This window comes from Prosthecobacter sp. (assembly GCF_020439865.1).
In the GTDB taxonomy this organism is placed as follows: Bacteria; Verrucomicrobiota; Verrucomicrobiia; order Verrucomicrobiales; family Verrucomicrobiaceae; genus Prosthecobacter.
On sequence record NZ_JAGRPF010000006.1, the window covers coordinates 1 to 57,671 of the forward strand.

The 57,671-nt window shown below is 59.9% G+C and carries 23 protein-coding genes (1 of these 23 running past the window's edge); 11 read left to right on the plus strand and 12 right to left on the minus strand.

Going from position 1 to position 57,671, the window contains the following annotated elements; all coding sequences use genetic code 11:
• Together KDL09_RS00285 and KDL09_RS00290 are read left to right on the plus strand one after the other, a co-directional pair.
• A partial coding sequence (locus KDL09_RS00285) for a sulfatase-like hydrolase/transferase (RefSeq protein WP_294380137.1) occupies nt 1-880 on the plus strand: 880 nt, incomplete at its 5' end.
• A 315-nt stretch (nt 881-1,195) separates the two neighbouring features.
• On the plus strand, nt 1,196-1,792 hold the full coding sequence (locus tag KDL09_RS00290; protein WP_294380140.1) for a sigma-70 family RNA polymerase sigma factor: 597 nt from the start codon (nt 1,196-1,198) through the stop codon (nt 1,790-1,792).
• A 54-nt stretch (nt 1,793-1,846) separates the two neighbouring features.
• Here KDL09_RS00290 and dtd read toward each other — a convergent pair whose 3' ends face one another.
• The 3 genes from dtd to KDL09_RS00305 are packed head-to-tail and all read right to left on the minus strand — an operon-like array spanning nt 1,847 to nt 4,470.
• Nucleotides 1,847-2,299, minus strand: coding sequence for a D-aminoacyl-tRNA deacylase (gene dtd, locus KDL09_RS00295; RefSeq protein ID WP_294380142.1), 453 nt, complete (start codon nt 2,297-2,299; stop codon nt 1,847-1,849).
• A gap of 2 nt (nt 2,300-2,301) precedes the next feature.
• A complete protein-coding gene (locus KDL09_RS00300; RefSeq protein ID WP_294380144.1) occupies nt 2,302-3,225 on the minus strand; it encodes an amidohydrolase family protein in 924 nt (307 codons plus the stop codon).
• A gap of 12 nt (nt 3,226-3,237) precedes the next feature.
• Entirely contained in the window at nt 3,238-4,470 is a 1,233-nt protein-coding gene (locus KDL09_RS00305; RefSeq protein ID WP_294380146.1) for a thymidine phosphorylase, read from the minus strand.
• 69 nt (nt 4,471-4,539) lie between these two features.
• On the opposite strand from KDL09_RS00305, the gene KDL09_RS00310 reads away from it, so the two are divergent.
• Nucleotides 4,540-6,981 carry a PSD1 and planctomycete cytochrome C domain-containing protein gene (locus tag KDL09_RS00310; RefSeq protein WP_294380148.1) on the plus strand — a complete coding sequence of 814 codons (2,442 nt, stop codon included), beginning with the start codon at nt 4,540-4,542 and terminating at the stop codon, nt 6,979-6,981.
• Nucleotides 6,982-6,987: 6 nt separating this feature from the next.
• Here KDL09_RS00310 and KDL09_RS00315 read toward each other — a convergent pair whose 3' ends face one another.
• From KDL09_RS00315 to KDL09_RS00345, 7 genes are all read right to left on the minus strand, one after another.
• Nucleotides 6,988-7,767 (minus strand): hypothetical protein, encoded by a 780-nt coding sequence (locus KDL09_RS00315; RefSeq protein WP_294380150.1) that lies wholly within the window; start codon nt 7,765-7,767, stop codon nt 6,988-6,990.
• Nucleotides 7,768-7,807: 40 nt separating this feature from the next.
• Nucleotides 7,808-9,217, minus strand: coding sequence for a pyruvate kinase (gene pyk, locus KDL09_RS00320; RefSeq protein ID WP_294380152.1), 1,410 nt, complete (start codon nt 9,215-9,217; stop codon nt 7,808-7,810).
• 63 nt (nt 9,218-9,280) lie between these two features.
• Nucleotides 9,281-10,075 carry a TatD family hydrolase gene (locus tag KDL09_RS00325; RefSeq protein WP_294380154.1) on the minus strand — a complete coding sequence of 265 codons (795 nt, stop codon included), beginning with the start codon at nt 10,073-10,075 and terminating at the stop codon, nt 9,281-9,283.
• 147 nt (nt 10,076-10,222) lie between these two features.
• Nucleotides 10,223-11,842 (minus strand): Do family serine endopeptidase, encoded by a 1,620-nt coding sequence (locus KDL09_RS00330; RefSeq protein ID WP_294380156.1) that lies wholly within the window; start codon nt 11,840-11,842, stop codon nt 10,223-10,225.
• 194 nt (nt 11,843-12,036) lie between these two features.
• The gene (locus KDL09_RS00335; RefSeq protein WP_294380157.1) at nt 12,037-13,014 is read right to left on the minus strand and encodes a Gfo/Idh/MocA family oxidoreductase; all 978 of its coding nucleotides are present in this window, start codon (nt 13,012-13,014) and stop codon (nt 12,037-12,039) included.
• A gap of 49 nt (nt 13,015-13,063) precedes the next feature.
• Nucleotides 13,064-14,341, minus strand: a complete 1,278-nt coding sequence (locus KDL09_RS00340) for a PQQ-binding-like beta-propeller repeat protein (RefSeq protein WP_294380159.1) — start codon at nt 14,339-14,341, stop codon at nt 13,064-13,066.
• Nucleotides 14,342-14,393: 52 nt separating this feature from the next.
• On the minus strand, nt 14,394-15,908 hold the full coding sequence (locus KDL09_RS00345) for a cellulose synthase family protein (protein ID WP_294380161.1): 1,515 nt from the start codon (nt 15,906-15,908) through the stop codon (nt 14,394-14,396).
• Between the two features lie 139 nt (nt 15,909-16,047).
• Here KDL09_RS00345 and KDL09_RS00350 point away from each other — a divergent pair, with 139 nt between their 5' ends.
• From KDL09_RS00350 to KDL09_RS00360, 3 genes are all read left to right on the plus strand, one after another.
• A complete protein-coding gene (locus tag KDL09_RS00350; protein WP_294380164.1) occupies nt 16,048-16,845 on the plus strand; it encodes a class I SAM-dependent methyltransferase in 798 nt (265 codons plus the stop codon).
• A gap of 104 nt (nt 16,846-16,949) precedes the next feature.
• Nucleotides 16,950-25,844: a Calx-beta domain-containing protein gene (locus KDL09_RS00355; RefSeq protein ID WP_294380166.1), complete on the plus strand. Its 8,895-nt coding sequence runs from the start codon at nt 16,950-16,952 to the stop codon at nt 25,842-25,844.
• Between the two features lie 60 nt (nt 25,845-25,904).
• Nucleotides 25,905-26,879 carry a GDSL-type esterase/lipase family protein gene (locus KDL09_RS00360; protein ID WP_294380168.1) on the plus strand — a complete coding sequence of 325 codons (975 nt, stop codon included), beginning with the start codon at nt 25,905-25,907 and terminating at the stop codon, nt 26,877-26,879.
• Between the two features lie 22 nt (nt 26,880-26,901).
• Here KDL09_RS00360 and KDL09_RS00365 read toward each other — a convergent pair whose 3' ends face one another.
• Complete coding sequence (locus KDL09_RS00365; RefSeq protein ID WP_294380169.1) at nt 26,902-28,038, minus strand: hypothetical protein; 1,137 nt, start codon at nt 28,036-28,038, stop codon at nt 26,902-26,904.
• A 237-nt stretch (nt 28,039-28,275) separates the two neighbouring features.
• Here KDL09_RS00365 and KDL09_RS00370 point away from each other — a divergent pair, with 237 nt between their 5' ends.
• Nucleotides 28,276-28,590 (plus strand): hypothetical protein, encoded by a 315-nt coding sequence (locus KDL09_RS00370; protein WP_294380171.1) that lies wholly within the window; start codon nt 28,276-28,278, stop codon nt 28,588-28,590.
• A gap of 267 nt (nt 28,591-28,857) precedes the next feature.
• Nucleotides 28,858-29,415 (plus strand): YaeQ family protein, encoded by a 558-nt coding sequence (locus KDL09_RS00375; protein ID WP_294380173.1) that lies wholly within the window; start codon nt 28,858-28,860, stop codon nt 29,413-29,415.
• 94 nt (nt 29,416-29,509) lie between these two features.
• On the opposite strand, the gene KDL09_RS00380 is transcribed toward KDL09_RS00375, so the two are convergent.
• Entirely contained in the window at nt 29,510-31,495 is a 1,986-nt protein-coding gene (locus KDL09_RS00380; protein WP_294380174.1) for a PKD domain-containing protein, read from the minus strand.
• Nucleotides 31,496-31,738: 243 nt separating this feature from the next.
• Here KDL09_RS00380 and KDL09_RS00385 point away from each other — a divergent pair, with 243 nt between their 5' ends.
• The 3 genes from KDL09_RS00385 to KDL09_RS00395 form a co-directional block, all read left to right on the plus strand.
• Nucleotides 31,739-32,533 carry a GH25 family lysozyme gene (locus KDL09_RS00385; protein WP_294380176.1) on the plus strand — a complete coding sequence of 265 codons (795 nt, stop codon included), beginning with the start codon at nt 31,739-31,741 and terminating at the stop codon, nt 32,531-32,533.
• A gap of 74 nt (nt 32,534-32,607) precedes the next feature.
• Nucleotides 32,608-36,021, plus strand: coding sequence for a PVC-type heme-binding CxxCH protein (locus KDL09_RS00390; protein WP_294380178.1), 3,414 nt, complete (start codon nt 32,608-32,610; stop codon nt 36,019-36,021).
• A gap of 327 nt (nt 36,022-36,348) precedes the next feature.
• A protein-coding gene (locus tag KDL09_RS00395; RefSeq protein WP_294380180.1) for an autotransporter-associated beta strand repeat-containing protein crosses the window boundary here: on the plus strand, nt 36,349-57,671 show its 5' portion. Its footprint extends 10,030 nt past the window's final position; only the first 21,323 of its 31,353 coding nucleotides appear in the window; the start codon lies at nt 36,349-36,351; its stop codon lies beyond the right edge, outside the window.

A 57,671-nucleotide genomic window follows, 5' to 3' on the forward strand; every position in this document is an offset into this window, starting at 1 on the left:
CAACAAGGACCGTCCGTTCTTCGCCTTCTTCTCCTTCTATTCGGTACACACGCCGCTCATGAGCCGCCCGGAACTGCAGGCCAAGTATGAAGCCAAGCGGCAGAAGCTGGGCCTCGAGCCAAAGTTTGGCCGCGAGGAGCCGCGCGATGTGCGCCTCGTGCAGGAGCATGCGGTTTACGCAGGCATGGTGGAGGCGATGGACGCCGCTGTGGGGAAGGTGCTGGCCAAGCTGGACGAGCTGGGGCTCGCGAAGAACACGCTGGTGATTTTCACGTCCGACAACGGCGGTTTGAGCACGAGCGAAGGCTCGCCCACCTCGAACCTCCCGCTTCGCGGTGGCAAGGGCTGGCTCTATGAAGGCGGCATTCGTGAGGCGCTTGTCGTTCGCTGGCCGTCGGTCGTGAAATCTGGTGCGGTGGTGAGCTCGCCGGTGTGCAGTCCGGACTACTTCGCCACGCTGGCCGAGGTGACAGGCTCCAAGCCCGAGTCGACGATCGACGGCGTGAGCCTTCTTCCGGTGCTCGAAGGCAAGGGCGATCTGCCCGAGCGCCCGCTGTTCTGGCATTACCCGCATTATGGCAACCAAGGCGGTGCACCGGGCGCGGCCATCCGACGCGGTGACTGGAAGCTCATTCTTTGGTATGAAAAGCCGGACGTGCCCGAGCTTTTCAACCTGCGCAATGACATTGGCGAAACCAAGAATCTGGCCGCTCAGGAACCCGAGCGCGTGAAAGCACTGCTCGCCGAACTCAAGACCTGGCAGAAGGATGTCGGCGCTCTCATGCCCATCCAGAACGCCGATTACGACCCCGCGAAGCCCAATGGGCGCGGAGCCGGCGGCGGTGGGAAGCCCAAGGCAGCCAAAAAGGCAGGGAAGTAACCTTCAGCAGGCGCCATCTGGCAGATGCTCCTGATCCGCCGCGCATCGCCCGTGGCTGACCGGGACAGCCGTGCCCGGAACCCTCTTCAGGCCGCGTTTTGCCGATGCTGAATCGAGCAGGCGCTGCCCGATTGAGGTCCATAGGAATAAAGCGGCTGGGCTAAACCTCTCATTGGCAGTGCTGCAGGGCGAGATTCGACAGAGGGTGAATAAAATTAGACAAAAACTGTCAAAAGTTCGACAAAATGGAAACAAAACTTTGACGAAACCCATCTTGTCGCAATTATTCGCTTTGTCAGTCACCCCTTACTCCTCATGAATGCATTCGATCAAAAAGCCGAAGTGGATCCCAACGTGGTTGAAGACATCCGCCTCCTGAAGCGCATCGCCGAGCGCGACGCCGCCAGCTTTCAGGCCTTCTACAAGAAGTACAGCGGCCTCATTTTCGCCTCGATCTCCAACGTCCTGAATGACCACCACGACACCGAGGACGTCATGCAGGAGGTGCTGGTTCAGGTCTGGAACAAGGCCCACCTCTATGAGCCACGCAAAGGCAAGCCGCTCACCTGGCTGACCACCTTGGCACGCAACCGCGCCATCGACCGCATCCGTTCCAAGCAGCGCCGCTCACGCCTGAACGGCGATTTCGAGACCGAGAACAAGAAGGACCAGTTCGAGTTCGAACCTTCCGGCCACGAAAATCTCGAAGAGAAGGAGCGCGACGGAATCCTGCGTCAGGCGGTCTCCCGCCTTACTCCCGACCAGCGCGAGGCCATCGAACTTACCTACTTCAGCGGCCTCACCCAGGCCGAGGTGGCTGAGCGATTGCACGAGCCTCTTGGCACGATCAAAGCTCGCATTCGTCGCGGCGTGAACCGCCTTGAGACGCTGGTGAAACCGCGGCTCGCTTGATTTTTTTCACCCCAAAACCGACGAGGGAGGCGGACTTCGGTCCGCCTCTTTCTTTTATTCCTTCGCCCGTGAGTCGATGCAGATCGTCACCGGGCCGTCGTTGATGAGCGCCACCTTCATGTCCGCGCCGAATACGCCGCGAGCCACCGGCTTGCCCAGTTCCGTCTCCAGCATCAGCAAAAACTGTTCGTAGAGCGGGATCGCGATCTCTGGACGTGCGGCGCGGATGAAACTGGGGCGGTTGCCCTTCTTCGTGCTCGCATGCAGCGTGAACTGGCTCACAACGAGCAGGCCGCCATCAATGTCCTTCACGGAGAGGTTCATCTTTCCCTCTGCATCGCCGAAGATGCGCATCTGCGTGACCTTCTGCACGAGCCACGCCGCATCATCGACCGTGTCGTCATGCTCGATGCCTGCGAGAATCATGAGCCCCGTGCCGATCTGGCCGGTGATCTGACCTTCAATGGTGACGGAGGCTTCGGAGACGCGTTGGATGACGAGGCGCATGATTAGTTGCGTTCGATCCAGCGATACGCGGCCAGCGAGTTTTTCCAGAAGTACTTCTCGCAGGCCTCGCTGCCTTTGGAGCGGAAGTATTCGTCCACGATCTTGAACACGACGTCGTAGGGCGCGCCTTTGTCGGAGACGGGCCAGTTGCTGCCGTAGATGAGGCGGTCGGGGCCGAAGCTTTCCCACAGATGATCGAGAATGGGCAGGTAGTAGGCGGTGTCGCGCGGCGCCTGGTCGGGTTCGCACTTCACCTGCTCGACGAGCGCCGAGACTTTCATGAAGGTGTTCGGCTGCTTCGCGACCATACGGATGTTTTCCTTCCATTCCGGACGCAACGCCTGCGGATCTCCTGAGGCACCGAGGTGGTTGATGAGAACGCGCAATTCGGGCACATCGGCGGCGAGCTTGGCGGCGTGCGGCAGGTAGTTCGGGCCACCGTTCAAATCGAGTTCGAGGCCGTGTTCCGCGAGCAGTTTGGCGCCGGCGAGAACGGAGTCATGCTTGGCCTCATCGAGCAGAAAATTGCCGCTCCAGCGAATGCCACGAAAGATCGGATTGGCAGCGAAGCGCTTCAAGTTGGTGGCAAACTCGTCCCCGGGATCGAGATGGCCGACGAATCCAACGATGGACTTCTCCTTCGCCGCGAGGTTGAGAATCCACTGATTGTCCTCCACCAGCAGGCTTGCTTCGACCACGACGGTTTCCTTGATGCCATGCGGCGAAGCGACTGCCAGCCAGTCAGCAGGCAGCACGGTGCGGTAAAGCTTGGAGCCCTTCGCTGGCCACGGCACACCGCCCGGACGCGTGGGATCGTAGAAATGCGTGTGCGTGTCGATGATGCGCGTCGCAGGTGGCGCGGCTTGCGTGATTTCGGGAAGCAAAGCGGCGGCGGCGGTGGACTGGAGAAAACGGCGGCGGTTCATGAGAGACAAACGTCAGATTATCTCGATGTGCTGCGGCAAAACGTCGAGCGCATGATCGAGTGTTCTCTTGGTGCGGGCGTGGACGCGCAGGAGCACATCGCCTGCGTGAACGTGAGTGCCGGTTTTGGCGATTTGATCACAGCCGACGGCGAAATCGACGGGATCGGCAGCCTTCGAGCGACCGGCGCCGAGTTCGAGGATGACGTAGCCGAGGCCTCCGGCGTCCATCCGCGTGAGCATGCCGCTAGCGGGTGCTTTGAGTTCGGCGATGAACGGGGCGCGATGCACGGAGGTGATTTTTTCGAGCGCTTCGACATTGCCGCCCTGTAATTCGACCATCTGCTGGAACTTCACCCACGCATCGCCGCGACGCAGCATCTCCTGCAAATCGACACGCGGTGAAACGGCAACGGCGGAGGCGAGATCGAGCACGATGTCCTCCAAATCCTGCGGGCCCTCGCCTTTCAGGCAGCGCACGCACTCTGCGACCTCGAGCGCGTTGCCGGCGGATTCGCCGGTGGGTTCGTTCATCGCGCTCAGACGCACGCTGGAACGCACACCGAGCGCTCGACCGACGGTGACCATGCTTTGTGCGAGCTGGTGCGCCTGCTCTTCGGTCTTCATGAAGGCGCCGCTGCCGTATTTGACGTCGAGCACGAGGCGGTTGAGACCTTCGGCGAGTTTCTTGCTCATGATGCTCGCCGTGATCAGCGGGATGCTCGGCACGGTGCCGGTGACATCGCGCAGAGCGTAGAGTTTCTTGTCCGCCGGGCAGATGCCTGCGGTCTGGCCGACCATGACGCAACCGACCTGGTCGATGACGTTGTGAATTTCGACCTCGTTGAGCTGCGTGCGGAAGCCAGGGATGCTTTCGAGCTTGTCGAGCGTGCCGCCGGTGATGCCGAGGCCACGGCCGGAGATCATCGGCACCCAGACGCCGTCACAGGCAAGCAGTGGCGCGAGCACGAGCGAGGTTTTGTCGCCAATGCCGCCGGTGCTGTGCTTGTCCACGCGCATGGGATCGTGTTCGTTCCAAGCGAGCATGGTGCCGCTGTGCAGCATCGCATCCGTGAGCGCGGCCGTTTCCTCCGGCGTCATGCCGCGGAAGAAGATCGCCATCGCGAGCGAGCTCATCTGATACTCCGGCATGTCCCCGCGCGTGAACGCGGCGATGACGGCGTGGATTTCCTCATCGCTGAGGACGCCGCCGTCGCGCTTGCGCTCGATGAGGGTCGGGATGTGCATGGGCCATGCTAGGTTCGGCCATGCCTTGCTGGCAACAGCGAACCTTCAGTCATCGTATGATGCAGGCTCATGTTTCGCCCCGCTCTTGTTCTTCTTTGCCTGCCTTCTGCGCTTCTCGCGGCGGGGATCGACTTCTCGCGCGACATCCAGCCGATCCTTTCGGACAAGTGCTACTTCTGCCACGGGCCGGATGCGAAGGAGCGCAAAGGCGACCTGCGGCTCGACGTGGAAAAGGAGGCGAAGGCGGTCAAGGACGGCGTGGCGGCCATTCTGCCGGGCAAGAGCCACGAGAGCTCGCTGATCGAGCGCATTTTCAGTGACGATCCCGATGAGGTGATGCCGACGCCGAAGAGCAATCGCAAGCTGACCGAGGCGCAGAAGCAATTGTTGAAGCAATGGATCGACCAAGGTGCGAAATGGGGTACGCACTGGGCCTTTGAGCGCATTGAGCGCCCGAAGGTGCCGGCAAACGGTGCGAAGAATCCGATCGATGCGTTTGTGCGGGCCAAGCTGGCGGAGAAGGGGATGAAGCCGTCGCCGAAAGCCACGCCGGGAACCTTGCTGCGGCGTGTGTCGCTCGATTTGATCGGACTGCCGCCTGCGCCGGACGACATGAAGGGAGATTATGCAAAGGCCGTCGAGCGCTTGCTCGATTCGCCGCAGTTCGGCGAGCGATGGGCCTGGGACTGGCTGGATGCGGCGCGGTACGCTGACACCAACGGTTATCAGGGCGATCCCGAGCGCACGATGTGGCCCTGGCGTGACTGGGTGGTGAAGGCGATCAACGAGAACATGCCATATGATCAATTCACGATCTGGCAGCTCGCGGGAGATCTGCTGCCGAATGCGACGAAGGAGCAAATGCTGGCGACCGGATTCAATCGCAACCACATGATCAACGGTGAAGGTGGACGCATTGCTGAGGAGACGCGGGTGGAGAACGTGATGGATCGAGTCGAGACGACCAGCACCGTGTGGCTGGGGCTCACGATGGGCTGCTCGAAGTGCCACGATCACAAATTCGACCCGCTGACGATGCGCGACTACTACGCGCTCTACGATGTCTTCAACCAGACGAGCGAGGACGGCAAAGGACGCAGCGGCCAGGCCGCGCCAGCGATGGACATCTCCACGCCTGCCGAACTCGAGCGTGCGAAAAAGGCGGGCGAGAGGGTGAATGCCATCGCAGCCGAGGTGGAGGCGTTTGAGCTGAAGAAGTTTCCGCGGCCTGAAGGGAAACCGCTCACGGAATCGGACGCGATCAAGCTTCCGGGCAACCTGCCGGCCTACATCGCCAAAACAGAACCGAAGAAGCGTGGCGTCGATACGCTGCTTGAGGCGGTGAGTTATTTCAAAGACAAGGACGCGGAGTATTCGAAGCTGCTGCAAAAGCTGCTCGCCGCCGTTCGGGAGAAGGTTTCAGCGACGACCAACGTCACGAAGGTCATGGTGATGGACACGCTGGCCCAGCCGCGTGAGACCTTCATGCTGGAAAAAGGCGCGTATGACAAGCCGACGACCACGAAGGTGAGTTTCACCGTTCCTGCGAGTCTGCCGCCGATGCCCAAAGATGCGCCGAACAATCGCCTCGGTCTCGCAGAATGGATTGTGAGCCGCGATAACCCGCTGACAGCACGCGTAACGGTGAATCGCTTCTGGCAGGCGTTCTTCGGCGTGGGACTGGTCAAGACGGCGGAAGATTTCGGTGTGCAGGGTGAATCGCCTCTCCATCGAGAACTGCTCGACTGGCTGGCGGCGGAATTCATCGAGAGTCTCTGGGATGTGAAGGCGCTGATGCGCTTGATCGTGACGAGCGAGACGTATCAGCAGTCATCGAAGGTGATGGATGCGCAGCTTGATCCTGAAAACCGTCTGCTGAGTCGTGGACCACGATTTCGCATGCCTTCGTGGATGATTCGCGATCAGGCGTTGTTTGTGTCCGGCTTGATGAAGGAGCAACTCGGCGGGCCGTCGGTGAAGCCGTATCAGCCCGAGGGCATCTGGGAGGAAGCGACGTTTGGGAAGAAGAGCTATGTGCAGGATCATGGCGATTCGCTTTACCGCCGCACGCTTTACACCTTCTGGCGACGCATCGTCGGACCGACGATGCTTTTCGACAACTCGGCGCGTCAGGTGTGCACCGTGAAGGCCACGCGGACGAACACGCCACTGCAGGCGCTGGTGACGATGAATGACATCACTTTCGTCGAAGCCGCGCGTGCGCTGGCGCAGCGGGTGCTGCTGGCGAATCGTGGCAATGACGATGCGGCGATGGTGCAGGCGTTTCTGTTGGTCACCTGTCGAGCGCCTGCGGTGGCTGAGATTGCTTTGATGAAGACACAGCTGGCCAAACTTCGGACAGAACAGGGCCGTGATCGAACTGCGGCTGTGAAGCTGCTCACCGTGGGCGAGTCGAAGCGTGACGAGTCACTCGATCTAGTCGAGCACGCCGCATGGACTAGTCTTTGCCTCATGCTGCTGAACCTCGACGAGGCGGTGACGAAGGAGTGACCCATCTCAGAAGCTGATATAGCTGGCCGGCACGGAGGATTCGGGTTTGACCATGAAGTCACGATCCACCACACAGGGGACTTCGCTGATGGCGATAATTTCCTTGGCGAACTTTGCATTGCTGTCAGGGCTGGCCTCCACAAAGAGGATATTGCCGGCGCTGTCTCGGACGATCAGAACGTAACCGAGGCTCTTGACGCCGTAGTTGGCTCCAACGCCCTGACTGTAAGTGAGGCGGATGGGCGTGGTGGAGTGCACCATCTTGGACTGGGCCCGGATGTTGACCTCAAAGAGCTCCTTTTGCAGTACGATCAAATCGCTGTCGGACCCCATCATGTTCCTGCCCAAGGTGATCACGATGCCCGTGGCATTCTGCAGGTCACGCTGAACCTCGCGGTTGTTGAGGTTGAAGTTGTAGGAGAGTTCGATGACGCGTTCGCCACCTCCGGTCGGACCACGGTTGCTTTTCGACGGGAGTGTCTGGCAGCTGAGGCTGAACTTTTGCACCGGCACCGGAGCAGGATCAGTGGTGAGAGCCCCAGTTGCTTTGTCAGGGTTTTGCTCGATCCAACGGGCGATGTAGGTGTTGTCCTCCTTGCAGAGCGTTTTGCGGTTCACGACCAGGGACTGGTCGTCGCTCTTGCGCTTCAGGGTGATGTTGTCGCCGTTGGTTTCCGTGATCTCGGCCTCCAGAAGCGTGCCGGCGAGACTGACGAACACCCGCGTGTCCGCCGAGGCCTCAAGGCCGGCGAGCATGACTGACAACAACAGGTGACGAAGACGCATGTGGCTGGTACGACGGGTCTTGGGCAAAGCTAACACCCGCTCAGGCTTCGCGCAGGAGAATGGCATCAACGTTTACACCGTCATAAAGCGCATCACTGAGAATGACGAGCGGATCTCCGGGCTTGATGAGATTGTCACGACGCAGGAGGTCAATGGCGTCGCGAATGCTCTGCTCGGGATTTCCTTCTTCAAATGGGAGCACAACAGGGTGAACGCCACGTGCGGTGACCAGCGTGCGGGAGACGTGGAGATTGGGCGTGAAGGCAAAGATGGGTGCGAACTCGGGCCGCTGGTGTGCGAGCAGATGTGCCATGACACCGCGGATGGTGAAGACGAGAAGCTTGGAGCCGGGGATGCTGTTGGCGAGCAGGATGGCCGCCTTGACCGTCTTGTGCTTGTTGGTCTTGAGCGGGGCGTCACTGGCGAAACGGCCTGAGGGATATTTTTGCTCGATGCGGCTGATGACGGTGTTGAGCACTTCGACGCATTTGTCGGGATAGCGGCCCACGCTGGTTTCACCGCTGAGCATGACGCAGTCCACCTGCTCGATGACTGCGTTGAAGATGTCGGTTACCTCGGCGCGGGTGGGCACGGGGTTCTCGATCATGCTTTCGAGCATCTGCGTGGCGACAATGACCTTCCGACCGTGGTAGGAGCAGCGTTCGACGATCTGGCGTTGAATAAGCGGCAGATCCTCGATGGGGCACTCGCTGCCAAGGTCACCGCGGGCGATCATGATGCCACCGGAGGCCTCCACGAGGGCGTCGATGTTGTCGATGGCCTGCTGGTTTTCGATTTTGGCGATGATGCGGGCCTTGCTGCGCTTTTGTTCCAAAAGAAGCTGGAGATGCTGCAGATGGCCCGGCTCACGGGCAAAGCTCAACGCAAAGAAGTCCACGCCCAGTTCGACGCCGAGATCGAGATCGGCGTAGTCCTTTTGCGTGAGCGGCGGCAGGCGCACGGGGACGCCGGGGAGGTTGATGTGACGGCGTGATTTCATCTCCCCTTTGGTCATGACGGTGCCGATGACGCGGAGAGTGGAGACATCGGTGGCCTTGATCTGAATCATCCCGCCATCGACCATGATGGTGTCACCGGCTTTGAGGTCCTTGCCGAGTTCGGGGTAATTGACGCTGACGGAGTACTGCGTCGTGCCGGGAGCCTCTGCCTTGCAGCGAAATTCGACAACGTCCCCCACCTGAAGCTGCCAGGGCTGCTCGAGATCGCCGGTGCGGATGCTGGGGCCGGTGAGGTCCATGAGCACGGCGATCTCACGCTTGCTGGCGGACGCGGCCTCCCGGACACGCGAGTAGACAGCGCGCACCCAGTCATGCGAGGCGTGGCTCATGTTGAGGCGAATGACGTCGGCTCCCTTGGCGATCAGACTGGCAATGACTTCAGGACTCTCCGTGGCAGGGCCGAGAGTGCAGAGGATTTTGGTTTTGCGCATGGTTGGCATATTGAGAGCAGGTGGCGGGCCAGCGGTGGCCCCTGTCTTGACGCATGGCAAGACTCAGAAGGCAAAGAGTTTGGCGTAGTTGGCGGCAATGACATCCTGCAATTCCTCCACGAGCATGCCGCGGATGCTGGCGAGGAGTTCATAGCTGACACGCAGATTGGCCGGGTGGTTCAGAGAGCTGCCATCGGCGGCCTGCAGCGGATGTGGGTTCAACTCATCCGGCGGCCGCATGTCCGGCGCATCGGTTTCGGTAAGGAGACGATCGAGGGGCACGGATTTGAAGACGGCGAGCTGGGCAGCCTTGCGGGGATGGCCGAAGTAGGGCGAGAGTGAAAAGCGGGCGCCCATTGCAGCGAAGCTGGGAATCATCTCAGCGGGGCCTCCATAGGAATGCAGCAGAAACCCTCGCCGTGGCAGCGGACAGGCGCGCAGCGTTTCCTCCAGCAAACCCCAGGCACGCAGGCAGTGGATGGTGGCGGGGCGATCAAGTTCGACAGCGAGGGCGAGCTGCGTCCGGAAACATTCGAGCTGGGCGTCGATGGCGGGATTCTCGATCCAGCGGTCGAGGCCGATCTCTCCCACGACGGCGTGGGGGTGATCGATCAAATGCTGGCGGAGAGTTTCAGCCCATCGCGGCGAGCGCTCATTGACATACCATGGATGCAGACCGAATGCCGGGCGGATCCACGTGTGTTCGCGGGCAAGCGCTGCCACGGCGGGCCAGTCTTCCTCGCATGAGCCGTTCACGATCATCTCCGCGATGCCGGCCTGCGGCAGCGTGGCGATGATTTGATCCCGCCAAGGATCAAGTCGTTCGTCCTGGAGGTGATTGTGGGCGTCGTAGAGCACGGAGGGGGTCGAGTGGTGGAGCACTGAAGAGATGCCGGGAATCCAATACTCCATTCCTCAGGCACTCCAAGGCTCCTTGCCCGCTTCAGGCATGAAAAAGCCCGCGCACACCGTCTGGCATGCGCGGGCGGAAAAAACGTTCGCGGATCAGTTGTTGTCGATCATGAGAAGCATGGTGTCGCCTTTGCGCCAGACGCGGAGAAGGATGGTCTTGTCACTCTTTTGTGCGAGGGTGCGGGCTTCAGCCGTGTTGTTGACGGGCTTGCGGTTCAGCTGGGAGATGACGTCTCCTTCTTCGACACCTCTGGCGGCTGCACGGCTGTTGGGGTCGACCTTGGTGACGATGACACCGTTGACATCTTTGGGGATGTCGTGCCGCTCACGCAGCGCCTTGGTAAGTGTTTGAATCGTGACGCCGCTGACGAGCTCCTCCACGTTTTCCTTGGGTGCGCCGCCGCTGCGCGGGATGCCCCGCAGTCCGGAGCCGCCTTCAGTCAGCGCTTCTTCAGGCAGGGCGCCCAGAGTGACATTTACGGCGGTGCGTTTGCCATTACGAATGATGTCCACCGGAACCTGCGTGCCGGGCTTGGTGCTGCTGACGATGAGGCGAAGACGGCTGCTGCTGTCCACCTTCTGTCCGTTGATGCCGATGATGACGTCCTCAAGCTGGACGCCGGCCTTTTCAGCCGGGGAGTCTGCGCCGACCATGGTGACGATGGCCCCAGACTCTTCATTAGCACCAAGGAGGGAGGCTTTCTCCGGTGTGAGGTCTTCAATGCCGACACCCAGGAAGCCGCGCTGGATCATGCCGTCGTCCAAAAGATCTTCGACGATGTGGAGGGCCATGTTGATCGGGATGGCGAAGCCGATGCCCGCATTCATGCCGGTGCGGGAGAGGATCGCCGTGCTGATGCCGACGACGCGTCCCATGGCATCGACGAGCGGGCCGCCAGAGTTGCCCGGATTGATGGAGGCATCGGTTTGGATGAAGTCTTCATAGCCCTGCACGCGGCCGCGGCCGACGATGCCTCCGTTGCTTCGGCCCAGCGCACTGACGATGCCCTGGCTGACTGAGCGGCTGAGTTCCATTGGCGCGCCGGCGGCAAGAACGATGTCGCCCACTCGAAGCTGCGAGCTGTCTCCCATCGTTGCGGGTTTGAGTCCGGTGGCATCGATTTTGATGAGCGCGACGTCGGTCAGCGGATCGGCGCCGACGATCTTTGCCTTATAGGTTTTGGTGCTGCCGTCGATGTCCACCGCCACATCGATTTTTTTGGCATCGGCGACGACGTGGTTGTTCGTCAAAATATAACCGTCCTGTGTGATGATCATGCCGGATCCGACGCCGTGCTGCTGATTCATTTCATCATCTTCTTCGGGAAGCTGCCGGGGACGCTGAGGCTGTCCGCGGCGGCGTGGATTCACCGGTTCATCGTCTTCATTCATGCCGAAGTCGTCGGGTACGCCGAAGAAACGGTAGAAAAACGGACGGAGCTGCGGCGGGATCTGGTCCACGTCCGGAGTCTTGACCGGCGTAGAGGTGGAGATGGTGACAACGCTTGGGAGGATCTTGTCCACCACGCTGGCATAGCTCATCTGGAGCTGGCCGTTGTTGGGCAGGGGGGAGGCGTCCTTGAGGATTTTGGCCTGGAATTCCTCCGGAGAGCTTTTGCCTGGTGCCGGTGTTTCAGCAAGCGCCAGGGGAAGTCCTGCCGACAACATGCCGGCGCAGGTGAACGCGATGCAGAGGCGAGGTGGAGTTGTCATGGTGGTGTTTGGGGTTGGGAGCTTTTTGATCGGCCAGGAAGGCCGACCGACTTAGAGACGGACTGTCGCCGGAAATGTTGAACAATTCTGACCGAATGAAAGGGACTCTTTCAGTTCTCAAAACACGCACACAACGTCGCCGAGCAGCGACGCTTTCACCTGTCAGCCACCCGTTTGCCCGGTGCCGGACGTGATCACTTTCGCGCCTCGGCGAGCGCCTTGTCCATCACTTCCTTGATGGTGACCTCGGCGCCGTCGCGGCGTTTGCTCTCGTCCGCGGCCTCCATGAAGGCGTAGATCTCGATCGTTTCCTCCGGTGAGACTGGAGCGACGCCGGTGCGGAAGAAGTGCACGACGGAGTAGAGCAGCGGATCATAGCCATCGTAGGTGCCGACTGCGGCCTCGCCCTTTTCGCCGATGGCCTTGCCGCCGTAGCCCTTGCTCTCGGTGTATGTGCCTTTGCGTCCGCCCTTCCAGGTGCCGGTGACGGTGATTTTGCCTTCAGCGGTGGTGCCACGCTTCACGCTCTCGCATCCGGTACCCATGACGGTGAACAGGGACTCGACGCCATGGATGCCATACCAAAAAAGATCGGGATGGTGCTCTTCCAAGCTGGCTGGGCTGGTGGTTTCCGCTTCTTTCGCCAAGCCGATGCTGCCACCGCGCACTTCCTGCGTGCCCTTGCCGAAGCGCAGGGAAGAGGAGGAGAAAACAGGGATGCTTGCGGCTTTGCTGGCGTCGAAAATCTTGATCGCATCGACGAGGGTGCCGGCGATCGGCTTGTCGATGAAAACCGGCTTGTGTGCTTCGATGCAAGGCAGGAGCTGCTCCAGATGGACGCGGCCGTCGTTCGATTCGAGGAACACGACGTCCACCTTGTCGAGCAAGGCATCAATGCTGGGCACGATCTCCACGCCCAATTCCTTGATTTTCTCCGTGTATTCCGGCACGCGCTTCGTGCTGGATTCGATGTCCTTGGAACCCTGCGGATAGGCAGCCACCAAGCGAACCCCCATCACCTCGGGCTTCTGCGGCGTCGCGTTCAGCGTCTTGGTGAAGGCCAGCGCGTGGGACGTGTCGAGTCCGATGATGCCGGCGCGGATGTTTTGGGCGGAGGCGTTGAGGGAAAACAGCGTGAGAGCGCTGACGACGAGAAGCAGTTGGCGAATCATGGGCGATGACTACGCGGCGAGTTGCGCGGCCTTTCGGCATGACGCGTTCTTACTTCGTGCCAATGCAGTAAACCGCCTTGTTGCTGCGCATGAACAGCTGGTTGCCGCTGACGGCCGGGGTGCCGTGGAAGTGCGAGTCGTCCAGCTTGAACTCGTTGGTTTGGAGAAGTTCGTACTTGGGTTTGGCTGCAATGACAAACGTGCCGTCTCTGCGGGAGACGCAGACGAGTTTGTCGCCGATCAAAACGGGTGAGGCGTAGAACGGTTTGCCACCGCCGCGTGCGCCCATCAGGACGCGCTCTCGATAAACGTCTTTTCCTGTCGCGGCATCGATGCAGGTTGCGAATCCCTGGTCGTTGACGACGTAGAGATGGCCGTCTTTGAGAATGGGCGTTGGGACGTAGGAACTGGTGTTGCTGCTCCAGAGGATCGCATCGGCGGTGATGTCGCCCTTGCCGCCGAGTTTGATGGCGGTGCTGCGGGTGGCGGGAAATCCGCCGAAGACATAGGCGATGCTGTCGCCCAGAACGACGCTTGGAGAGACGTTTCCGTTGAGTTCGTGCGCGGCATACCAGCGCAGTTTGCCCGTTTCAGGATTCAAGCCCCATAACTCCTGCGGCACGGCGATGACGAGATCGGTCACACCCTCGTGTTGAAACACATTCGGCGTGCCGTAGGCCATGCCGAACTGGCCCTCGGCCTTCCACAGGACTTTGCCTGTCTTCTTGTCCAGTCCGATGATCGCCTGCGCTTCGTCGCTCGCGTTTACGACGAGAACATCGCCGACGAGCACCGGGCTCGCGGCGGAGCCCCAGCGCATTCGGCCGGAGTCGGTGCCGCAGGAGTTCTGCCAAAGCTGTCTGCCCTGCATGTCGAAGGCCAGTGCACCGCTCTTGCCGAAGAACACATAAACCCGTTCACCATCCGTCACGGGCGTATGCGTGGCATAGCCATGTTCGGTGAGATAGCCTTTCCATGGATTTTCCTCGACGACGGAGGGCACCTTGGCTTCCCACACAATTTTGCCGTCTGCGCGGCTGAGACAAAGCAGATGCCGCGTGAGCTTGCTCATGTCATTTGCACCCTCTTTGTCACCGTAACCAGTCCAGCAGGTGACGAACACTTTGTCGCCGAAGACGATAGGGCTCGAGGAACCCGGGCCGGGCAGGTCTGTCTTCCACGTGAGGTTTTCCGAGTCGCTCCACGTCAGCGGCACCTGCGAGTTTGCCACGATGGCCGTGCCATGGGGACCCAGGAATCGCGTCCAGTCGGTGGTGGCGGCGTGAAGCGTGCAGGTGGCAAAGGCGAAAGCGATAAACAGGTTCATGGCCGCAGAGAAACCCGGAACGCCTGCGAAAGTTACGCTTGGCGCGACGGGCTCAAGCCGTTGCCGTGGCAGGCTGAAAGCGCTCCATCGAGAATCGTTTCACGAGTGAGCCGGAGGCCACAAATGCGAAGCCACCGAAGAAGAGCAGCAGGAACGGGATCGATCCCCACTGGCCGCGCTGCGCCGCGAGCGCGATCATCCAGCCGAAATAGCCGGCGAGTGCCACCTCCAGCCAGAGCGCGATCGATTTGCCGGCCTTGTAGTGCGTCTTCTTCTTCGCGGCCTGCTCCTGCGTGGTGATGCCGTATTTTGGCGTGCGCACGAATTCGCTGTCCTGGTTGAGCAGGGCTTCGAGGACGGCCTTGCCATTGTTGATGCTCATGCCGATGCCAAGTGCGAGCAGCATGGGTACGTAGGGAAGGGCCTTCAGCCAGCCCCAGCGCGACTGCGAGCCCTGTGCCGTCATGTAGAAAACCACGACGCTGACGGAGGCAAAGAAGAACACCGGAACGTCAACGAAGACCGCCTTGTGCCACGAACTGCCCATCACGAAGTTGGCCGGATACATGAGCACCAGCGTGCAAAGCGTTAGCAGATAGGCGAAGTTCGAGGTGAGGTGCGCGGTGGCCTCGAGTTTGACGGCCAGCGGTGCGTTGCTCCGCCACACATCCGCGAGAATCTTTTTGCACACTTGGATGGAACCCTTCGTCCAGCGGTGCTGCTGACTCTTGAAGCCGTCCATGTCCGGCGGCAGTTCAGCGGGAACGACGACATCCTTGAGGTAGATGAACTTCCAGCCGCGGAGCTGGGCGCGATAGCTCAGATCGAGGTCCTCGGTCAGCGTGTCATGTTGCCACCCGCCGCTTTCGACGATGGCCTGACGGCGCCAGATGCCGGCGGTGCCGTTGAAGTTCAAGAACTCACCGTGACGGCTGCGGGCGGTCTGCTCCAGCACGAGATGACCGTCAAGAAAGAGCGCCTGCAAGCGGGTGAGGAGGGAGAAATGCTTGTTCGCATGTCCCCAGCGGGCCTGAACCATGCCAACTTTTTCGTCCGTGAAATGGTGGACGAGTTTCTTGAGGTAATCCGGCTGCGGCTGGAAATCGGCGTCGAAAATGCAGATGAATTCGCCCTTGGCGGAGACCATCGCCTCGTCCAGCGCTCCGGCTTTGAAGCCATGCCGGTTTGTGCGGTGTTTGTACTCCACGTCCAGACCTGTGGCGGCGTATTCTGCGCTGAGCTTTTCGGCGAACGCCGCAGTTTCGTCTGTGGAGTCGTCCAGCACCTGGATCTGCAGTTTCTCACGCGGGTAGTCGAGGGCGCTGACGTAGCGCAGCAGGTTCTCCACCACGTCGTATTCATTGAAGATCGGGAGCTGCACGGTCACCACTGGCAGCTCTTCAAACTGGCGCTGAGGCTCGGGTATGTCCCGGCGGTGTTTCCAGAAATGGTACAGGACTTTGATCCTGTGGGCGCCGAAGGCGGACAGGGCGATGAAGACGAGGATGTAGCTGGTGAACCAGAAGAAATTATCCCACACAATCATATCGGGAAGGGCAGCGGGCACGGGGGCGCAATCAATCTCCACCAGTTACAAACAATCAAGCAGCATTTCGAATGCCACCCGTGGCGTGTTTTTTGATCCTTTCTGTGGTTGATGTCGTTACGGGGTGGCGCGGAGCCGGGGATTCGCCATCGTGCGCCGGATGCCCCCCGAAAAGCGCGACTGGTACGACACCCCCCTCTATTACGATATCATCTTTGATGACGGCACCGTGCAGGAGGCGGACTTCTTGGAAGGCGCGTTTGTGAAGCATGGCGACGGCAAGGGCAGGCGCCTGCTCGAACCCGCCTGCGGCAGCGGAAGGCTGGCGCTGGAAATGGCGCGCCGGGGCTGGGATGTGAGCGGTTTCGACGGGAATGCGCACATGATCGAGTTTGCGACGAAGCGTCTCGCCGGTGCCGGGCTGAAAGCACGTCTTTGGGAGGACTGGATGCAGAGCTTCGCGTTGCCGAAAGGTGTGAAGGGCGGCTTCGACCTCGCGCATTGCCTCGTCAGCACGTTCAAATACCTGCATACCGAAAAGAATGCCGCCGAGTGCCTGCGACGTGTCGCGGCCAGCCTGCGACCCGGCGGTTTGTTCTTCCTCGGTTTGCATCTGACCGATTACGACCGCGGCGGGGCCGAGCACGAACGCTGGGTGGCGAAGCGCGACGGCATCGAGGTCGTTTGCAATACCCACACCTGGCCTGCGGATCCGAAGGCGCGACTGGAGGACCTGCGCACGCGGCTGAAAGTCACCGATGCCGGTCGTACCCACGTGCAGGAGACGCGCTGGCAGTTTCGCACCTACAACGCCGCGCAGTTGAAGGCGCTGCTGCGCAAGGTGCCGGAGCTGGAACTGCAGGAGTGCTACGACTTCACCCACGACCTCGCCGCGCCGCGCCGTTTTGACGACAGCTATGCGGATGTGCTGCTGGTATTGCGCAAGCAACAGCCTTGACGGTTTTCCGGGTCTTCTGATAGCATTTCGACCCAATAGCCAAAAAGAGCGAACCGACAGCCTAACAGGGATGTCTGCGAGTTCGTTTGGCCCCGTCTCCAACCATGCGTTTCCGCCTCCTGCTGGCCTTTGCGGCCGCTATTTCTCTCTTTCTTCTTTTCCGGCCTGCACCGCAGGAACGACTTCAGGCCACGGTGGTGACGCAGAGGACCGACCATCGCGGGACGGGATCCAGGCAATCAACAGAGCAGACACCGCCGACGGGTCCCTCTATTATGGCAGGACGGGAGATTCAAAAAGTTCCCACGACTCCTGTTAACGACTTGATGGCCAGTTTTGACGCGTGGACCGAGGAGTATCTGAAGGCAGATGCCGCCGGGAAAGCCGCTCTGATCGAGGAAGGTGTGAAACTGGCCGCTGCGAGGCGTCCTCTGTTTAAACAGCTGATCAAGGACGACCCGCGGTCGGCACTGGCGCGTGCGGTGCCGATGGTGGTGCGGCAAAAGCTGCCAGCAGAGGTTCTTGCCTTGCTGGAGACGCGGATCAACCAGCGTGCGGTCGTTTCGACGTATCAAGGTGTGCCTGCGGAGGGTGATTCACTGCCTTTGCCGGGGCAGACGTTGACTCATCGCATCGCGCAAACGAAGGGCGATGGTGCCTTCAACCTGCATGTCTTCGGGCGCCGCGCGGAGATTGTCGTCACCGTGCCGAACGCTGCGATCAACGGTGTCGGCATTGATCGTGAAATTGCTGCCAGCGAGAGTCCGGTGCGGGTGCTTGAAGTCGGTGAGGTGCCCGATTCGACGAAGAAGCAGGTGGCGGTGTGTCCGGTCAGCGGCTTGAAAACCGCCAGCGAGGACCAGATTGCCGAACCCATCACCGCCGAACAGGCCGAGACGGTGATCGAGACGCCTGAGGAGGTGATTCATCTGTGCGGCGGTTACCACAAACCCATCGTCGAGGAGCAGTACATTCAGGGCGAAGGCACCACCGGCGGCCCCGTTTTGCTTACGGGCGTGCTGCCAGCCCCGCCGACACCGGCGGTAGGGCAGTTGAAGGTGCTGTACATCCCGATGACGTTTCAGGATCAGAACGACCGCCTGCCGACGGAATCGAAGAGCTACGAGATCATGCGCAACGTGGCGGACTACTATTCCAAGTCGTCGTTTGGCAAGCTGACCACGCAGACGACTGTGACGCCGCATGTGAAGCTGTCGAAGAACGAGGCCTGGTATGTGCAGCGGGACACGTCAAACGGAGGGGACATCGATGGACTGAGCCTTGAAATGGCCCATGCGCGTGAGGAGGCGAGGAAGCTGGGATTCGACTACAATGACTACGATGTGACGGTGCTGCGCTTGATTGGCGGGGCGCGGGCCACGGGTGGCTGGGGCGGCGGCGGCAATGTGTGGGTCTATGGTGACAGCGTGGGCGTCACGGCGCATGAGATCGGGCACACCTTCGGGCTCGCGCATGCAAACTTTTGGGACACGGCAGGCACCAGCGCCATCGGTCCGGGGGCGAATGCAGAGTATGGTGACAGCTACGATGTGATGGGCGGCGGCGGCGTGCCGAACGACCACTACAATGCGGCGGCCAAGGTGCAGGTGAAGTGGCTGCCGCAGAGCTACGTGCAGAGTGTGACCACCAGCGGTCTTTACCGTGTTTATGCCTTCGACCAGCCGGTGCTCGATCCGCGCAATCGCTATGCGATGACGATCACGAAGGACTCGCAGCGTACTTATTGGGGCGAAGTGCGGCAGCTTTACAACGGCAGCGCATCGCGTCCTTGGGCGGACAAGGGCATCATTCTCGGATGGAAGTATCCCAGCGGCAGCGGGAGCAACATCCAGCTCATCGACACCACGCCGGGCTCTCCCTACAACAAAGATGACGCTGCGATCGCGCTCGGGCAGACGTTTGGCGACACCGAGGCCGGCATTTTCATGACCACCATCGGCGTGAGCACGACGACGCCGAAATACGTCGATGTGCTGATCAACATGGGTGACTTCAGCGGCAACACGCCGCCCACTTTGTCTCTGGCGGCTTCTGCCAATGTGGTGCCCAAAAACGCGACGGTGACGTTCACCGCCACGGCGGAGGATCTGGACGGCGACACGCTGGCCTACCAGTGGCAGCACTGGGGTGACACGGCGGTGAAGATCGTTTCGCCGAATTCTCCCGTCATCACTCGGACGTTTTCCACCGAAGGCAGCTATGTGGTGAGTTGTACCGTCAGTGACATGAAGGGCGGCAGCATCACCCGAACCACCTTGATCACCGTGGGCAACGGCGGCGGCAAATACACGATTAGCGGTCGTGTCACCGCAGGCGGCGTGGGGTTGCCGGGAGTTTTGCTCACGGCCAACGGCACGAACCCGACCATCACCGACTCCGAGGGGTGGTACACGATCGCCAATCTCGCGGCGAACACCTACAGCGTCACACCGCTGCTTTACGGCTACTCGTTTGGCGAGCTGTTCAACAACAGCATCACCGTGGCCCCCAATTTCGCAGGCGCCGACTTTGAGGCGGAGGGGTTGCCCATGGTTTCTCTCACCGCCATCGATGCCAGCGCCACCGAAGACGCGGCCGGGGAGACCGCCACCTTCCGGCTAACACGCACCGGCGACACCGCAGTGCCTTTGACCGTCAACATCAATCCTGCCATCGGCACCGCCGCCGTTGCCGACTACACGCTGGCACCGGCATTGATCACGGGCACGGGCGGTTTCAGCACCTTCATCATCCTGGCAGACTCCAGCACGCTGGACGTGGTGCTCACGCCGAACACGGACACGGCGGTGGAAGGCCCGGAAACGGTGAAATTTGCCCTCGCTGCAGGCAGCGGCTACTTGGTCGCACCCAATGCGGGCAGCGCGCAGGTGGTCATCGAAGATAATGACACGGTGTTGCCAAAGGTCAGCATTTTGGCCACGACCGACACTGTGGACGAGGGTGTTGCAGCACCCGGGGTTTTTACGGTCAGCCGCACCGGCAGTACGGCGGCGGATTTGACGGTGAGCTATAGCGTCGGTGGTTCGGCGGTGGCAGGAGCGGACTATGCGACGCTCAGTGGCAGCGTTTTGATCCCTGCTGGAAGCAGCTCGGCGGTGGTGAATGTCACGCCGCTGCAGGACACGCAGGTGGAGCCGCTGGAGACAGTCACACTGACCCTCAGTGCGAATGCTGGATATGTTCTGGAGCCGACAGCGACGACCGCCACGGTCAGCTTGTTCGACGACGATACCAATGTGGTCACACTTTCCGTCACCGATGCCACCGCGCAGGAGGTGGATCTCAGCGTGCCGGGGAGTGTGGCCGACACGGGCACGTTTCTGGTCACTCGCAGCGGGGATTTGAGCGCTTCGCTGACGGTTTACTATTCCGTGGCCGGCAGTCCGAGCACGGGAGTGCCGGCGATTCACGGCGTGGATTATGAGGCGCTGCCAGGAGCCGTGCAGATCCCCGCAGGCTCGAAATCGGCCGCGATCACGATCGTTCCGCGCTGGGATGGCTTTGGCGAAACAGCAGAGCAGGTGCTTCTCCAACTCGGCGCGGGCCCCACGGACTATCGGCTGGGTGACACGACCTCCGGCACGGTGACGATCAATGACAGCGCCGCATCCAACGCTCCCTACGTCGAGGTGGCAGGCCAGACGAGTGCTGTGGAAGGCGGAACTTCGGGTGTGATTCGTTTTTCGATCAAAGGCAGCATTGCAGGCACAGTCAGCGTACCTTTCAGCCTCGACGGCACGGCCGTCCGCACCACGGACTATACGGTGACGCTGCCTTCGTCCCCTGCCGGCAGCACTTTCGATGCGGCCAGCGGGACGGGCGTGATCGTGATGAACAGCAGCGGCAGCACCGCGTCCACGGTCGATCTCACGTTTGTGCCGGTCAATGATACGGATTTGGAGGACATCGAAAGCATCATCTGCACGATCACTTCCAGCCCGTCGATCTCCACCTACGCGCCGACGAGCAGCGCCAGCATCTGGCTGCGAGACAATGACCAGCCGACGGTGTGGGTGGACTCGCAGGTGGGCACGAGTGCGCTCACCATCAATCGAATCGTCGAAGGAGCCACGACCTCGCCGTTCAAGTTTTACGCGTCGCGGACCGGTTCCACTACTTCGGCGCTCACGCTCAATTTCTCGCTGCAAGGCACGGCGACGCCCGGGACGGACTACAATGTCACCACCAGTGGCACGCTCACCTTCAACAACGGCACGCGCACCGGCACGCTGACCATTCCTGCCACCGCCTCGGGTGCGGACGTGACGCTTAACCTTACTGGCACGAACGACACGGACATCGAGGGCACGGAAACGATCATCCTTCATCTTGAAGCGGGAAGTTACTCCAGAACTCCCGATGCCACCATTTACCTGGACGACAACGACACCACGACCCAGACCGTTGCTTTTGCGAGCAACGGTTCTTCGGGCGCGGAGAGCGTTGCAACAGTCAATGTGCCAGTGACGCTCGCCTCGCCATCGGTGGGCATCACCACCGTGGATTATTATGTCGATTCTGGGGCGCGTGCGTCTGTCACCGGGACCACCACTGTTCCGACGCTGCCGTACTGGACGCGTGTGGTGCGCGCGGACAATGTGCTGACGAGTTATGTCTCCTCGGACGGGGAGCACTGGCAGATGGTCAGCACGCCGCAGACGATCAGCCTCGTCACCAATGGATACACAGTCGGACTGGTGGCCATGTCATCGTCCTCCGGCGTCAGTTGCACCGCCACGCTCGACAATTTCAGCATCACTGGTCTTGATGCTGGTGGCGCGGCGAGTGCGTCGACTTTTGGCAGCATCGGCACGACCAATCCTGCCAGCAGCAGCAGTGAAAGCGGCGGCGTTTTCACACTCAATGCCGGAGGGGCCGGCCTTAGCACGAGCAGCACTTCTGACACGTCCTGCTATGTGTCCCACGTCATCACCAATTCCACCAACTGCATCGTCACCGCGCGTGTGGTCAGCATCGCCAACGGCAACAACACCTCGCGTGCCGGTGTGACGATCCGCGACAGCACCGCCACGACCTCCAAGCACATGGCCATGCTTGCCGAGAAAGCGGGCACGGCGCGCACCATCCGGCGCATCTCCACGAGCGCCAGTTCGGCCACCACGACCATTGTGCGGCCTTACTGGGTGCGGTTGCAGCGCGTGGGCTCGGTGTTCAGCGCGTGGGCTTCGCCTGACGGCGGCACGTGGACGCAGACCAGCACGGATCAAACCATTCCGATGGGCATCGACGTGCAGGCGGGCCTGGCGGTCAGTTCCAGGTCGAACGGCACGCTTTCCACGGCCATCTTCGACAACGTCACGATCAACAACGTGCCTGCCAGCGGTCTCACCGGTCGGACGATCGGTTTTGTGAACGCGCAGGGATCAGACAGTCTCGACGCAGGAACCTACACGGTCAGTGGTTCAGGGGCTGCCATCGGCGGCACCGGAGATGCATGCCACTTCGTCGCCACCACGCTCACGGGTGATTTCAATCTGGTGGCGCGGGTCATCTCGCAGACCGGCGGTGCCACCACTGCACAGGCGGGGGTGATGGTGCGCGACAACCATGGTTACCGCGCCATGTCCGCCTACCATGGCGTGGTGGCCAATGCGCGCACGGAGTTCATCTACCGCAACTCCACGGTGACGAACGCCTTTGGCACAGGCGTGGATTTCTCGCTCGCAAACGGCACTCTCACCTTCAACAACAACGAGCAGACCAAGGACATCGTGCTCAACATCACGGACGACACGATTCCGGAGCCGAATGAGTCGGTGACCATATTCCTGCGCAATCCAACTGCCGCGATGCTTGGCTCGCAGACCTATTTTACCTACGTCATCAACGACGATGACACGCCGCCGGTCCTGCCGCTTGTCGGATTCGCACAGACGAGCAGCAGCGCGGTCGAGGCGGCGGCCGGCACGCAGGAAATCGCCGTCAGCCTCAGCGCGCCTGCGGATTCCGCCATCAGCGTGGACTTTACCGTCGGTGGAACTGCCACCAGCGGGAGCGATTTCACCCTCTCCGCAGGCACGGTGACCTTTGCTCCCGGAGAGACTGTGCAGACCATCCCGCTCGTCATCTATGATGATGCCGTCGTCGAGTCGAACGAGACCGTGGTGCTGACCCTGACGAATCCCGTCGGCGCAGCCATCGACACGCAGGACACGCACACCTTCACCATCACCGATGACGACCTGCCCGTCGTCAGCATTGTCGCCACGGATGCCAGTGCCTCGGAAACTGGGCCCGATCCGGGAGTCTTCACGATCAGCCGCACGGGTGCCACCACTGCGGACCTCGTCGTTTCCCTCACACGTTCAGGCACGGCAGCGAACAACACGGACTACGCTTCGATCAGCACCACCAGCACGTTCAATTTCTCGATTCCCATCGGGCAATCCTCCGCCACCATCACGATCTCGCCGCTGAATGACTCGACCAACGAGGTGACTGAGACCGTGATTCTCACGGTGAACTCCTCCGCGGGTGTTTATACCGTGGGATCGCCTTCCGCGGCCACCGTGACCCTTTTGGACAACGACCGCAGCACCGTCACGATCGCCGCCACGGACGGCATTGCCTCCGAGAGCGCGGGAAACACCGGCACCTTCACCATCACGCGCACCGCGCCCACCACCGGCACGTTGAGCGTGGCCTTCACCGTCACCGGCACGGCTCTCAGCGGTTCGGACTATGCCGCGCTCACCTCTCCCTTCACCTTCAGCGCCGGAGAGGTCAGCCGCACGTTCACCATCACGCCGGTGGACGACTTGCTCACGGAAGGGGATGAAACGGTCCTCATGCAGCTTTCCAGCGGCAGTTACGACATCGGTGGAGACGGTTACGACGAGGTGGCGATCCAGGACAATGACTTCCCGCCGGTCGTTTCCATCGTCAGTCCGACCAGCGACGGCAATCTGGTCGCCAGCGGCCAGGGTATCATCGTTTCCGCCACCGCCACGGACGATGGATCGCCCGCAGCGCTCAGCACGACGTGGAGCCAGGTCAGCGGACCGGGCACGGCCACGTTTGCCGCGCCTTCCGCACTCAGCAGCGCGGTGACGTTCAGCGCGGACGGCGTCTATGTGTTGCAATTCTCAGCCACGGACACGCAGTTCACCGTCGGCACACAGGTCACGGTCATCGTCGGTGCCGACATCGCCGCGGAGGAATGGATTGCGCAGGACATGAGCCCCACCACGAAGCAGCGCGGTCAGACGGCGAAGGTGGGATTCAGCCTTCTCCTCACCGGCATGGGCGCCGGATACACTGGCACCACCACTGACGCCGCGCACATCATGGCCAGGCAGGTCACGGGAAACGGCAGCATCATGGCGCGCATTACCTCGCTCTCAGGTCCGGCGGCCACGCCGCTCGCGGGCGTCACCATTCGCGACAGCCTGAATCGCAGCGTGCGTCGTGCCGTCTTGGGCTATTCGAACGGCACGCTCCAGCTCCGCATGCGCACATCCGTGAGCACCAACGACACGGCGGTCACGCAGTCCGGCATTACGCTGCCGGTATGGGTGAAACTGGAGCGCGACAGCGCCAGTCAGCAGATAACCGGTTCCTACGCGTCCGATTCCGGCGGCACGCCTGGCTCTTGGACGGTGATTGGCAGTCCCACGGTGGTTTCGATGCTCAACGACGTCACTGTGATGGGTCTCACGGCCACCGGCAACAGCGCCACCGCCGGGCAGCTTTGCACCGCTGCCTTCGACAATGTCACGCTTACGCCCGCTCCCTCCGGCCCGGCTTTGCTCACGGAAAATTTTGGCACTTCTCCCTCCACACAGGCTACGTTCGCCTTCGACGGTACCACCTACACCATCGGCGCCGCCGACAGCATGGATGGAAACGGCGCCTTCTACGGCTGGCAGTATCAGGGGGACCTCATGGTCACCGCGAAGCTCGTGGACGCCAACAGCGGCGCCCTCAACGCAAAGTCCGGCATCATGATCCGCGAGAGCATGGACAACGGCGGCTACTCCCACGTCGGACGCATTCCCACTGGTTCGTTCAACGGCTACATCTGGCGCAGCGTGGCGGCTGGCGCAACGGGCGGCGTGCCCAGTTTCACCGGCAAGATCCGCTGGATGCGCCTCATCCGTGAAGGCAACCGCATCACCGCCTTCCACGCCGCGGATTCTGGCGGTGCTCCTGGCACGTGGACTCAGCTTGGTTCCCCGCGCACCATCATCATGACCCCGCGGGTCTTCGTCGGCTTCGCCGTGGACAATGCCGGGGGCACGGCGGGTGTGCTGAATGTCGCCAAGTTCTCCAATCTCACCGTCGTACCGCTCAACCGCGCCCCGAACATTCTCCTCGCGAGTGTGGGGGACATCTCGCCCGTCTCCCTTGATGCCACCGTGTCCGACGACAGCTTTCCGCTTCCTGTCAGCCTCACCACGAATTGGAGCCAGACCGGCGGGCCCTCATCACTCGTCTTTGGCAATCCATCCGCCATCGACACCACCGCGGCGCTCATGTTGAACGGAATCCATACCGTGCGCCTCACGGCGGACGACAGCGCGATCAGCAGCTTCCGGGATCTGAGCGTCACCGCCTACACCAGCCCCTTCGCCAAGTGGCTCGTCACCACCAGCACCGGCGATGGCGACAACAGCCTTGCGGAAGCCTCCGCTGACTCCGATGGCGACGGGCTCGTAAATTTGCTGGAGTATGCCGTCGGCACCAATGGTGCGATCCAAAACGGCAGTCCGCAGGTTGTCACGCTCTCCCCCGTCAGCTCCGAGCGGTACCTCCGCATTGCCATTCCGAAGAATCCCGACGCCACTGATGTCATCTTCACGGTCCAGGCCACCAGTGACATCTCCCAGCCTGCCAGCTGGTCCTCCGCGGGCCTGATCATCGAGTTGGACACCTCCTCACAACTGATCGTGCGGGACAGCGTCCCCGTCAGCTCCGGCCAGCCGCGTTTCATGCGGGTCAAAGTGGAACGCCAGTAAGAGGAAGACGTCGTTTGCAGGCTGGACAATCCGCGCCCCATCCGCTCAAATGGCGCCCGCATGAATTTGAAACCCCTTGCCGGCCTTCTGGCGCTCGCGTGCGCCGCCATCTCTCCTGCACAAACGCCGGATGATCCTGCCGTGGCCGTCGCACCGCCACAGCCGAAGACTTTTGAATTCAAAGACGGCGATCGCCTTGTTTTGATCGGCAACACCGTGCTGGAGCGCGAGCAGGACTACGGCTCCTTCGAGCCCCGTCTCGATCTCGCCCTCGGTGAGACGAAAGTCACCGTGCGCAACCTCGCTTGGAGCGCGGACACCGTCTTCGGCCATGCACGCTCTTACTTCGGTCCGCCGGAAGAGGGCCTGCAGCGTCTGGCAGGGCATCTCGAGATGCTCAAGCCCACTGTCGTTTTGCTTTGCTACGGCTCCGAGCTTGCCTTCGAGCGTCTTGGCGGCCTGCCGGACTTCCTCACGGGCTATCGAAACCTCATTGAGCTCATCCGTGCGAAGTCTCCCGGCGTGCGCATCATCATCGCCTCCCCGCCGCCGTTGGAGACACTGCCGCCGCCGCTGCCGGATCTCAGCGCAGGAAACCGAAACCTCTCCAGCCTGCGTGATGCGCTGCACCGCTTCGCGCTGACGCAAAATGCGTTCTTTGTAGACTGGTTCGAGCTCATGGGCGGTCTGCCCAAGCCCGGCATCATCCGCAAGCCGCTCACCGAAAACGGCGTGCACTACACCCGTGAGGGCTACGAAAAGCTCAGCGCGAAGCTCATCGAAGGCCTCGGTCTCAAGATGCCTGATGCTCCCTCGCCTGCGCTGGAAAACCTTCGCCGCGCCGTCATCGCCAAGGACACGCTTTTCTTCAACCGCTGGCGTCCGCACAACGAGACCTACCTCTTCGGTTTCCGCAAACACGAGCAGGGCCAGAATGCGAAAGAGATTCCGATGTTCGACCCGCTGATCGCCCAAGGAGACGAAGCCATTCAGAAGCTCAAAGAAGAGGCGCTCGTGCAGGCCCGCAGGCCGTGATTTGAGACGCGTCCTGCTTCCATCAGTAAATGTACGTCAGGCCTGTCATCACCGTCCAGCCGCTCAGATCCAGGCTGAACTCCGTGGGACCCGAGCCGCCGTGCAAGGTGCCGGTGTAGTCGTAGCGGCCAGCCAGCATCGCATACCAGCGTTCACTGATCTGCGCGGCCAGATTTGCCTGAAGGTAAAAGCCCGGCAGCACCTTGCTGCCGCTACTGTGGTAGCCCCATGCGCCCAGTGAGCCGCCGCCGCGCGCCAGCAGGGTCTCCACAGTGTCCACGTTCCAGAAGGCGAAGTTCACTGCCAGACCGGTGCTGAAACCGGCTTGAAAGCGGCCGTCCGGGCTCTGGTAGTTCAGGTGCGGCCCCAGCGAAAGCGTGTGCAGATCCAGTCCGAAGGAGCGGTTGTAGGCGCTGTCCACCACGATGGCGCGCATCACTGTCACCGTGTCCTCGGTATGAGCGATTGGCGCGATGGGGATCGTCGCCCCGCCGGCAGGACTGCCCGTGTAAGTGGAGCCCGGGCCCGGCGACACGCCGAAATCGTTTCCGCCGTAGAGATCGGAGATCGTCGTGGTGCTGATAGTCTGCGTCACGAGGCCCGCGAACGCCGCACGGAGCTGTGAAAGTCTCATCCCCGTCAGCGAGTAGCCAAATTCCAGCGACAGCTCCCAGCCTCCGTTCTTCCAGAGGGCGGGGGACTCCAGTTTGATGAAAAAGCCCGGGCCGTTGAGGCGGTCTGAGGCGCCGCCCTGCTGGCTGGCGAAAAGCGTCGCCGTGTTCGTCGTCGTAACGTCCGTCTTCAGCAGTTCAAATTCAAAGCCCTCGTCTTGAAACACGTCCACAACGGTGGTGGCGTCCCAGCCGAAGTTTGAGGTCGTCACGCCGTTGTTGAGGTTGTCTGGCAGCACGAACCCGTTGTCGTACACGCCCGGCGGCAGGCCGCTGAAGGTCGTCGTGCCGTTGATCGTCACCAGACTCTGGGATGCGCCAGGGTTCCAGTGCAGCCGGCCCACTGACCGCCACTGCGGCCCCGAGCTGATCCGCCACCCAGACGATGTTGTCGTTGAAGACGGCATCTGCGCCTGCGCCCGAACTGCCGCCAGCGTCATGCCGACGAGCACGACGGTGGAAAGTATTCTGGAAAGCTTTGGGAGCATGAGGCGCGTGGGTAGCTGCTGTTTGGGCAGACAACCGCCTATCAAAGCGTCTGTCACAGAAAAAGGGAATCCTAAGGCTGTAAGAAGAATGTGATCGGCTGCGCCTCCTCCCTCGCCACATCTCCCTCGTTCCGCAAAACCATCCTGCTCCGCTCGTGGAGCTGCAATGGACAGGGACCCAAGAACCACCAGGATACTCCTTGGCTCAACGCGTTCGCGGGCTAGCATCCGGCCTTCATGAACTCACCGACGCCGCCCGCATCCCGTTCCACCGGCGTTCTGTGGTTTTTGTGGATCACCTCCTGCGTCGTCGGTCCTGCGCTCGCCTTCCTCTTTGCCGCCAGCAGTGGGTTTGCGGGGAACACCGCACTCACTCTCTCCGCCGTGGGTGTTTTTGTCACCTCGTGCCTGATCGCCAGCCGCCTGACTTCCCGTCTTCTGCCTTCCATTCTTCTTAGCCTCGCTTTCATGATTGGCGGCATCGTGATCGCCTGCGCCGCCTTCTTTGCCACCTGCCTCGGCAGCGCGGTCGTCCCCTCCGGCCTGCACTGACGCCATCCGCACCTGCGCCAGTTGCGACACCACGGCAGGGATGATGGGAGGGCAGGGATTCCGTCCTGCCGAAGTGGGCAACGTAGGAGCGTTAGAATGATCATGCGCATGGCTGCTTCGACCCTCAACGTCTGCTTCGCGGCCGTGGGAGTGCTGCTGACGATGGGAATGACGGCGGCAGTTTGGCGTTGCCGCAGGAGCCGGGGATGCTGTCTCGACGTGCGAAGCACCTGTTGACCACGCCGTAACGGGACTCTACGTCGGCGCATGGCGCTCAAAGCAATCATCTACAAGGCGGCGGTTTCGTTTTCGGATCTGGACCAGAATGTGTACCGCGATCACACACTGACGCTGGCGCGGCACCCGTCTGAGACGGAGGAGCGGATGATGCTGCGGCTGCTGGCCTTTGTGCTGAACGCGCCGGAGAACAACGACCTGGGCACGCTGGAGTTCGGCAAGGACATGTGGGAGGCGGATGAGCCGGCGCTGAGCCAGCATGATCTGACTGGGCTGCTGCTGCACTGGATCGAGCTTGGTCAGCCGGACGAGAAGCGGCTTGTGCGCGTGTGCGGGCGGTCGAAGCGGGTGACGGTTTACAGCTACGGAAGCTCGGTGCCGGCGTGGTGGATGGGACTGGCGGGGAAGTTTGCGCGCGTGAACAATCTGACAGTGTGGCAGATCCCGGTGGCGCAGAGTCAGGCGCTGGGAGCGCTGGCGCAGCGGTCGATGGATCTTAACGTCACGCTGCAGGACGGCGTGCTGTTTGTGGGAGAAGGGGAGCGGAGCGTGGAGATCACGCCGGTGCGGTTGTTTGGCGCGGAGTGATGTCGAAGGGCGCTGCGGAATTCCAAAAACGACAAAGCCGCGCGGGTCGGCGCGGCTTTGCGTTTGGGCTGTTGGAGAACAAGAGCGGGTCAGGTCACGGGGTGCTGATGGAGTCGACGGTCTCGACATTCTGCTGAGGAGCATAGGTATAGCCGGAGAGGGTGATGCCGGTGACCGTGAAGGTGAAAGTGCCGCGGTTTTTGGTGCGGCCGGAGGCGAAGGAGGCGGTGCCTTTGCGACTGGTGGTCTTGACTGAGGTGCCGCTGGTGAGGCCGCTCCACTGGCCGGTGACATTGGCGCCGGAGACGACGGTGCCGTTCTGATTCTTCACGGTGACGGTGGCGGTGGCCTGATAGCCCTGCTTGGAACTGCCGAGGCTCATCTGGATGCTGGCGACGTAGAGGACGTTGTTGCTTTGAACGACGATGGTGACGGTGTCCGCGGCGGAGGAGAGGCCGCTGTGGTCGGTGACAACGAGGGAGGCGGTGTAGGTGCCTGCGGTGGTGTAGGAGTGGACGGGATTGGCCTCGGTGGAGACGGTGCCGTCACCGAAGTCCCAGCTGTAGGAGGCGATGCTGCCATCGGGATCGTAGCTGCCGAGGCTGGAGAAGTTCACGCTGAGGGGACCTGTGCCGGTGGTGGGGGCGGAGCTGTCTGCGACGGCGATGGGGGCCTGTCCGTTGACGGGGACGACGCTGCCGGTGAGGCTAAACTGGCCTAGGCTGCCGTAGTCGTTGTAGGCGGTGAGGGGATCGCCGGTTCCGACGCCATCGACGGCGAGGTAATAGGTGCCTTGGGCGAGGGTGGCGCTGAGAGTGGCCCCCAGGGTGGAGGGATTGGCGGAGCTGACGAGGTTTCCGAGGCCGTCGTAGAGCGCGAGCTGGATGTCGAGGTTCGGTGAGACGGGGGCGGGGGTGGCGGTGAAGCTAACAGGGCCGGCGCCAGTGGTGAAGCCGAAGAGGTCGATGTCGGTGCGGCGCTCGATGATGCCGCTGGCAGTGGGAGAGGTACCTTCAAGCAGGGTGGCATCGACGATGCTGTCGCCGTGCTGGTCGGCACGGTATCCGACGACTCCAGAGATGATTGCGGTGTCGTCCTGAAGGTTGTTGGCGCTGGGGTATTCCCCTTTGCTCCACTGCACGACGTCCTTGTAGTAGCCGACGCCCATGATGGGCGCCCAGTTGGCATGGCCTTGATAGTACTCGGTGATGTTGGTCTGGCCGTCGTGGCTGAGGTTGAAGGTGTGACCGGCCTCGTGGCTGACGGCTTCGGCGGTGTATTTGGCATTTCCGCTGCCGAGCTGGTCGGGGAAGACGAAGGCAGGGGTGTCGGAGTTCCAGGAGAAGGAATTGAGGTATGCGACGCCACCTGCGCCTGCGCCATACCAGTCGTAGCTGCTGCCGCCGACGCAGACGCGAACGCCGAACTGGGTGTCTGAGCTGGAGGTTTTTCGCAACGCCTCGAGGCCTGGGTCTTCTGTGGTGACGTCAACGTCGAAGGGGGCATAGTCCTCCGCGACGCGCTGCCAGATGGAGTAGATGTTGTCGAGCTCGGTGACGGTGTAGGTGGTCTTGTCAGAATCAGCGCTGTAGGGAGGCGTGACGATGTTTGCGCCGCCGGTAAAACCACTGTTCCAGTAGGTGCCGGTGGTGGTGTGACCGTCGAAGTCGAGATAGATCGTCTTTGACGCTCCCGGCCTGCTGTGGAGGAGGAAGGTGTCGGCGACGGAAAGCGTGCCTGAGGGCGAGGTGGAACCCGAGGCGGTGGCGCCTTTGACGACGGCGTTTTGCAGAGGCAGGAGCCCCTCACAGGCGTAGTGGAGGTGCCCCTGACGGTCCATGCGCAGGGTTTTGTCCTTCTGGCAAAGGTCCCTAAGTTCCTGGTCCGAGTGCTCATACCAAGCGGCGACTTTGGAAAGACTGGCGCCGAGCGTGGCTGGGATGGCGGTGCTGCGGGTCGTGCGGCCGAAGTTCTGCAACGGGAAGTTTTCGCCGCGGTGATTGGTTTGAGCTTGGGCGACTGCGGACAGGCCAAAGAAGACTCCAAGGCGAACAGCGAGGGGAAGGAATGCGAGGCGCATGATAATATTATTTTGCTATAATTACCATAATTTGGCCAACCAAGTCAAGTGGGTAGCCAGTTCAGGTGCCGAGCTTGAAGGTAGGCACAGGCGGAATGGCGAGCCTTCAGTCTTGTTTGGAGATTGACTGTGGATGGCAGGTTCCGCTAAACCAGCTGGATGCGTGGTGGGTGTTTACAGGTACTCTTGGGAATGGCCGTTGTGCTGGGGTTGGCGGCTTGCTCGCCGATCAAGACGGTTACGATGTCGCCGCACTCGGCGCGGAACTGCCTGAACAACACCGTGGATTTCGGCCATGATGGCGGAGTGGTGCGACCGGATGCACTGCGTGCGATGGGCGTGGAACTCATGATTCACCGGGCAACGGCGGGCGGTCATGCGGATGTGGACTATGCGCGACGGGAGCGTGTGGCGCGTGCCGCAGGTCTGAAGTGGGGCGCATATCATTACATGAAGAAGCGTATGAGCCTTGAGGGACAGCTTGGGCAGTTCATGAACACGGTGGCTGCGACGGCGCGGCGCAATGGGACGACGGCCTATCCGCTGATACTGGTGCTGGACAATGAGGGCGCAGACCGTGTGTCATGGAGCGAACTGGCGCGTGCGGCGCGGATCGTGCAGTCACGCACGGGGGCATGGCCGCTGCTCTACTGCAGTGTGCCTCTGCGAGGCATGGCAACGTTTGACCAGCAGTGCCGCGAACTGGAGTCGCTGACCGCCGACGACCGCCGCGTGCTGCGCACCTGCGGCCTGTGGATTCCGCGCTACGGTGAACAGCCGGGAACGCACGTGCACTTCAGCGTGCCGCGCGTGTTTGGCAGTTGGACGTTCTGGCAGTACTGCGGGGACATCGGTGGCCGGCCAAAGTCGCCGTTCTTTGATCCGGAATTCTCCGGGAATGTAGGCGCCGGTTTCACACGCAGCGGCGGCGGTTCATCGCTGCGGCATTTTTGTGATCGCAGCGTGTTTCGCGGATCGCATGCAGCGTTCGAGCGTTTCTGCCACGAGCATGCGTCGGCGGTTTTGCTGTGGCGGTGATTTTAGGTTTGATTTCGCGGAGAGAATGCTTGCCAAAAAGCCTGCACAGGGCCGTAATCTGCGGCTCCTCTCTTATGATGACCCGCCTTGCCCTGATTCTTGTTGGTTCGATTGGTTTTGCGCACGCTTCGCAGCCGACTTCGCTCGCTGATCTGCCGGATGCGCACCCAGAGGCGGAGCTGAAAGCGTTCGTGGTGCCGGAGGGCTTTGAGGTGAATCTGTTCGCAGCGGAGCCGATGATTCAAAAGCCGGTGCAGATGAACTGGGATGCGCAGGGCCGCCTGTGGGTGGTGACGAGCACAACCTATCCGCACATCAAGCCGGGCGAAGAGGCAAAGGATCAGGTGGTGGTGCTGGAGGATACTGACGGCGACGGCAAGGCGGACAAATCGACGACCTTTGCCGAAGGTCTGCACATTCCAACCGCACTGGCACCGGGTGATGGCGGTCTCTATGTGGCGAACTCGACTGAGGTCTTGTTTTTGAAGGACACGAATGGCGATCTCAAGGCGGATGAACGCACTGTCCTGCTCAGCGGTTTCGGCACGGAAGACACGCATCATTTGCTGCACACGTTCCGCTGGGGCCCGGAGGGAATGCTGTACTTTTTGCAGTCGATCTACATCCATACGCACATGGAAACGCCGTATGGCGTGCGCCGGCTGATGGGCGGCGGAGTGTGGGAGTTCCGACCTGAGACGCGCCGCGCAGAACTACTGAGCAAGGGATTGATCAATCCTTGGGGCTTCGAGTTTGACCGCTGGGGCCAGAGCTTCGCCTGCGACGGCGCAGGTGGGGAGGGAATCAACTTTATCTTTCCGGGTTCGGTCTTCGCAACTTCACCAGGAGCGAAGCGCATCCTGCATGGTCTTAGCCCCGGCCAGCCGAAGCAGTGCGGACTGGAGATCATCGAGGATCCGCATTTCCCGGCGGACTGGCAGGGTACGTTTGTGCTGAATGATTTCCGCGGCAATCGGGTGAACCGCTTCCAACTGACGCCGAGTGGCAGCAGCTACATCGCGAAGCAATTGCCGGATCTGCTGGCAAGCACGCATCGCGCGTTCCGCCCGATCGATGTGAAGATGGGACCAGACGGTGCTCTCTACATTGCGGACTGGTACAATCCGATCATCCAGCACGGTGAGGTGGACTTCCGCGATGAGCGTCGCGACCACCAGCACGGCCGCATCTGGCGTGTGACGGCGAAGGGCCGCCCGCTGAGCCCGAGGCCGAAGATCGCCGGAGCCTCGACGGGAGACCTGCTCGAGATGCTGAAGAGCGACCGCAACTACGTGCGTCGTTTTGCGAAGCGTGAGCTGCGCGATCAAGGCGCGGTCAAAGTAACGAAGGAACTCGATGCATGGGCTGCGAAACTGGATTCCACGAAGGAGGCGGATGCCCATGCGCTGCTGGAGGCCGCCTGGGCTCGCGAGGGCGTGAATTCCTTTTCGCCCACGATCTGGCGCAGGCTTTGGGAGAACGGTGATTATCGCATCCGCGCTGCGGCGCTGCGCATCCTGAGCCATCGCTGGAAGGAATTCCCCGATGCGATGAAGGTGCTGGACAAGGCGGTGGCCGACGAGAATGCGCAGGTGCGTCTGTGGGCGCTGGCAGTGCTGGCGGACATGCGCAAGACGGGAGCGATCAGCGTGGCACTCAAGGTGCTGGATCATCCGATGGATGAGTCGCTCGACTTTCTGCTGGAACTGACCTGCCGTGAGCAGGCGGATGTCTGGATGCCCGCCGTGGTCAGCGGAAAGTTGAAGCTGGACGAACGTCCGAAGCATCTGGTCTATGCGATGAAGAGCACCGGGCGCAGTGATGCGTTGCCGCCTTTGTTTGCAGCACTGAAAGGCGGTAAACTGGGGCCAGAGGATGCGGCGGCTGTGCTCGGCATGGCCGGCGATGCAGCTGACGTAGCACAGGCGAAGGTGATGGCCGGCATGGTCAATGATGCGGCGATGGCGCCCTACTATATCGGTTTGCAGGACGCGCTGGTGAAGGCGGCCACGGATCGCAAAGTGATTCCCGAAGGCGCCAAGGACACCGTGATGGCATGGTTTGCCCGGCCCGAACCACATGTGGTGCATCGTGCGGCGATTCTCGCAGGACATTGGAAGGTGGAGGCCGCACGTGAAAAACTCGTGGCGCTGCTGACCGACGCCAAAACGATCCCGGCCATCCGTGATGGTGCCATGCGCGGTCTGACCGCCCTTGGTGGCGTCAAGACACGCGATCTTTTCGACAAGCTTTTCGTGGACTCGCAGGATGCCGGATTGCGCGGGCTGATGATCGACGGTCTGACCACCGTTGGCCCCCAGTTGGCGGCGAAGCGCGCCGTGGAGTTTTTGGCTAAAGCTGATGTGGAGGCGGCAAAACCCGTGCTCACCGTGTTTTTGAAGAACAAGCAGCTGCCAGGCGTGTTGGCGAAGGAGCTGGCGGGCAAGACGATTCTTGACTCTGTGGCGGTGGAAGGCATCCGCATGGTGACGTCCCGCGGCATTCAGGGGCCGCTCGTCGATGCGCTGAAAGCCGCCGGCGGAGTAAAGCAGATGGACCGGCCGCTGACGGGGCCTGAAATGGCCGCTTTAGTGGAAAAAGTGCAGAAAAATGGCGATCCTGCCCGAGGTGAGGCGGTTTATCGCCGCCAGCAGATGCTTTGCATGACCTGCCACGCCATTGGCGAGTCCGGTGGTGTTCTGGGGCCGAATCTGGTGAGCATCGGTGCCAGCGCGCCGGTGGACTACCTGATCGAATCCCTGCTGGAGCCGAGCAAGAAGATCAAAGAAGGCTATCACATGGTCATCATCAGCAAAAAGGACGGGGGAGTCGTCTCTGGCGGTCTCGTGAACGACGGCGCTGAGGAGTTGACGATTCGTGACCCGGCCAATCAGATCGTGAAAGTGGCCAAATCGGCCATCGCCAAGCGCGAGATGAGCCCGGTGAGCATGATGCCGCCCGGTTTGACCGCCAGCCTGCGCGAGGACGAATTTGTCGATCTGGTGCGCTTCCTGTCCGAACTCGGACGGGAAGGAGCCTACAAAACGCAGCCGAATCGCTATGTCCGCACTTGGAAGACCATGGCCAAGATGGAGCAAAAGGACGTCGATCACGTTCGCCACGTGGGCAGTTTTGCACTGAACGACGAGACCTATGCCTACCCTTGGCAGATCGCCTTTAGCAAGGTCGATGGCAATCTGCCGCTGGCCGAACTGCCGGCTGCGCAAAAAATGTACCCTTGGTTTCCGAAGATCGTGCAGTTCGGTCTGAAACTGGACAGCGGGGGTAAAGTAAAACTGGGCTTTAACACGGTGAAGGGGATTGTGGTAGCCGTGGACGGTGCAGAATTGAAGGAATTGAACCCCCAGCAGGGGTTGGAACTGACCGCTGGAACTCATCGGATCAGCATCCTGGTGACCCGTGACGCAGGTGATTTGGCGGATTTACGAGTGGAAATCCTAGATGGTGCCGCAGTGGTGGTGCCATGAAGCTTCGCAAAGCTGAAAAGTGGTATGGTCGATGTATTTGCATTGACGTGGCAAGGACGTTTTCGCTATTCTGAACGCAAAGGCCACAATCCATGTCTTACCCTGGCATGTATTGTGGGCTCAACTATTCCTTTGCGAACACATGAGAAACAAACCCATTCACCTGACAGATGTCATGAGCGTCGGCTCCTCGAAATGCTGTGGCTTTTTTGCGTGCCAGGCTGGTGAACGTCTGTCGCAATTCGAGTGTGTCTCATGCGCTGAGTAAGGCGCGGTCTTTGACGATTTTTTTTCCTTCTCCCCCATCTGCAATTTCCTTATCCTTTGATGAAAACACTTCGCCATCATCGCCTCTTCCTTGGCTGGTTCATGACGCTGCTGATCTTTGTTCAGCCTGCGATGAGCCTGCAAGCAGCGACCGTCTACTGGGGGGAGCCTGGAGATGTGGGGAATCCCCTTTATGACGGCGACTGGAACACTTCTGACGCCACCTGGTATCCAACGTCTGCCGTGGATAGCGGCGGCGACGTGTGGCAGGACTTCGATATTGCTTCGTTCGGAGATCCTGTGAACGGCGGGCCAAGCTTGGTGACGTTGACGGAAAACATCACGGCAGGCGGTTTGCGGTTTGCTTACAGCGATCTCACCCTGACAGCGGCGGATGAGTTTACCCTGCTGACCCTTGATGATGGCGATTCGAATCCGTTGACGGTGCCGAAGATAACCCTGGCAGGTGATTCGGATGCAGGAGACATTACAGCAATCCTCAAGACGGGTCTGGCAGGTAATCAAGGCGTGGTGGTGGAGTTTGAGGAATTGGGCGCTGGTGGCGGAGTGTTTGGTGGCCGGCTGGTTCTGGGAGACTCGGATTCGTTCGCCAACCAAATGACCGGTGGAATTACACTCAAGAACCAGGTCACGATCCAAGCGATTGTATCGTCTGCGAACCCCAATCCGCTGGGCACCAACGCCCTTACACTTGAAGGCGGGTCAACTTTGGAGATTCAGGGTTTTAGCAATGCCCTCACCGGCTTCTCGGGGCGTTTGTTTAACACCACAGGCACGGGAGACTCTAGTCGCGTGGATTTCACCCAGACCGCAACAGGTTACACGCAGCCTCTGCCCGGCACGGTCAATTTTCTTTCTCTGGCGACGACTCCTACGCTTGAAATCAGTGCGTTGGACGGTTCGCAGGCCACGTCGCTCAATTATCAAAACCAGGCCAACGTGCTTACAAGAGCCACCAACTATGGGGTGCAGTGGATCGGGCAATTCGATGTCATCACCGGAGGAGAGTATTCATTCTTCGCAGGCACGGATGACGGCTCACGGATTTTCATCGACGGGGTGCTTGTCTTGAACAAAGACGGAAGCACAGGCACGGTGGCCAGTGCGCCGGTTCAATTGGCGTCCGGCAAGCACGAAATCCGGGTGGACTATGTGCAAGGCGGGGGCGGTGCTTCGATTAGAATTGACTGGTCTGGACCTGACACCTTTGGCCAGGAAACTGCGGCGCCGTTTGAGTTCTACAACTTGCGGCAGGTGATGACAGGCGTCACCCAGGCCGAGACCAACACTGCTGCCGGTGCCAGCAATGCGATTTATCTGGGCAACGATGTGCATTTGACAGGTGATGCCAGCATCAACTTGGTGGGCACCAATTTCGTGGCTGCAAAATTGGGCGCGCTGAAATTGGACACGGGTGTGACATTGTCGATTGCGTCGATCGATGTCCCTGGTCCGATCGGTATCGTCAGCAGTGAGATCACGGGCAATTCTGATGGTTTTGGTCAGACATTGCGGTTCGGTGGTACAGTGGGCTCGCCGACACTGTTTGGCGACAGCACGAACGGGCCGGGCACGGTGACGATGGCTTCCAACGCAAACGTGGCTATTGACGGGGTGGTCTCAGACGGCGGTCAGAATATGACCATTCTCAAAACGGGTGCAGGTCGTTTGTATTTCGGGGGCACTCAGGATGCGAACTCTCTCGGATCTGGCACGACGATTGAAATTCAGGGCAGCAATCTGGTTCTGGTGGGCAGCACGGCGGCGGGCGCATACAATCCCATTGGTCAGGCGTCCATTGTCTTGAATGGTGGCGGTTTGGTTCTCGACTCGAAAGGGGCCACGGTGACAGGGACGGGACCAACGTTTGCCAATTCGATCTCGGTGCAGCAGAACACGACAATCCAAAGTGTGGTCAATGCTGCCACCACCACGTTGGGTGGCACCGGCAAAACTCTGTCGATTGATGCAGGACTGAAATTGACCCTGGATGCCATTTCTGCCGGCCGATCCACCACCGATCCGGCGGCCACCCTGTTGATCGGGAGTGCGATCACTGGCGCTGCTGACACGCAACTGCTGATCCGTTCCACCCTGATGAACGCGGGAAGCCTGCTGGGGGTCGAGGCGACCAGTTTAAATGGTACGATTCCTGCGGCAGCGATCGCCAATTTTAGCTCTACGGTCACGGTAGCCAACACGGAGGGCCTGGCGCCTGGCGTGACTGTCACGGGGGTGGGCATTACCGCTGGCACGACGATTGTTTCCGTCGACAGCCCCACCTCGTTCACGATTTCCCAGCCTGCGACCGTCACTGACACGGTGGCATTGACCTATGGCTTGGCTAAACCTTTGCTCAACTTTAACTTCAATACATCGGCACGTGGTATTGTAGCGTTGCGTGGAGACAATTCCGGCTTTTTGGGGGATGTGGACGTTGGCGCTGGCTCGATCCTCAGGGTGGAAGGGCCGCAGGGGCTCAATGGCAACAACGTCCTGTTGGGCAGCAACGGGAATTTGGCGCTGAGCACCGACGGGAATGGTTCCGCAGGGAATGAAACTTTCGACTACAATCTAAAAGTTACAGCTCTTGGCAATGCCACTCTGACAGTGGGCCGGTTGGGATCAGATTTTGCGCCCTACTACACGTTGGCCGGCAACAAGCTTTCCCAGATCGACACGCTCTCCCTGCAGACTGGAATTGTTCGGGTCGTGAACAACAATGCTTATGGTTTGGAGGTTACTGGAAACACCACGCTCGGGGGCGCCCCCACATTCATTGTCAACAATGCCACCACCTCGAATCTGCTGCCCGGACTGGAACTCAGCGGAGTTGTCTCGGGCGCGTCCACCTTCGTCAAATCCGGAAGCGGCACCTTGGCGCTGACCAATACGGGTAACAATTTTGGCGGTGGCTTCAACGTGAGCACCACGGCAACCTCGGGCACCGCTCTGTTGAAAACTGCGAGCACGGCTTCGCTGATTGTTGGGCAGAAGATCAGTGGTGCGGGCATTCAGTCGGGTTCTGAGATCACCCAAATCGTTGACGCTACCACCTTTGTCATCAACAAGACCATCACTCAGGCAAATCCCACCATCACGGTGACTCCTCTCATTGATGTTTCCCAAGGTGTTTTGGCCGTGGCCAGTGACCAGGCATTGGGTGACGCGGCCAACCAGATCCGGTTGAATATTTCCGCCACCTCCAATGCGGGCTTGAGAGCGATCGGGACATTTGGCACCAGTCGCACGATCATTCTGAACCAGATTAACAATGCCGTCGATGTCACTGCGGGAAATACGCTGACGATGAACTCGGCCTTCACGATTCCGTCCGCTTCAAACAATCTGCAGAAAAACGACCGTGGCACCTTGGTGCTCACTCAGGCTCAGGCTGCCACGACCGGTGCATGGACCGGAAACCTGACTGTGGCCCAGGGGGTGGTTCGACTGCAGAACGCGGGTGCGTTGGGTGGTGCAGGATCAGGGGTGGGTTCGTTCAATTTCTCCAACAACACTGCGACCGGGGCCACGCTCATTGGCAATGTGGGAGCCGCGCTTGAACTGACGGGCGGTATCTCCGTGCCGGAGATGCTGGTGTTCACCCCTGGCAACAACGTTACCTCTGCCGGTATCAACGATGGCGGTGCCCTGCGCAGCGTGTCTGGAAACAACATCTCGACCGGAATTATCCTCTTCAATGGCGAGACCAGCGCAGACAACAACTCACGTGGAGCTCTGATTTCCGTGGATCTGGGGTCCCACCTGGACATCCAGGGCACCATGATTGGGCGAGTCGGCTCAAGCGGGACCGGACGTGATTCTTGGTTCGCTCTGGGCGGCGAAGGGAACGGTACCATCAGCGGGACCATCCTCTACAATGGCAATTTGGCCAGCGGGGTCTTCTCCTTGATCAAGGTGGGCACCGGCACTTGGGAACTGACCAATCTCAACGCGTTCTCCGGGCAGAACATTCATGTCCATGAAGGGACGCTGGCGGTGAACGGTGCAGGCACGCTGGGGGCTGGAAGTGGCACCGTTTTTGCGATGCCTGGTGGAACGGTCAAACTCGACAACACTGGCACCAACACCATTAACCGTCTGGCCAATCGCTCGCTGAATCTCTATGGGGGCAGGCTTGACATTCTTGGCAAGAGTTCGGCGACCAGCCAGGAAACCACCACTGGAACGCTGACTTTCAACACGGGGCAAAGTGTCATTACACTGACCGTCGGCGCCTCGGGGCAGTTGGATTTTACGACGGGTGCGGTTACACGTGGTTCTGGCAGCACGGTGCTCATTCGTGGCAGCAATCTTGGATCCGCAGCGGGAACAGGAGTCGCCACGATCCAAGCAACTGGCGCTGGCTATGCTTTCATTGGGCAGATCGGAGCCGCCAGCACTACCAACAAGGGCATCCTGCCTTATGCGATCATTGATTCCACCATTGGCGGCTTGGGAACTTCCTTTGCCACCGCGGACAGCGTGACGGGAATTCTGCGCGCCTTGACCCCTGCTGAAATGATCACCACCCTGACCAACAATCAGAGTGGTGTGGCGACGCCCATGAACATTTCGTTGTCCACAGATCAGGGATTTGGCGTGTCGGTGGCAGGTAACAGCATGACGGTAAACTCGCTCACCCTCAATAGTGGTGGCGGCGTCAGTATTACCACAGGACAAACGCTGGTGTTGGACAGCGGTGGCGTGCTGGCCTTTGCCGGCAATGTGGGTATTGATGGTGGCAGGCTCACCACCACTTCCAACCGCGAGATGATCGTCCACTCCTTGGGAAATCTGAACATCACCAGCACCCTGAGCACCTTCTCAGGCGGTCTGACCAAGGCTGGAGCAGGTGTTCTCACTCTAGGAACTCAGAACTTCTACAACGGCATCACCCGGGTGAATGAGGGCAGGCTCAAACTGGACGGCGGTACCAACACCATTTTCTGGAACAATGACTTCATCCTCCAAGGTGGGGAACTCGATCTTAATGGCGGCGTTCAGGTGCTGAACCGGCTGCGCATCGATGGCTCGTTTGCACGCAACGCCAATCTGATTGCTGACACGGGTGGCGTGGTGATGAACAGCTTGATCGGTCCGGCAAACGTGGCGACTTTGGGCTTGGTCAACACGAACGGCAGCTTTTCTGGATCGATTTCCGGCAATGTGGCCATGGTGCTCTCCAATTCGGCAAACGGCTTCCAAGGTTGGAACATCTACTCCGGCAACAATTATACCGGTGCCACCATCATCAATGGCGGTCGTCTCCAACTTCTGGGAGAGGGGACTCTGAGCGGCACATCCTTCATAGAGATCAGTCAGGCCATGCTGCTGCTCTCGAACAACAATGCCACTTCGGTCATCAACCCTCAGATTGACAACCGGATCAATGATCTGGCGCCGATTCTCCTGCGTGGCGGCGTAATCCAGTATCGGGCGCGCAACGCGATGGAGGGTTTCGAGAATTTCGGGGCGTTGACGCTGGCGGAAGGCAACAGCCTGATCGACGTGGCGGAGCCTGGCTCTGGAATCAACAGTTCCACCGCCACTTTTGCCAGCCTCGTCCAGGGAAATCACGGCACACTACGATTCTTCAATGTGGACGGCACGCTCGACAATTCCCGCGCCAGGGTGTTTTTCAACACTCTGAACGGGGTCGCCACAACCAATGTGGGGGATGGTCTGATCAACAACATCATCGGGGGTTGGGCGGTGATTGACCGAGACTTTGCCAGCTACACTCCGGGCACCGGGGTTGGTGCTCTGAATGGCGCAGGATATGCGGGCTACTCTCCCAATACCATTCATAATGGCACGGTCACAGACAACATCCGGATGACTTTCCCAACCATCACGTCAATTGGCGTTGTGGGAAGCAACACTCTGACGGTGTCCAGCACGGCTGACTTGAGCCCAGGGGACCCTGTCTTGGGCAACGGCATTGCAGCTGGTGCGCAGATCGACCAGATCCTCAGCCCGACGCAGTTTACCATCACGACCACGCTCGGTGCGGCCAATCCGACCCTGACGGTGCCTAGAACTGAAACGCTTGTCGAAGATCGCACCGTTAACAGTCTTGCGATGGTCGTGTCCGGCCGGGCCACTCTCGATTTGGGTGGGCACACACTCAATGTGAACAGCGGAGGTCTCATTGCTTCCCAAGGGTTCGATCTCAGCTCGGCCACGGCCCAGGTGCTGAGCAGTTCGACTTCCAGTTCAGCAGTGGTACTCGGCAGCGTGCCCAACACCCTTGTGGTGGGTTCGACCTTGCTCGGTTCGGTTGTCACTGCCGTCAATGGAAACAACGTGACATTGGCGGGGAATGCGAGCGCCAATATTCTGGCGTCTTCGGTTGAGACTTATTCTACCTCAACGACCGGTTCCGTGTCAGTCACGAGCAGTTCGACTGGCAGCAAGGTGGTCAGCGTTGCCAGCGTGCCCGGCACACTGACGATTGGATCTACCCTTCTTGGAGCTACGGTCAGTGCCATTAACGGCACTACGATCACTCTGAATGCCAACGCCAATGCCACCATCTCTTCACCTTCGAGTCAGCCCTACAACACAGACATCAGTTCGGCCGTGACGGTGTCGGGCAGTTCCACCGGGAGCAAGAATGTCACGTTGGCCGCCCCCCCTCCGGGATCGCTTATCGTGGGTTCAACGTTCATGGGATCAACTGTTGCCAGCATCTCTGGCACTACGATCACCTTGGTGGACAACGCGTATATCAGTGTGACTGGACTTTCGAACCAGGCGTTTGTCAGCAGTCTTGAAATGCCGATCAATATCCAGAACGGCAATCTTACGGCCGGAAGCGGAAATGCCGACCTCTACCTGCATGCAATTGGCTACATCAATGGTCTGGCAAATGTGTACAATCGTGACGTGAACGTCAGTGCGAACATCGTGGATAACGGCACCGGAAACGTGACGCTCGTCATCAACGGCTCGGAGGGCCGTGGCAGCACGGCCGGTGTCAGTGCCTTCCGCACCAATGAACTCACCTTGAGCGGCAACAACACCTACAGTGGCGGCACCTATGTTAACTCGGGCTTTGTTGTGCTGAATTCTGCTGTTGGAAGAGCATTTGGTCTTGGTGATGTCACCATTACTGGTGGCGCCAGCACACTTGGCACCACCTTCCAGGAACACAGCACCACCGTGGTGTTGGGTCGTTCAAGCCAGATCGCGGACACAGCCACCGTTTCCCTTTTGGGTGCAGCGACGCTGGAGCTCAATGGATTCAACCAGACACTTGGTGGTTTGATCTTTAACAACACCGGCGGCAATACCCCGACGTTGCTCGCAGGCACAGGTGTCTTCACGCTCAATGGGAACATCGACGCCAGTTCGGCAAACTTGGGGAGCACCTCGACAATCACCACCGGGCAGCTTGTCACCAAGATTGTGAATGGCAGCAACGACATCGTCGTCGGCAGCAGCGCCGGTCTGTCCCTGGGAACGGTGGTGACTGGTTCGGGCATTGCTTCAGGCACTTACATCACGGCCATCAGCGGCGATGGCAAAACGGTGACGCTCTCCGCTGCAGCCACATCAACAGGGAACAGCCTGTTGACATTCGGGACTCTTGGAACGGTGGATCTCGGTTCCTCGGATCGCACGGTCAACGTCAATCCTGTTCGTGTGACTTATGATGGAGGCAGCACTTATGTGAATCTGGCGCCGTTGCTCCCAGGCTTGAACATCACCGCCAATCTGACAGGTGCTGCGGGCACAGGTATCATCAAGACCGGTGACGGACTGCTGCAACTCGGCGGGGCCAGCACCTTTGATGGCGGGGTGGATCTTCAAGCAGGTGGCATTCTCTTTGGTGCCAGCAGCGTCTTCAACTCCGGCACGCTTGGACAGGTCTCTTCAGGTCCTATTGGTACCGGCATGCTGACGATGGCAGCGGGAACCTCGCTCCTGGCCAATGGCAACTGGAACATCGGCAACGATGTCACTGCCAACGGGGATTTTGCATTCGACAGCATTTCTCCCACAGGCAACAACCTGACACTCAGCGGCACCGTCACGCTGCCAAACACCGTCACGATCAATGTCATCAATCCAGGCATGACCGCCGCACTGAGCGGCACGATCCGGCGTGCTGGCAGCGGTGCCATTGTGATCACCAAAACGGGATTGGGCACCTTGTCATTGGGCGCGCTCGAATCCGGAGATACAATCACCTTGAACCTCAATGATGGAAATCTGGCGCTGCTCAACGACGGAAACGGCACGGGTTCGAAAGAGGTGCTCGCCACGGGTATCACGCTGATTCCTGCCGGCCCGGTCAATGTTACCCTCGGTCGTTCAGCGACGAAATACGCTCCTCTGTTTCTCTCGGCATCAAACAAGACGCTGCAGATGGCCGCCTTTGCCATGAACGGCCCATTGATGGTTACGAACAACAACGGGTATGGATTGGAACTCACCGGTGCAGCCACTTTGGGCAGCAATCAGATGATCAGTGTTGCCAATGCATCGAATTCCAACGTGATACAGGGCCTGACCTTCTCGGGCGTCTTATCGGGCACATCGGATATCACCAAAATTGGCAATGGCACCCTGGCCCTCACCAACAGTGGCAACAATTTCACCGGGACGATCGACATTCAGGCTGGTGTTGTTGCCGTTGACAGCGACGGAGCGCTTGGGAATGGCGCCAATCAGGTTATTCTCGATGTCAACGCAGCGACGGGAGTCGGCCTGCGCGCCACCGGCAGTTTTGGAACAAGTCGGACGATCAAGCTGAACAAGGCTAGCAATGCGATTGAAGTTAGTTCGGGCAATACGTTGACCTTGAACACCGCCTTTGCTTTTGGATCGGCCAACAATGCGTTGCGCTTGAATGACAATGGAACGCTGGTCCTTGCCGCCGCCAACAGTGCCTGGACTGGCGTGATGACTGTGGGATCTGGTGCTGTCAAAGTGACGAACATCAGCGCGCTGGGCACGACCGCCGGTAACACGGTGGTAACCGGCACAGGGGCTGCACTGCAGATTGCAGTGGTTGGAACAAACACGATAGCAGAACCTGTGACCCTGAACGGTTCTGGCATCAATGGTGCTGGAGCGCTACAGGCTGTTTTGGGAACCAACACCATGAGTGGTGCTGTCACTTTGGGATCGGCCTCCTACATTGGTGCTGATGCTGGAGCCACGCTGATCCTTTCTGGAGCGCTTAGCAGTGCACAGGCTCTCACCTTCACCGGGGCGGGTAACATCAGCAAGACGAGCACCGGATTTGGCGCAGTGAGTTCCATCACCAAGCAGGGCAGTGGCAACTTCACTCTGGGCGTGACCAGCGGGTCTTTTGGGGGAGGTCTGACGATTGATGAGGGGACTTTCATCATCAACTCCGGCGTGACCATCGGTGGAACCGGAACGATCACTGTTCGGAACAACGGGGTTCTTGATCTCCAAGGTGGGCTGGCTCACATGTCTGGTGCGCGTGCACTCAGTCTGCAGGGGGGCAAACTTACGGTCAGTGGCCTGGCAGGTTCAGCTCAGGTGTTGGGGACACTGACGACGAGTCGCAGCCAGACCAACGTGATCAACTTGGCGGCCGGCACAGGCACAAACACCCTGACGTTCAGCAACTTGGTCCTGAACGGTGACTCCAGCCTCAACTTCACCGGCACGCTCAACAACACCACCAACCGGATTGCCTTCAGCACGACTCCAGGCATGACCAACAGCATCATCCAGCGTGCTTTGGTCAATGGTACGGACTTCGCCACCTACAACGGCAGCGGCGGATCTGGAAACATCCAGGCCTTTTCCGCCTACAATGCCTCGAATAACATCGACAGTCTGGGGACGACAACAAATGCAACGCTGCAGGTGTCGGCTACTCCGACCTTTGCTGGGACCACGAATCGCACGGCCAATGCCATCAAGATCAACGGCAGCGGCATCATCATCGGCAACGGCATCACCACTCAGGGGGCCACACTTTCCCTCACCGCGGGAGCTATTTTGAATGTTGGCGGCAACAACACCTTGGGTGTCGTGAGTGCGACCAGCCCTTTGCGCATTCAGTTCAATGCTCAGGCCTATGTGGCCGTGGCTGGGGGGACGACGCTCACCAGCAACAGTCTGCTCAATGGCACTGGTGGTTTTGTGAAAGATTTGGACGGCACTCTGATCATCAATGCACCTGCCAACCGCGCGGGTGTGGCCAACGTCAGCGGTCAGACGCTTACTGGCAATTTTGTGATTGATGCCGGCACGGTGAAACTCAATGGAGGTAACAATACGCTGACTCCCAACCAGTTTTTGATTGTGGCACCCGGAGCCACGTTGGACCTGAATGGAACGTCGCAGTTTGCGTTTGGGACTCGCGGAGATGGTGCGGCGTTGAAAGGCAATGCAGGAACCTTCACCAATAGCAGTGTCAGCGCTGCAGCTCTCATTCTCGGGGCTGACAATGGTGGTTTCAACTGGGGAGGGGTAATCAAGGAGGAGTCGGGTGCTGGAGCCATGAGTTTCCTGAAAAGCAGCCCGCAACAGTACAACTTCCTCAACGACAACACTTACACGGGTGCGACCGTGTTCGCCGGCGGCAACAACCTCCTCCTGGACGGCGGCAGGCTTTCGGGCACGAGTTCGATTGCTGTTAACTACGCGCTGCTGCGCTTGGATGACAATGTGAACTATGCGTTGGCAAACCGCTTGAACATCAATGCGGACATCACAATGCGTGGCGGCAGCCTGGTCTATGTTGGCCGTGCCCAGACGGAAACATCGCAGTCGGTCGGCAATGTGATTCTCGCGGAAGGCTACAACATGATCCAGTCGGCCAATGGTGGGACTGGCATCAATTCGGCGACGTTGAACATCCTTTCGCTGTCACGTGCGCCGGGATCAACAGCGACGGCGCGTTTCCCAGACAACGGCATTGGATTGATTGGCAGCGTGGGCCGGATTTTGATTGGCGAACTCAATGGTGTTGACACAACCACCAACGCAGTGGGTGCGGGATTGACCAACAACCTGATTGGACCATGGGCCGTGGTGGATCGCGAATTTGCCAGTTACATTCCAACTCTGGGAGTCGGTCGCCTGAATCAAACGGGCTTTGCCGGTTACTCGACCAACTTGCTTACCGGACAGGGCGCCAACGCTCCTCTGGAGACGGACAACATTCGTTCCACGGGAAATGTGGGGCCGTTGTATGGCGACACCACGGTGAACACCTTTGCGTTGGTCAATCCGGGCGCAGCCCAGACTACGGTCGATTTGGGGGGCTATCAGCTGACGCTTAAGGGTGGCGGCCTTCTGTTGGCCCATAGTGGAGACAACCGAGACATCAGCATTGTTAACGGCACCATCACCGGTGGCACGCTCAACACGGCGAGTGATTTGTATGTTCATGTGCTGCCCTATGGGGGAACCAATCGCACGGTGACGATTGATGCGGCCATTACAAACAATGGCACCGGGGCCGTGCGCATGATCATGTCCGGCAGCGATGGAGCTGCGAATCTGACGCTGAACGGTGTCAACACCTACACAGGGGGCACCGTGGTCAACGGGGGGGTGCTTATCATTGGTTCGACCGGTTCGATTGCCGGTGGGGGAATCACCATCAATGGTGGCTTCAATTCTGGCAGCGGTATTCTTGTTCAGAACCTGGGCGGGGTGATCGATTCGAGCAACATCGTCACGCTCAATGGTACCGGTCAGCTGGTGCTCGCTGGAGAGCAAACACTGCAGGGACTGGTCTTCAACGGTACCGGCGGTGGCACCACCGTTCCTACGGTCAGTTCGGGTGAGGGATTGCTCACCATCGGCGCCGGCGGCATTGTTTCGAATCCGTTCAATCCGGCGAATGCGCCGCTGCTGGTGGGACGCATCGATCTAGGCACTTCAGCAAACACGGTCACCGTCAATACTTACGACTTCAACACCTTCACCAACTTTGCACCCACGACGCCTGGCTTGATCATGGGAGGGGTGGTGGGATCATCCGGTGGTTTCACCAAAAACGGTGATGGTGTGCTTCAGATCAATCAGTCCACCTTCACTGGTGCGCTTAACGTGGCGGCGGGAAACATACAGTCCGGAGCCTTCAACAGCGGTTCACGTTTCGCGGACCTGAATCTCGGGAGCGTAACCTCTCTTAACTTGAACGGACAGGCGACTGTCTGGGGGTCTTTGGGGGGCAGCGGTTCGGTATTCAACAGCGTGGCCAACTCGCAAACGTTGTCGGTTGGTTTTAACAACGCCGACAGCATCTTCTCCGGCCAGATCAACCGCTTCAATGATGCCGTGCCGAACTCGGTCAATCTCATCAAGGTGGGAACTGGCGTGATGTCCATAACGGGCACACAGAATGCGCTGAGCGGATCCAGCGGCACGGTCACCATTGCCCAAGGTACACTGGCCTACACTGGTGCGGGGAAGGCCCTGATGCCCACGCAGACCGTTCAAAGAGGTGGCACGCTCCTTTTGGACAACGTCACCACCAATGTTAACAATCGCCTGGCTTCGCCGCTTTCCGGGGCGGTCAATTCCACTCTCAATGTCAGTGGTGGAACGCTGACCATCTTGGGCAACAGCGGCGCCAATACCTCAGAACTGCTGACCACCCTGACGGTGGCCAATGGCGGTGGGGTGATCAATCTTGATGCAAACGCTCTGCGCAACGTGACCTTGACCGTGACGACGCTTTCCGGCATCAGCACAGGAGGCTCTTTGCTGCTGCGCGGTGACATGAACGCTGTGGGAGTTACAGGTGCCCAGAATGGATTTGCCAATCTGGCTGTGGGCAATTTTCAAAACATTGCGGGGCAGGCGACCTCCGCGAATGGCAACGGGACCTTCAAGATGATTGTCCGGCCCGACATCATTGCGGATTATTCCCTCACGGGGCTTGGGACTGCTTTCGCCGTCAAAGACTCGGTGTCCGGTTATGTGCGGCCTCTGGCAAACAATGAAATGCAGACCACCTTGGCGAATGCCTCGCAGGACAATTTCTCCCTTAGCTCTACCGGTGCGATCACCAACGGGTTTAGTTCGAACGTCAACAGTCTGCGCCTGCTGGATGGGGGTGGAATTGGCTACTCCTCATCGGCGGGTTACTCCCAGGCGGCGTTTGGTCTCCAGACTCGTTGGGGTGGAAATATTGTCGCAGGTGGTGGTGGCATCCTCACCGAATTTGTGCGGACGGGGGGCATCTTGGCCTTTGAGGGCAACACTGGGATCACGACTCCGGGGCTCGGTACTTACAGCGGCTGGCTCTACTTCCATACCATCGGTGAGAACACGAATTTGAACGTCGCCAGCACGATCTGGAACGCCACCGGTGGCATTGTCAAAACGGGTGCAGGCACCCTGACGCTGAGTTCCCGTAGCTATCATTTTGGCAACACCATCGTGAACGACGGTACGCTCATCCTTGGCGGAATGGACAACACTCTTGGGGTGATTCGGCAGGATCTCAGCACCACTGCCAACGTTGCCGCTTATGCCAACCTTTACATGAACGGTGGCAAACTCGACCTCAACGGTGGCAGCCAGATGATCGGCACGCTCGGCACCGCCAACGCCCTGCCAGTAGGTGGGGAAATCACAAACAACTCCGCCACTGCGGCCATGCTGACAACCACCACTGGCAGCATCGTTTTCGGCGGCAGCCTGACTGGTAATCTAGGCCTGACCAAGAACGGCAACAGCAATCTGGCCCTGAGCAATGCCAACACCTATACCGGCGCCACCATTGTTCGCGCCAACACTCTTACACTTCAAGACAGCGGAACGCTTTCCGGCACGTCCTCGATTTCGGTGAACTACTCTCAGTTGCAGTGGGAGAACCGCGGGCTCAATCCGCTCGACAACTCAAACCCAGTTCGTGTGGCGGCAAGCGTTCCGCTTTATCTGCAGGGCGGAACATTCACCATCCAAGGTGGTGGCTCGTTCGACACCACGGTGGCCTTTGACAACGTGACCATTCAGGGGGGCGGCAGTATCATAAATGTGTTCCCCTCTGCGAACGCCGGCAGCGCGGTGGAGCTTTCCATCGGCAACCTGCTGCGTGGCACCGCAGATCACGGCGTTGTGAATTTCGTCTCCAATGTGGGAATGGGGGGCACGGGCAACAACAACAATGCCCGGGTGCTCATTTCCGCCGTCAATGGCCAAGGGTTCTCCGCGTCGCAGCTTACGAACAAGCTGATTGGTGGGTGGGCTGTGGTGAACGGAGACAGCTTCGCGACGTATCTCGACGGTGTGGGCGTGGGCACGCTCGGCAGCATCGTGGGTGGCAATGTATTTGCGGGAGGCAACCGTTTCGCCTCCTATGATGGCGGTGACCTCACTGCTTCCAACACGCAGTCCACTTGGAACATCAATGACAGTTCCAACCGGACACTGACTCTGTCCAAAACGCTGAATTCGTTGAGAAGAGGCGGTGGCACTTTGACTCTGGGTAATTCAACCTCGGGAGGAACCATACTCACCCTCACGACCGGCCTGCTCACCAACGCAGGTGGCAGCACCACCATAAATTCGTTCAATGCAGCATCGGCTCTGACCTCGGACAGTTCCGAGTTTTTCATCTTCACCAATCAGGCCACCACCACTCTTAACACGCAAATCACTGGCAGCTTTGATCTCATCAAGAGCGGTGGCGGCACGTTGACGCTGGGAACAACCGCCGGCAGCCTTTCCAACAACTACACTGGCACCACCTACGTGAATCAGGGAACGCTGACCCTGAACAAGAGCGCGGGGCAGATCTCCGTTCCAGGAAATCTGGTCATTAGCAATGCCACGGTGTCCATGAACACCAATGCTGGTCAGATCGTCTCCAGCAGCAATGTCACGCTTAATGGTGGAGCGGTTCTCAGCTTCGCCAATTACTCTGGTGCCACCACCACCACCCTCGCCAGCCTGACCTTCAATGGCGAAGGCGGCACGACTCAGCCGGATGTTCGATTTAATGCTCCTGGTGCCCTTCACACACTGAATCTGACCGCCAATAATGCCATCAACGTGGTCAACAACAATGCAGGGACAACCCCGCGTATCACCGCAGCCACCAATGCCGCGAACCGCTCGCTGGTCAATTTCAGTGGCGCCGCGCCGGTCATCACCGTCTCTGGTCTCTCTCCCGTGGGGCTGGTCATCACCTCGCAGATTTCCAGCACCAGCGCCGCCATTTCCAAGGAGGGAGACGGGGCGCTCGCTCTGTTTGGTGCCAGCACCTACTCGAACGGGTTCAACCTGCGGGACGGCACCCTTATCTTCGGCATTAATACGCTGGGAAGCCCTGGGGCGCTGACCAATGGAGCAATCGGCACCGGGGTGCTGACGATCGGTGGCGGTGCTCCCGGCAGCAAGCCAACCATTCAGGCGGCAAACCGCCTGGCGGTTGCTACTTCGACTACCAACAACACTCTCAATGTCACCATCAATGGCACCAACACCGCTTCCGGGTTGGGCCTGACGGTTGGTCAGGCATTGGTTGGCAGTGGGATCCGCACAGGGACGTTCATCACCAGCATCGATCCAGGGAATAAGATCTTTACCATGAGCCTTCCGGCTTTCTCCACGAACACCGCCAACACCTTGCGATTTACCACGGTCGTCGGCAATGCCGTTACTCTTGCGGGCGACTTTGCTTTTGGCGGCGACAGTCCGACCTGGTATTTGAGCTACGACCTCTCGCTGACGGGTGGTATGAACCTTGGCGGCGGATCACGCACGATTTCGGTCAACAGTCCATGGGCCACCGGTTACATCAGCGGCCAAATCACCAACGGGGTGAATTTTACCAAGGACGGCGCGGGCATCCTGGTTCTCACCAACAGCAACAACTCGTGGAGCGGATCCACCAACATCAATAACGGCATCCTGGTGCTCGGAACCTTCGCGGCAGGCACCAATGACGGCGTGCTTCCTGACGGTTCGGCTCTTACCATTGGCGCCGGGGCGATGCTCGACATGGCCGGCCGCAGTGAGAGAGTGGGATCACTCGCTGGTGCAGGCGTTGTCACCAACTCGCATGATTCGAGGACCGGCTTCCCCAATCTGGTCTCCACCCTGACCGTGGGTGGCGACAACACCAGCACTGAATTCTCCGGGGTTCTGACTTCGGTGTCGTCCCAGTTGTTCTCGTTGGTCAAGGAAGGCAGCGGCACACTTACCCTTAGTGGTGTGCTGAGCAACTACACCGGTGTCACGACGATCAACGGAGGTGTCATCAGCATCAGCACCTTGGGCAATGGTGGCGCAGTCAGCGGCATCGGAGCTGCCAGCTTCGCGGCGGGCAACATTGTTCTCAATGGTGGTACACTGCGCTATACAGGCGCCACCACCAGCACCAACCGCTCTCTCACCATCGGCGCCGGAGGTGCGACTGTGGATGCCTCGGGTTCGGGTGCGCTCACCATCACATCCGCCAACGTCGCAGGTCTTGGCTATGGAACGGCCAATCAGGCCCGCAGCCTGACATTGACGGGAACGGCGAACGCCACGCTCCTCAACGCGTTCGGCAAAATCATTGCCAACAACACCCAGGCCACCACGGTGACAAAGAACGGCACCAACACTTGGGCGTTGACCGCCGCGAACACCTACACCGGAGCCACTGCGGTCAATAGTGGTACACTGGCTGTCACCACGGGCTCACTGGCCAACACGACCATCACTGTGGCGAACGGTGCGACTTTCAGTGCGCTGACCACCGGCACTTATATTGCGGGAAATAACGGAACGGCGGCGGCTGGAGCCATTCTGAACCTGAATGCAGGGTCGAACTTCAGCATGGCAAACAACAACTCGGCGGGCACTTTCAACCTTGTTCAAGGTGGTTCTGTGACCGCAGGCCTGATCATCGGCTCCACCAACAACGCGGACCCGACCGTGCGCATGACTTTTGACATCGGAAGCGGCGCCAACAGCACCGACACGATCAATGTCACCCGTGGGGTCACCTTGAATCAGAGCGGTGCCACTGTCGCCATCCTGCCGCAGACCGGCATTGGCAGCCTGACGGTCGGCCAGCATGACCTCATCACCTTCCTCTCGGGCGGCCTGACGGTCGCGGGATCTTTCGCCAATGATTTTGTCCTGCTCAATGATGCCATCATCCTCGGGGCGAATCCTTACTCTCTCGACTTGATTCAGCAGGCGAACAAAATCGTGTTGAACGTGACTGCCGCCAGCTTCCAGAACGCCTACTGGAAAGGTGCTTCCAACACCTCTTGGGACACCCCGGACAACTGGTTCACCACGGCGGGTGGCGGCACTCTCCTGGGTGGTATTCCGGGCTCGTTTACCAATGTGTTCTTCACCACAGATACCGGGGCTGGGAACTTCAACACTTCGCTGCTGACGAACCGCCAGATCGCCAGCCTCACCTTCCGCTCTGGAGCGACCAGCGCCATCACCATCTCGAACAACACCCTGACCATCATTGGTTCCGGTGTCACCACCGAGGCAGGAACAGGTGCTCACGTGATCAACAGCGCCGTCAATCTGGGGTCACACCAGTCATGGACGATCAACTCCGCCAATGCGCTGACGGTCAATGGCGCGGTCGGAGACAATCTTTTCGGCTTCCGCCTCACCAAGGCGGGGACTGGCACGCTGGTGCTCGACAACGTCGCCAACACCTACTCCGGTGGCACGACCATCACCTCAGGGATTCTTTCCGTCCGGAGCTTGGCCAATGGTGGAACCGCCAGCGGCATCGGAGCTTCTGGCGACGAGGCGACGAATCTCGTCATCAACGGCGGCACGTTGCGCTACACCGGTGCGACGACGAGCACGACCCGCATCTTCTCCATCGGATCTTCGGGTGGTACGATCGAGGCATCCGGTTCGGGCGCGCTGACCTTCGCCGGTGTGTCGGCCATGGGCTTCAATGGTGACACCAGTGGCTCGCGAACCTTGCATCTGGGCGGCACCAACACCGGGCTGAACACCCTGGTGGTGGCTTTGGGTGACTCGGGCGCTCTGGCGGGTGACAAGACCTCACTGACCAAAGAAGGTGTCGGAACCTGGGTTTTGGCTCCCAACAACGCCATTGTAGGTCTGTCCGGCACGATTACGGGAGCGGCAGCCAACATTGTCACCAACACCAATACGGATGGTCTCCTCGTGAATCAGTTGATCACCGGCGAGGGCATTGCTGCAGGAACCTATGTACTCTCCATTGGGGTCGACGGTGCTGGCACCTTCCGGTTGAGCCAGAATGCAGTGGTCCCCAGTTCGGATGTTCTGACCATTCAAGGCGACACCAGCGGCCTCGTGGTGAATACCACCAAAACCGACGCCGATGGTACGGTCAATCCTTCAGGAGCCTACACCGTCATTGATATTCTTCCTTCGGACACGATTACTGCGCATTGGGATGGTGAGACTGTCGATGTGAGCGTCGCAGACGCCAGCATCCTTACGGTGGGAGACAAAGTTGACCGCAATGGCAACCTGGATGCCCAGGGCATTTACACCGTTGACAGCATCGACATTGATGCGAACAGCGCCGTCATCAGCACACCAGCGGCGACCATCACCATTCAGGGAGTGACTACCAATGGATTGATGGTTGGCACGATCGTGGATGCACAAGGAAATCCTGACCCCGAAGGGCTTTACACTGTGGAGTCGATCCTGGCCCCGGACACCTTTGTTATCAGCGCCCCTGTCACTGAGCAGGTGTTTGCGCTGAACGCTGCAGCTGGCAATGGCTACACAGGTGTCACCACCATCAGCGGGGGCATTCTTAGCGTGAGCGATTTGCAGAACGGCGGCATCGCGAGTGCGCTCGGTGCTTCGAGCAACGCGGCATCCAATCTTGTGATCAATGGAGGCATTCTGCAATACACGGGCGCCGGGGCCACAACTGACCGTCTCTTCACCTTGGGAGCCGGTGCCAGTGCGGGCGGCTTGGATGCCTCAGGCACGGGAGCCGTGGTCTTTTCCAACACGGGTGCCATCGCGTTTACAGGTGCGGGCGTCAGAACACTTACCCTGACCGGCACCAGTGATGCCTCGATCATCAACGTACTGGCGTCCTTAATTGGCAACAGTGGCGCGAACGCCACGTCCTTGTTGAAAACCGGCTCCAATACCTGGCGCCTCAGTGGAAACAACACCTACACCGGTGTGACAACCATCGCGGACGGCACCTTGCTGGCCGCGGACATCGTGGGTGCAGGCAGCAACATCGGCAGCGCCACCACCCCAGTTGTCCTGGGGGATGCCACGCACAAGGGAACGCTGGCCTACAGCGGAGGCAACGACACCTACACCCGTGGGCTTACCGTCAGCGCAGGCGGCGGCAGAGTCGATGTTGTGAACAGCAGCACGGTTCTGAACATCAGCACCGGAGGGGTTAACATGGCGGCCAATGGCAACGTCACCTTTGGCGGGGCCGGCAGCACCTATGTCAACAGTGCCATTTCCACAGGCACCGGCAGTCTCATCAAGGAAGGCAGCGGCGCCGTGCGGCTTTCGAACAATTCCAATCTCTACTCGGGTGGAACCGTGGTGAACGCGGGCACGTTGCAGGTGGGCCTTTCCGGCACTGGCAGGACCGGCACAGGAGTCACCACCGTGAATTCGGGAGGCACCCTGGCCGGCAGTGGTATGATTAATGGAACTGCTGGTACGGAAGGCGCGTCATTCACTGACGGCACCAACCATGTGATCAACAGCGGCGGCGTGTTGCAGCCGGGGGACAATCTCGGCAACAGCATTGGCACCCTTACCTTCACTGGCAATCTCACTCTCAATGACGGCTCTGCGGCGTTCTTCCAGGTGGCCACCCGGACCTTGCAGGACAATGGAATCCTCACGGCCCTTTTGAGCGGTGAATACGACTCCATTGGCGGCTATCGTGACATCAAGATTCTTGAGACCGGGGGGACCTCATGGAACGGCACAGCTGTTGGGTCATCGCATGACTCGATCTTCGTCAACGGCGAAATCACGCTCAACGCCAGCACGATCACCGTCGTCGATTCCGGTTTTGTCGCATCGGCCGCCAGCGGACAGGTGTTTGACCTTGGTGACTGGCTCTCACTTTCCGGACTCTCCACGTTTGACGTGGGCACCAATTATCGCACCGGCGGCTCGGGCGGGGGCAATCTTATCCTTCCCGAACTCAGCGGCGGCCTTGTTTATGACGTAAGCATGTTCGCCTCCTACGGCCTGTTCACCATCATCACCCAGCCTTCGTCGATTCCGATCCTGATGAACACCTACAATCTTGCTGGCAGCGGATCGTGGAACACATCTGGCAACTGGCGCCCGGCCACCACCCCGAACTCCATTGGTGGCATCGTCAACTTCACCTCAAACATCACTTCCACCGCCGTGGTGACCTTGGATGGCACCAAGAAGGCCGGCATGGTCTTCTTCGGAGACCAAAACAACAGCAATCACTTTGAAATCCGTCAAGGCAGCGGCGGAAGTTTGAACTTCAACAATGGGGAGTATGGCCGCGCCCTGCTGAGCAAGGTCCTGTCGAACTCGAATTCGGTTGGAGTCGATGTCATCAACGCACCGGTTCTGCTCTCCAGCGGATTGAACGTCAATGTCAACTCGGGTGGCACATCCTCTCGCCTGGACATCAGCGGCGTCATTTCCCAGGACGGGGGTGCGCGTGGCATCACGGTCATGGGCAACGGACGTCTTGTTCTCAGTGGTCTTCAGGCCAACGCCTACACCGGGCTGACCACAGTGTTCAGCCGTGGCCGCGGTGACGCTGGCAATCCGCAGCTCGTGCTAGCCAAGTCGGCGTCTCCTCTGGCCGGAGCCAATGTGACGACCACATCCGGCAGCACTACGGTGACGCTGACCAGCGGCAGCACCTCCGAACTCTTTGTGGGCATGCGAGTCAGTGGCAACCCAAACATTCCCGCCAATGCTACGATCAGCAGCATTACCAATGGCACGACGTTCGTGCTTTCGGCCGCTGCGACCGCCACCGGCAGCAATGTGAACACGAAATTCGGCAGCTATTCGGCCACCACCACGGCAGGTTCCTCTACAGTGACCCTCGTAGGCGGCAACACGGCGGGCTTCTACGTCGGTATGGAAATCACCGGCAACCCGAACATTCCCAACGGTGCCACCGTGGTCTCGATCACCAATGGGTCCACGTTTGTCATCTCCACGAACGCCACCGCCGCAGGCACCGGAGTTGTCACCAGCTTCGGCACTGACGTGGTGAATGGAACAATCCTGGGCGACCTCAAGATCGGGAATCGCGGCCAGGGCGGCATCGGCAGCACGGTGGTGCATCTCGGTGGCAACGACCAGATCGCTGACACTTCCATCATCAGCTTTGATGGTGGCGTGGGTGGCTTTGCCACGGGCAACGGCGGCCAGAACCC

Excerpts from the sequence above, each read along its gene's own strand:
- KDL09_RS00360 (WP_294380168.1), top strand. The coding sequence starts at position 25,905 with ATGAATTTGAAACCCCTTGCCGGCCTTCTGGCGCTCGCGTGCGCCGCC.
- dtd (WP_294380142.1), bottom strand. The coding sequence starts at position 2,299 with ATGCGCCTCGTCATCCAACGCGTCTCCGAAGCCTCCGTCACCATTGAA.
- KDL09_RS00370 (WP_294380171.1), top strand. The coding sequence starts at position 28,276 with ATGAACTCACCGACGCCGCCCGCATCCCGTTCCACCGGCGTTCTGTGG.
- KDL09_RS00390 (WP_294380178.1), top strand. The coding sequence starts at position 32,608 with ATGATGACCCGCCTTGCCCTGATTCTTGTTGGTTCGATTGGTTTTGCG.
- KDL09_RS00350 (WP_294380164.1), top strand. The coding sequence starts at position 16,048 with ATGCCCCCCGAAAAGCGCGACTGGTACGACACCCCCCTCTATTACGAT.
- KDL09_RS00290 (WP_294380140.1), top strand. The coding sequence starts at position 1,196 with ATGAATGCATTCGATCAAAAAGCCGAAGTGGATCCCAACGTGGTTGAA.
- KDL09_RS00305 (WP_294380146.1), bottom strand. The coding sequence starts at position 4,470 with ATGCACATCCCGACCCTCATCGAGCGCAAGCGCGACGGCGGCGTCCTC.
- KDL09_RS00355 (WP_294380166.1), top strand. The coding sequence starts at position 16,950 with ATGCGTTTCCGCCTCCTGCTGGCCTTTGCGGCCGCTATTTCTCTCTTT.
- KDL09_RS00380 (WP_294380174.1), bottom strand. The coding sequence starts at position 31,495 with ATGCGCCTCGCATTCCTTCCCCTCGCTGTTCGCCTTGGAGTCTTCTTT.
- KDL09_RS00375 (WP_294380173.1), top strand. The coding sequence starts at position 28,858 with ATGGCGCTCAAAGCAATCATCTACAAGGCGGCGGTTTCGTTTTCGGAT.
- KDL09_RS00315 (WP_294380150.1), bottom strand. The coding sequence starts at position 7,767 with ATGCGTCTTCGTCACCTGTTGTTGTCAGTCATGCTCGCCGGCCTTGAG.
- pyk (WP_294380152.1), bottom strand. The coding sequence starts at position 9,217 with ATGCGCAAAACCAAAATCCTCTGCACTCTCGGCCCTGCCACGGAGAGT.
- KDL09_RS00310 (WP_294380148.1), top strand. The coding sequence starts at position 4,540 with ATGTTTCGCCCCGCTCTTGTTCTTCTTTGCCTGCCTTCTGCGCTTCTC.
- KDL09_RS00335 (WP_294380157.1), bottom strand. The coding sequence starts at position 13,014 with ATGATTCGCCAACTGCTTCTCGTCGTCAGCGCTCTCACGCTGTTTTCC.
- KDL09_RS00330 (WP_294380156.1), bottom strand. The coding sequence starts at position 11,842 with ATGACAACTCCACCTCGCCTCTGCATCGCGTTCACCTGCGCCGGCATG.
- KDL09_RS00300 (WP_294380144.1), bottom strand. The coding sequence starts at position 3,225 with ATGAACCGCCGCCGTTTTCTCCAGTCCACCGCCGCCGCCGCTTTGCTT.
- KDL09_RS00340 (WP_294380159.1), bottom strand. The coding sequence starts at position 14,341 with ATGAACCTGTTTATCGCTTTCGCCTTTGCCACCTGCACGCTTCACGCC.
- KDL09_RS00385 (WP_294380176.1), top strand. The coding sequence starts at position 31,739 with ATGTCGCCGCACTCGGCGCGGAACTGCCTGAACAACACCGTGGATTTC.
- KDL09_RS00365 (WP_294380169.1), bottom strand. The coding sequence starts at position 28,038 with ATGCTCCCAAAGCTTTCCAGAATACTTTCCACCGTCGTGCTCGTCGGC.